Source organism: Streptomyces sp. NPDC051740 (genome assembly GCF_044453165.1).
Lineage (GTDB): Bacteria > Actinomycetota > Actinomycetes > Streptomycetales > Streptomycetaceae > Streptomyces > Streptomyces atrovirens.
Window position 1 is genome coordinate 1 of the sequence record NZ_JBITCL010000030.1, and the last position, 57,671, is coordinate 57,671.

Sequence of the window (57,671 nt, forward strand, 5' to 3'; positions counted from 1 at the left end):
ACCTTCCTGAGCACCGCCGAGCAGCAGGGCGTCAGCCCCGAACTGCTCTCCCCCTACTTCGCGTTGATGCGCCGCCGCCTGTCCGAGGGCAGCGGTGAGGAAGACCTGACGGGCGTGATCGACCTCCTCGTGCGCTGACCGGCCACTCGCCGGCCCAGTGGGGGTCGTGCCGGTCGGGGAGGAGGCCGGCATCCGAGGGACAGCACCAGGGGTGATGTCACGGGCGGGATTATCACGCCGTGATAAGTGCCGCCGTCGGCGACAGGATCTTCTGTGGTGCCGGCATGAGCGAGAAGGTAGGCTGTCTTCCGAAACCTAGACACATTGAGGCCCCCGCTTCGGCGGGGGCCTCAATGGTGTGCCGGTCGCGTCACGGGCGGGGTGGCCTCCGCCGTGAGCGGTCACGGGCTGTCGAGAGGCTCAGTACCTCCGCGGTTCCCTCGGGGACCGTCTTCGTCGGCTTCGAGCGGTCGGGGGAACTCCTGCGGCCCAGACGCTTCTCCTTCTTCTCCTGCTCGGCCTGGGCGACGGAGGCCTCGTAACGCTCCTGGTAGTCGTCGACGTCGAGACGGTCCGCGGGGTCGAGTGTGCCGATGGCCTCCAGGTGCTCGGTGACGCTGCGCGCGCCACTGATCATCGGGTTGAGGAGGTAGATGCCCTTGGCCTGGCGGAACACCAGCTTGGCGAGGATCAGGGCCTGTAGGCCCCGCCCCACCATGGAGCGGTGTACGTCCAGGGCTTCGGCCAGCTCCTCTTCGGTGACCAGGCAGCGCCCTCCCGGCTCCTGGGTCCCCAGGAGCCGGAAAAGCACTCGGTAGGCGATCCCCGGCATCGCGGGCATGTAGGCGAAGCCGTTGAAGGTGCCGTATGTCAGCTCCGGCGGCTCCGGGTTCGCAGACGCTGCAGTCCTCATCCTCACGCCTCCGGCTTCTTCTCCGTACGCTTACGCTTGCGCGTCCTCGACGATGGTTCGGGTAGTTTCGCACCTGGAAGGGCCATACCTCTGAACTCTTCCGGAACGCCGGGGTCGAGTACGAGCTCGTTGAGCAGGCTCAACTGTTCCACCTGGACCTTGACGCTCTTGGCCACCGACCCGCGGACGGGCTTCTCGATCAGTCGGTAGCCTCCGCGCAGGGTCACCGCCGGCTGGAGCTGGATCGACCCCTTCTTCGGGGAGTAGGCCAGCCCCAGCCTCTTCAGCTTGGACTGGGCCCGTGACACCTGGGCCGGGTCCATGTCCAGCTCGGCGGCGATCTCGGCCTGCTTGAGCTCGACGGCCCCTCCTACTTCCTGGCTTCCCATCATGTAGAGCAGCACGCACAGGGTCACGTTGTCGTCCCTGAAGTACCTGGCGGCCCAGCGCAGGAACTCCAGGCTGTCCTGGGCGAAGTACTTGCCGACGAAGTCGCCTGCGGTGACCGGGGGCTTGACCTGTGCCGTGTGCCCGACGGGCAGCTCGACGAGGTTCTTCCTGGGGCCGAGCGCGCCCGCGTACGGGCTGCTGGGGCTCGGCCCACGGGGCGGGGACGTGCCGGGGACCCGGCGGGGGTCCCCATGAGGCTGTGCGGACATGGCGCTACATGCTCCTCAAGATCGAAACCTAGACGCTGAGCACAGTAGTGATTGCGCAGATAGATAGCAACGACGCGACCTATCTGCGCGTTGCGTGCGTTAAATATGACTTCGGAGTCATGTTCGCGGCTGTTCCGCAAGCCCATCGCGAGATTGCGCAGATAAGTCGCAATGGATACGGGGCAACTTGACTTCACACACAACTTCCGCAGCCCCAAAATGACGTGGGAGTCATGTTCTGAGGCTCTGTCACCCCCTCTGACCTGCGGAAACGTGATCCTCTCTATTCTCTATAAGTGCAGGTCCGTGTCTACTCGCTCTCCTTGAGCCGATCCTGGGAGTCATGCAGTCGCCTTGACCGGGACCTCCAGCACTCCCTGCCCCTCTTGGGCCCGCACCACCGAAAGTCAGCCACGACGGTGCCGGCACCCGAACGATCAGGTGCGCGTGTGTCTCCGGCAACCCCGTTCCGGTCCCAGCCACGCTGCTCTGTTTTCAAGGGCCGCGACAGTACTGCGAGCGCATGAGGAGAATGAGGCGGTGAACCCTCGTGACCTCGAACTGACCCTCGCCGCCGCTCGTGCCGTCGGCCCCTGTCCGCCGGGGGAGGAGGCTGCCTGGACCGAGCAGGTCCGGGCCCGGGCCGTCCACCTCTACACCCTCGCCGACACGGTGGGGCAGGATCTCCAGCGCCTGGACGCCGCGAAGCAGTTCACGGCGACCCTGCTCTCCGTGCGCATCGAGTCCACGAGTACCCGCGGGCTCCTGGTCGTCCGCAACACCTCCGGCGAGTTGGAGCGCCTGCGGACCGACCGTGGGGATACGGACGCGGGCCGGGCGATGATCGAGCGTGCTCGGGCGCTGGTGGGGCACCGGCTGCGCGTGTACCGCCTCAATGAGCAGATGGCCTCCAACGCCAAGTTGCAGGTCCGCACTGTCGTCCACCTGGCCGACTACGGTGCGGACACCGACCCCGTGCACGAGCACAGCGCGAAGGAGAACGTGCTGGCCGCGGCCGAGGGTGACAAGGAGTCCGCCCGTCAGGCCTGGCTGGAGGCAGGACTGCCCGAAACCGGCTCGGTGACCGTGCGTCAGCTCGCCGAGGCCCTGGCTCAGCTGCCCGTCGCCGACATGCTGTAGCCCCGGCTGGGTATAGTGCGGGCAACCATCTCTTGCTCAGGCACCGGGGCCCCACCGATACGTCGGTGGGGCCCCGGTTTTCGTGCTCAGGCGACCTGTAGGTTCGGGCGGCCGTCTGCGGTGGGCGGGACAGCGGCGTAGGCGGGAAGTTTCAGGTTGGGCAGCTCGCCGGCCTTGATGTTCGAGATCGCGGCGCGGAAGGAGGCCTCCATGTCCTGGGAGCTGGCGTACTTCGCTGCCAGGGGGTGGAGGCGGTAGGAGTTGCCCTTGCCCCGGCTGCCTTCCTCGTTCTTGGGGCGCAGGACGATGTTCAGCTCGCACAGGGGGGCGATGAGGTTGCTGACGGCCTGGGGGGTGACCCGGTACTCACGGGCCATGTCCTTCTGGCGTACGGGAAGATGCCCGCCGAAGTCGGAGCGGTAGAGCAGGTACTGCAGGAACTTCACGGTGGCTCCGGAGACGGGCAGGGCCCAGATGCGTTCGGACACGACCGGTGACATGACTTCAGCCATCGGTTTCCCTTCTTCCTGCCGGGCGGCGCAGCGTCAGGTGGATGTGTATCACCCGGTGCGCCGCCCCATGTCGTAGGGCGGGTGCTGGGTGAGGTCGAGGTCCGGTTCTTCCTGCTGGGGATCCGGGCCGATCCCGTTGGGGAAGGCTTCGGGGTCGCGGTCGTGCTGGACGGCGATCTGTTCCAGGACGGCGTGCTGGGCGGTGCTGTTGCCTTGGAACCACAGGCGGACGTTCAGCTGGATCATGCCGTTGCCGAGCTGTTCGATCCACCGGTAGCCGACCAGGGCCTTGATCGCGCGGTTGACCGTGGAACGGGTGATGCGCTTGCCGTTCTTCTGGGCGGCGAGCTTGTTGAGGCCGTCGGTGATCTCCTGCTGTGTGTACGGGGTGACGCCGGTGCCGTGCTGCTGGCCACCGGCGACGTAGAGGAAGACGCACAGCTGGGACTTGGTGATGGAGTTGGCCACGGCGAGCTGGGCCAGGAGCTGGGTGAACCAGTTCGAGGCCAGGCTGTAGCCGGCGTCACCGGCCATGTCGTGGACGGCCGTGTGGTCGGGCTCGTACTCGAAGGTGACGTTCTTGAGCTTTCGGCGGCCACGAGGATCGGCGCTCTGCGTCGCTTCTCCCAGTTGTTCTCCGAGGACCTGGAGAAGGTCCTCGAAGCCCTCGTCGCCCGATGGAACGTCAGCGACGACGCGGGGTCTCGGTCGTGCCGGCGGATCAGGTGTCACAGGACCTCCCTTGATACTCAGGCGGTCCAGACACTAGCCCAAATATCAAGCAGTGGTTGTTTTTTGCGCCAACGGCCCACCGGGCGAGGGCCCTTGAGCGGCTCCACTCGTTCCTGCCGCTGAAAAGTCAAACACGGCTTGATTTTCTCGGCCGGTTTGCGCCGAGAGTCAAGCATTGGTTGATTTCCCGTGTCCCGATGGCAGCACATTCCGTTCGAATCGACCCGCTTCCCGACCGCGCTCCCGGAGGCAGGTCCACGTCGCTGACCTGCGACATCGTCATCCCTCCGGAGCTCCCGGAAGAATCAACCACAGCTTGAGTTTCCACCCCAAACGTGTCCGCCAGGTTGACATTCCGAGACCCCAAATGTGCTCCCCAGGACAACATGGGTTCGATAAAACCGCAGGTCAAAGGGTTAAAGCTCGGCGTCCCTCTTATCAAAGAGGCGCGCACCACCGAACGGCCCCGGTGTCTGTCCCTCGTCAGCCCGGTCCGCTGCCCATCCCTGACCGGCACCACCGAACGCCAACCCCATGGACGAGTGACATGACAGTCGACGGGTGGAAGCACCTGCACCGCCCACACCGCTCAGCCACGCTTGTTGTCTTGAAACGTCACGGGAGCAACCACCCGGGACTCGGCCCCGTTGGTGCTGTCCACTGCCCGCACCGTCCCACGGTCCCGCACGCGAAGCGAGCTCAGCCGGTCCGCTGTCGTCTTCACCGTGCAAGAGCCACTCCAGGAAAGCTCGCATCTTCGGAGTGGTGAACGTATGGCGTGGATTTCTAGCGTTCTGGTCGGCACTGCTCGCCGTGCCACACCTGTCCGGAGTCGCTGAAGGAGCACCTGTGGATCACATGGATCACAAGCCCGGAACGCCTGGAATGCACGAGATGAGTGACCCCGTGTCCGCCGTGGACACCGCGGGGGCTCTCTTCTTCACCGGATGGGCAGTGGCGATGTGGGCGGCTGTCGCCGTGCTCGCCTATGCGAACCGGGGACCGGTACGGCCCTGGTTGTACCGGACGGCGGTGGGGCTGATCGGCCTGGGAGTCGTCGGGCAGATCGGCCACTTCCAGGAGCACGTGGCGCAGGCGATCTACTGGATCGCCAACCCGTACTCCCCGGCCTGGATGACTCCGTGGGCGAACAGTTTCGCCCAGGGGATGGGTCAGGTCGACACGTCCAAGCCGGCGCTCGGCATGGAACTGCTCCACCTCATCGGCAACCTCATCTTCCTGGCCGGCCTGGTCGGCATCGTGCAGATCACGCGGCGGGTCAGCGGTGAGCTGAAGTCCCGGAAGTGGGCCAGGATGGGTGTGTGGATGCAGGGCATCCACGGTGTGGAGCACCTCGTGCTCACCGTCTCCGTGGCGCTGGGCGCCAGCCGGGCCATCGGTCTGTCCACCTGGTTCGGTGCGATCGAACCGGGGGTCGCGCTGTCGACGTACCGGGTGTGGTGGCACTTCGTCGCCAATCTCCTCGGAACGGCCATTCTGGGGCTCGCGATGTTCCACCTGTGGCGGGAGAAGCGCGTCGTCAAGGCGGCCTACCTTCTGGAGCCGGGCAACGGCCTCCCGCACGTGTCCGGCGAGAGGATCCGCGAGGACCTGCCTCAGGAGTCCGTGCTGGCAAGCAGGAAATGAGGGACGGCTGCGGCACGGCTGGGGTTATCACGGCGTGATAACCCCAGCCGTGCCGGCTCCTGAGCCGGTGTCGTCGGTACGGTGCCCACAGCCTCCACCCGGCATCTCCAGCACAGACCGTGAGGGGCCCTGCGGGAACAGGTGCCGTCACGGCCCCGGCAGCGGTCCACCACGACGGGGCCCGACGCCTTCGGTGGCGTCCACGCCGGACGGTCCGGACGGTCCCGTCGGCCACCGGCGGAACGGCTCGGTGGGGACGGTGGCGGGAGGGGCGCGGTTTCCGCGTTCCGTGACGGGACGTACCGGTCCGCGATCGTCTCCTGGCAGGTACGGCAGCGTCGGCCGGTCGACCAGAGCGTGCCGGTCTCGCAGTCCGGGTCGGCGCAGCCCCAGCGGGGCAGGGCCACACCGAGCAGCCAGCGTCCGGGATCGCGGATGTCCTCGACGAAGGTCGCGGCGAGCCGCTGCGTGAGACGGCTCCGCAGGCGTTCGACGCCCGCGCCCTCGTCGAGCTGCCGGGCGATCTCCCGCCCCAGCCGCCGCTGCACGTAGGTGTTCAGGTCCTTGAGCAGGAAACGTACGGGTTCCAGTACGGAGTGGAGCCGCGGGCTGAAGGTCAGCTGTGGCCCCGCGTAGGGCCTGGGCCCGGTGCGGACGGTGCGTACGGGGGAGGGACTCGTGTCACCCGCGCGCAGCGCGAGACGGCTGTGCGGTGCGACCGCGGTGGCTGCCTTCTTACCCACCTGTCTCTCGCCTACGGCGGGTGAGGTGCGGTCGGCGTCGTCATCGGGTCGGTCAGTTCTCCGGTCTTCCTTGTACGCGAGCGATCCCTCACCAGTCCGGGTACCTGAACGGTCATCAAGGGAGGCGGGGGTGCGCCCGTCGTGGACCCCGAACAGGTGCCGCCCGTGCTCCCCGGCCCGGCGGTGGACGGTGATCCAGCCCGACGCGTCCAACTGCTCGACGATGCGGGTGACGGCGCCCGTGGTGAGGGGCAGGCCCGCCCGGGGTCCCGAATGGTGGCGGAGGACTTCGGCGAGCACGCGGGAGGTCAGCGGGTGCTTCTGTGCGACGGCGTAGGCGATCACGGCGAAGGCGCGCAGCAGGCGTGGGCGGAGGCACTCGCTGGCGGTCACCGGCAGCCAGACGAATCGTTCCTTCGATGTCATGGGCCTGACCTGACGGCGGGCCGTCGTCCCGTATCCGCCGGGGAGGGATCTGCGCCGGCTCTCCGGTAACTCCACGAGGCCGTCGGGACCGGCCGCGCGGAGCTGGGCCAGGCCGCGTTGCACGGTCGACTCGGACAGCCGCAGGTAGGAGGCGAGCGTGGCGATCCCGGCAGTACATCCCTCGGGGCGCTGGGCCAGCGCCTTGACCTTCACGTAGACGCTGAGGGCGGCGTCCGAGTAGTGGGGCGACTCCACCAGCCGCATCGGGACCTTGACCCGTTGTCGTATGTACATGTGAGAAGGGGGCAGGGGGCCGTCGGGCAGCGGGGACCGGTCGGGTTCGCGGGGTGCGGAAAGTTGCCCAAAAGGGCGTGTACTCGTGGAGGCGGGCTGAGAGGGCTGGTCAATGCCGCGGCTTTGCTCCATCATGAGGACGTCTCCTGGTAGGGGGCATGACGAAGCCGTGGCATGGCTTCGAGGTTCGTCCGGAACCGAAGAGGGCCCTGGGGAGTGGCATCCCGACGGGCCTTCGCCCGTCGGGCAGACGGCTCGACGGGTGGCATCACACATGGCTGTGAGCCCAGTGGTGGCACACTGGGTTCAGCCCTTGGAACTCTTTTCGTGGCACTGTGGCGCCACGGCATCGTGGCGGTGAAACCGCGGACGGCCCGCCCGAAGGCGGGCCGTTGCTCGTTACGGCGCCGTGTCGACCATCCCGGTCGTCGCGGTGAAGGCCAGTTCCTCTCCCTGGAACGCGTTGACGCGGACCGTCTGGCGTCCGTCGCGCGTCGGTGCGGCCTCGGTGGTCTTGGCAGTCTCGGCAGCCGGAGCGGTCTCTATCCAGCAGGGTTCGTCGAACTCGACGTACTTCTTGAAGGTCGCGTCCATCGACGCCGGTGCCGCGCCGGCCGGGAACGGCCGCACGGCGTGCGCCACCTGGCGCACGGATTCCAGGAGCAGCATTCCGGGCACGTGGTCGACGGGGTGGTCGAAGAGCACCGGGTGTCCGGTGTCGACGCGCAGTTGCCAGCGGTGTTGCTGCTGGGTGGGCGACAGGACGATGTCCCGCAGCCGGTGGCGGTTCACCGCGGTCCGCTCGACCGGCCGGGGCGCCGCCGGCGCGTTCAGGAAGGCGCCGAAGTCGCCGGCCCGTCCGGCGCGCAGCCGCCGGTAGACGGCGGGGGAGTGGCAGCCGAAGTGCGTGTCCGCCACCGCGAGGAGGGCACCGCCGCGCACCGCCTCGATGTGCATGGACATCGACGCGGGGATCGACCGGAAGAAGCGGATGTCCGAGCACGTCACGTGCAGTTCGAGCTCGGCCGGGTTCAGCTCGAGGCCCATCGCGTCCATGTTGACCGAGTACTGGAAGCGGGACCAGCTCAGCTGGTGGCCCAGGGGGACGTCGTAGGCGACGTGGGCCAGCAGCGGGAACGTCTGGCGGACGGTCTCGCAGAGCAGCAGCGGGTCGTAGAGCCCGTTCTCGCACTCGTAGAAGCTGTGGCTGCGCGGCCACTGGGCGCTCACGGTGAACGAGTCCGGTCCCGCCTTCGTCCACTCCGTGAGGAACACCTCCGCCAGGGCTGCGCGGTGCACGTACTCCTTGGCGACGGTGGTGGTCAGGAGCGGTCTTGCAGCAGCAGGGTTCTCCGCAGTGATGAGCATGACTATCCCCCCGGAAGCAGCGTGAGTGGGCGCCTTCTGCCTACCGGCCGAAGGCGTTGCCCTGTAAAATAGGGGCGTTCGTTTTTTTTGTCGAGAGTGATCGAGGCACTGAAATGGCTGAGCCGAAGCAGGAACGGGCTGTGAAGACCCGGGAGACGATCCTGTACGCGGCTGCGGAGATCTTCGACGAGTGCGGTTACAGCGGGGCCAGCATCAGCAAGATCATGAACCGGGCCCAGGTGACCCAGGGCGGCATGTACTTCCACTTCAAGTCGAAGAGGAGCCTGGCGCAGGCCGTGATGGCCCACCAGCAGGATTTCGTGCACTTCTCCGTGGAGACGGCCGGCCTTCAGAAGCTGATCGACCTCACCTTCTTCCTCGCCCGCGAGCTGCAGACCAACGTGCTGTTCCGGGCCAGCGTGCGGCTCGCCGTCGAGCAGGGTGAGTTCGGGGCCCGTGACGACACGGCGTACCAGGAGTGGGTGAACGAGTTCCGCGAGTTGCTGCGGGAGGCCCGGAAACTGGGCGAGCTGCTGGCCGACGTCGACGAGGCGGAGTTCGCCAACGTGCTCGTCGGCGCCTACAGCGGCATCCAGGTGTTCTCCAACGTCTCCACCGAACGTGTCGATCTTCCGGAACGCCTCGTGTCGATGTGGCGTTACCTGCTTCCCGCCATCGCCACCCCGCAGGCCGGGGCAAAGCTCTCGTTCCCGGTGGACCCCCAGCGGCTGGCGGCATGAGACCTCTGCGCGTGGTGCTGACCGGCGCCACCGGGTTCATCGGCTCGGCGGTGCTCCGCGAACTCGCCGGGCACCGCACGGGGGAAGACGCCGGCCCGGGTGAACGCCTGGTCGTCCGGGCGGTCGGCAGACGGCGGCCGGAGGACGCCGGGTCGGCCGACGAGTGGGTCCGGGCGGACATGGCGCAGCCCCGGACGCTGCGCGGCGTGTGCGAGGGGGCCGACGTACTCCTCCACATGGCCGCCGTCATCAGCCCGGACGAGTCCGAATGCGCCGCGGTCAACGTCGACGGGACGGCCGCTCTGATGCGGGAGGCGGCCCGGGGCGGTGTGAGGCGCGTCGTGCACCTGTCGACGGCGGCGGTGTACGGTCCTGGCCCGCACCGGGGGACCGGGGTGAACGAGGTCGTCCCCGCACCCGTGTCCCCGGCCAGTCGCACCCGGTTGGCGGGGGAGACCCACGCCCTGGCCGCGGGCGCCACCGTGCTGCGTCCGGGACTGGTGCTCGGCAGGGGGGACCGCTGGGTCGTGCCGCTGCTCGCCCAGTGCCTGCGCGCTGTTCCCGCGATGTGGGACGGCGGACGCGGCCGGGTGTCCGCCGTGGCCGTGGACGACCTGGCACGGCTCGTCGCCCACCTCGCGCTCGCTCCCGGGGCTGGCGGGCGGGCCGACGGACGCGGTGGCATCTGGCACGCGAGCCATCCCCGGCCGGTGCGCGTGGGGGACCTGCTGCGCACCCTGGCACGGTACGACGTGCTGCCCGCCGTGACGGCGGAGCTGCCCTTGAAGGAGTGCCTGGAGCGGCTGAGGGCCGCGCGGATTCCCGTGAGCGAGCGTCAGTTCGCCCTGGTCGCCACCGACCACTGGTACCGGAGCGACGAGATCTGGCGGGTCGCCGGATACTCCCCGGAGCCGTCGCCGCTGGCGTGGGTGGAGGACGCCGCTCCGTGGTACCGGTCGGTGGTGGGCGTGGGGGTGGGTGGCTGAGGAGGGGTCGGGGACGCGTGGCGACGATGGTTTCGGTGCGTACGGGTCCGTCGAAGACGCCGTCGAAGTCGACCTCGGTGAGGGCCTGGCGTAGGTCGCGTTCGAAGTCGTCCTTGCGTTCGCCCAGTTGGGCGGGAGGGACGTAAAGCGCACCTCCTTCACAGCTCGAACGTCAACGGTCGCGATCCGCTGCTCCCCAACGACTGCGCCCCCGATCCGGCCGGGGACATTCGGGCCGCCGGGCAGGGGCTCTATGGGGCGCGCTCCAGCTCCCAGAGCAGTTCGTCCAGGCCCACGGCCCGGAAGGAGCTGAGGCGGCGGACCATCTGGGAGGCGAGGACGGTCGGCAGGAGTGGGTGACCGTACGGGATCGGTCCGTCCGGCCGCTTCACGACCTGTACGCCCTGGTCGCCGTAGCCGTAGGCGACGCCGTTCACGCCGTACAGGGGGGCGCTCCGCGTCAGGAGCACCGTCGGTTCGTGGGTGAGGTGCGGGCACAGCTCGGCGGTGGCGGACGCGTGCCGGGGGCACACCGGCGGCTGGTTCGTGAGGATCATCGGGTCGTCCGGGTCCACCGTGCCGGGGCCGGCGAGGAAGATGTAGCCGAGCGGGGTCCGTGCGGGCTCGGCGCAGACCTGGCAGCGCAGCGCCTGCATCGTGCCCCGCTGCCGGAGTGGGTGCATCATCCGCCACTGCGGCCGCCCCGTCGGTTTCCCGAGATCGTCGACCTCGCCGAAGGAGCAGCGGGCCCACAGCACGCCGTGCAGGTCCCGGTCCCGGGGGTCCTCGTCGACGTAGCCCAGCCGGTAGCGGCCCGGCCCTGTCGGGGACAACATCAGGTTGTCGGGGGCGGCTTCCTCCCCTTCGCGCTGGACGACGAAGGGGACCAGGGGCGGTTCGGGGCGCACGGTGTTCTTTCTCGTACGGGGCGGGGCAGTACGGACGGTGTCCACTGAGGTGCGGGGTGGGGTGAAGCTCCGGCCGGCGCCGGGGGTGGTCACGGTCGGCCTCCGGGGACGGCGAGGTTGCACCAGGTAGTGGTTCCGTCGTCGCTGCTCCCCCAGGTGCCGCCGTGAGCGGTGGCGAGGTGGTCGACGAGGAAGAGGCCACGGCCGTGCTCGGCGTCGTCGTCGGCGGCACGGACGACCGGCCGGCCGGGTGTCCCGCCGTGCACGGCCAGGCGCAGGAAGCCGGCGCGGACCGTCATGGTGAAGGTGATGCGCGAACCGTCGCCGTGCTGGATGGCGTTGGTGACCAGCTCGGAGACGATGAGCTGGGCGTCGTCGACCAGCGGTCCCAGGCCGCAGTACCGCAGTCGGGCCGCGGTCACCCGCCGGGCCATCCGCACGCGGAGGGCGTCCTGTTCGGGGATGCCGTCCCCGGCCCGGGGCGGGCGGACCTCGAAGGACACGCTCACCCGGTCATCGGTCAGGCGTGAACGCTCGGGTCGGCGCTCACGACAGAGGTCGTCTGCCGTCGTGGCGGTGTCTCTTCTCAGTGATGGTGCGCTGGTCACCCCTGCTCCCAAGGGCCGAGATCGGTGCTTGACTCGTAAGAGGTAACCGCGTGATCACTGTCCGTGTGTACCGTTGAGGGCAGGTGGGACCGTGAACACCGTGAACGCCATGGAGCTGTCGGGAGTTGAGGGCATGGCCACGAGAAAACGCACGCCCAACCCTGCCTTGGACAGGCTGCTTGAACAGGCCCGATGGACGCGCACGCAACTTGCCCAGCAGGTGAACAGGCTCGGCCCGCAGGCTGGGCTGCATCTTTCGTACGACCGAACGGCAGTCGCCCACTGGATCGCCGGCACCCCGCCGAAACCCGAGGTCAGGCCGTTGATCCTGGAGGCGCTGTCCGCTCGCTTGGGACGGCCGGTCACTCACGCGGAGGCCGGCCTGCAACCCGCCGTATCCACTGACGGCTCACAACCAGTGGACACTGTTGAGGAGTTGATCGACCTAGGAAGGGCGGACATGGACCCGTCCCGTCGCGGCGTCCTGGCCGCCACTCTGTTCTCCGCAGCGCTCTCCGTACCCGCGTTCCAGCACACGGCGCGGGCGGCCGGTGACCCGGTCACCCCGGGCAAGGCCACCACCCGCATCGGCGCATCCCAAGTCGCGTCGGTACGGTCCATGACGGAGCGCATCGCCGACATCCTCGACGAGTTCGGCGCCGGCCACGCCCGGCCCATGGCGGCCGCGTTCCTCGTCAACACCGTAGGCCCGTGGCTCAAGGCGCAGGCATCCGCACCGGTGAAGCAGGACATGCTCGCCGCCGCGTCGGACCTGACGTACCTCACCGGGTGGATGGCCATGTACGAGAAGGCCCATGGCCTGGGCCAGAAGTACTACGTCCAAGCGCTCAAGCTGGCTGATGAGGCGCAGGATCACGTCACGTACTGCCGCACGCTGCGCGGCATGTCGCTCCAGGCGTCGAACCTGCGGCACGGACGGACGGCGCTGGAGCTGGCGGACTCCGCGGCCGAGGCCGCGCCGTCGGCCGGGCCACGTCTGGTGGCGTTCCTGCGGGGACAGCAGGCCCACGCGGCGAGCATGGTCGGGGACCGTCGCCAGGCCCACACCCGGCTTCGCGAAGCCGAGACGGCGCTCGCGAAGGCCGACAACCGGCGCGACGCGATCGGCGGCTACGACCGGACCGCCTACCTCTTCCACGTCTCCCACGTGCTGCTGGAGGAGAACGACCTGCCCGGCAGCATCAGCGCCCTGCAGCAGTCCATCAGGGTGCAGCCGGCCAACGAACGGCAGGGCCGCGTCCACGCCTACGCGCTTCTGGCGCAGCGGCAGCTCCGGTACGGGCACGTCGAGGCGTCGTGTGAGTCGTGGGGCCGGTTCCTCGACGAGTACGAGCACGTGTCGTCCGTCCGGGGAGACGACCACTTCACCACGATGCGCAAGGAACTCACGCCGTACGCCAAGACGCGCGCGGTACGGGGACTGTCCGGCCGGGTGCGCGAGGTCGCGGTGGCCAAGGCCTGAAAAACGCGGGGCGCCTCCAGACCCGTTCTGATCTCGGTATTTACGAGGCGGTCTGAGTGGTCCGCCACTCTTGGGTCACAACGGGGCGCCCCCTGGGGCGGTAGCCGGGGTCTGCGTGTAGCAGGCCATCCAGGGGTTGGCGGCCAGCAGCTCCGCGCGCAGCCGGGTGTCTTCCGCCGCGTCGGCAGCGGTCTGTTCGACGTCGGTGTCCTCGCCGGCCAGGGCCGTCCCTGCCGCCCGGCGGGCCCGGCGGCGCTGCGCCTCCGGCTCCAGGATCTCGCGCTCCCTCGTTGTGTCGTCGTCCTCCTGTGTCGGAGACCGGCCGGAGAGGCTGGCCGCGAGGGCGGCGAAGGCGGCTGCGGCTTCGTCAGTGCACCGCTGGCACACGCCGCCTGCGGGGGCGGTTCCAGGGAGTGGGCGGCCGCAGTCAACGCATTCGGGTGCCGGGGCCTTCGGGTCGCCGCTCCTGCCCGTGGGCGGGGTTTCCCCGGTGAGGCGGGCCGCCCGGCGGGCCTTTCGGCGCTCCGAGCAGGCCCGGCAGTCCTCGCCGGTGTCGATCATGACGCCGTCCTCGCACGACGGGTCCGGGCAGTACGGCGTCGGGGCGATCAGCTCCAGGGCGACACCGACCGCCGACCGCAGCTCGCCGTCGTGGAGAACCGGCTCGTACCCGTAGGCCACCCACCGGCGGGCGATCCGCTCCCGCAGCTGGTTCACCGTGCGGGACTCCAGGGCCTCCAGGACGGCCGCTCGGTTCCGCTGCGGGATGTGCCCGTACGGCAGCTTGGCGACCAACAGTTGCGGCAGCAGGGCTTCTACGGCGTGTACCGCCGCCGTCTGCTCCCGGGTCAGCCTTGTGCCGTCGGCCGCGCCCCGCTGACCCGGCACGCCGGCTTCTCCGCCTTTCCCCGACGACGAGCCCGCCTTGCCCGACGCGGCGGAGCCGCTACGCCCGTCCCGCGCGCTACCACCTGAGGTTGAAGTGCTGCGCACGCCACCGGCGCTACGCGCCGAAGGCGCTGCTTCTCCCGTTCTTTCTTCAATACCTTCTCCTATGTCTTTTACCGCCGCACCGGTGCGGCCAGGGGTAGCCGCACCCATGCGGCCAGGGGTAGCCGCACCGGTGCGGTCACCCCCCGAGCCGTGGGTTTCCCGGCCACCGGCCTTTCTGGCGGCCCGCTCTGCCGCACGCTGGGCGGCCCGCTCATCCCAGATGTGGTGGTCCAGGAGTTCGTACTCGCTGGGCAGTATCCGGCGTGGGTTGGTGGGGTCGGGCTGCCGGTGGACGCGGAGCAGGCCGCGCGCCTCCAGGCGCTTGGCCGCGCGGTCGAGGGTGTCCAGCGACTTCCCGATGCACTCCGCCAGGCGCTTCCTGGTGGGCACCCACGGCGGGATGTTGTTCGGATCCAGATCCGTCGTCTCCGGAGACTCCCGGGTCTCCGCGTCGACGAACGAGCCGATGGCCGCGTACAGGGCTTTGTCGACGGGGTCCACGCTGCCGTCGCGGGCGAGTTCGGCGTCGAACTTCACCCAGTCCACGGCAGCGCCCCGGCGGGTGGCGCGAGGGAAGAACGTGGTGCTCACCGGGTGCCTCCTGCGAGGACCGGGAGCGCGGAGGCGCGGCGTGCGGTGCGCGGATCCGGCATGACGGCCCCACGGTGCCGAGTGCTCGCGCTGCCTCCCGCGCGACCAGCGTGGGCAGCGCGGGTCCTTGTACGTGCGATGGCATCGAACCAGCCTGGAATGTTCACGCCTGAGGCCCTCGACCAGCCAGGCAGAGGGATGACGTCCGTCGTGTTGTGGGCGGCCGTTTCACGGCGACCGCACTGGTGGTGCAGCACTTCGGGTATACCTTTCCACCCGATGCGCCCTCGTTGTTCCTGATGCGTCGACGAGTCCGCTAGCGCTTCGGCGCGTAACTCTCGTACGATCGGGAGCACTGACGGCTCCGGATCCTTTTGATCAGGAGCACTGACGGCTCCGGGTCTTCTCGGCCAGGAGCACCGACAGCGTCGGGTTTGTTGGGCCCGGTCCCTTTGTCCGCCAAGATCTCGGGGGCCGGGCTTTTTGTTGTCTGAAGGTGACCTTACCGCGTTGATTACGGAGCGGTACCTTCCATCACGCAATGTAATTATCAGTCGATATGACGGTCCCTCACCGTCAGCCGGGTCGTGGACGCGGCATCGTTGTCGCCGGGCGGGCAGGATCGCTGAACGCCTTGTGGAGCGCCGGTAAGACCAGGATGGAAGTCCCGACTCAGCTCGATGACGAGGTTTCAGTAGTCGTGGGCGGTGCTGGGATTTCCAGGCCGGGAGGCTCCGCCGACACCCCCGTCAGTGTGAGCTTCCAGACGGTGCGCAGTCGTGCGACGGTGTTCCCGATTTCCGACTCGTCCTCGGCACTGCCGCGCAGGTACACCTCCGCTCCGTCGGTCAGGTGCTCGACCAGCGTCATCACGTCGGCGGCCGGGGCGCTCTCCCGGAGCTGACCGGACGCGTGCGCCTCGTCGAGGAGCTTGCGCACGGCCGGCAGCCAGGCCTGTGACCAGGAGGTCGAGTCCGGGCGTTCCCTGCTCAGCCGGATGGCGGCACGGACCGAGGCCTTCTCCTCCATGAGCCGGGCCAGTCCGAGGGTGAGGCCGACCACCTGGCACAGCGCCGGGCGGTCCGCGTAGGCATGGCCGTCCAGTGCGGCGAGTGTCACGGACCGCCCCTCCGCCTGTACGGCGTCGGCCAGTTCCTGCTTGGTCCGGAAGTGGAAGGTCAGGGCCCCGACCGACATGCCGGCCAGCTGGCTGATGCGGGACAGCGACGTGCCGTCGTAACCGGCGCGGGCGAACTCCGCGGAGGCCGCCGTGATCACGGCCGCGCGGGTGCGCAGGGCCCTCTCCTGTCTCACCATGTCGCCTCCTCGGGCATGTGACGGGGCATCGGGCGCGGGCGGAAGGCCGGCGGTCCCGCGTGCGGTGGCGGTCTTCTCCGTGTGACGGACAGTCGTCGTGACGGACCCCTGCCCGGCGGCACGAGGGCCGGCGGGCAGGGGTCCGGCGGGCAGGGGGCCGGTGGGCGAACAGCCCGGTCAGAGGGCGGTTCGGGGGGCGGCGGGACGGCCAACTTGGCGAAGTGCATTCGTCAACTCCCCGGAGTCGAGAAAAAAAGAGGTTGTTCGCTATTATTTTAGCGCGGTCGACAGCCGCGGACCGATCCAGGGGAGGGAACTTGCCATGGCTGGACGAGCGCTGACGCACGCGAACACCTCGATACCGGTCTTCACCGAGCAGATCTTCGAGTGCCTGCCGCGTGCCGATCAGCGCCGGTGGGCCCACGCCTATGTGCGGGCGCTGCTCACCACCCCGGGCAAGAAGTCGGTCCGGCGCCTCGCCGCGACGGTCTCGGCCTCGTCGGCCACCTCCCAGTCGCTCCACCAGTTCGTCAACGCGAGTCCCTGGGAATGGCACCCGGTCCGCACGGAGCTGGCCAGATGGGTGGAGCGGCAGGCGCCCCCCATGGCCTGGGTGGTCGACCAGGCCGTACTGCGCAAACGGGGGGAGCACTCCTGCGGGGTGCACCGCCGGTTCCTGCCCTCCACCGGACGGTCGGTCACCTGCCAGGTCGGCGTCGGCGCCTTCCTCGCCTCGGCGGGGGCGGTCGCGCCGGTCGACTGGCGTCTGCTGCTGCCGGGTTCCTGGGCCAAGGACCCCGAACGCCGCCGGCGCGCCCGCATCCCGTCCGACGCCGGACTGCGCACGGCGGAACAGCACGCCCTCGACCTGATCGACTCCCTCGCCACCAGCGCCGGGAGCACCCCGCTGCCGGTCGTCTGCAGCCTGGACCCGGCCGCCGGTTTCGGCGTCAGGACCCTGCTGCACGGGCTCGCCCTGCGCGGGCGGGACTTCGTCGTCCCGGTGCCCGGCAACCTGCACGTGATGGTCGGCCGGCACCTGCGGACGCAGCGTCCCCGCAGCGGTGACGGCTACGGCCTGGTCCTCACGGCGGACAACCTCCTGGGGGCGGGCGGCGGCATGCCGGACCGCGTCGAGACGGTGACCCGCCGGGACGGCGACGGCCGCCCCGTGACGGTCGTCTCCAGCTTCGTCCACCTGCCCGGTCAGGGTTCCTCGGGTGCCCACGCCCACCGCACCTACCGGCTGCTGGCCGTCCGGTCCGACAGCGAACGCCGCCCGCTCCAGTTCTGGCTGACCAGCCTCATCCACGCCCGTACGGAATCCGTGCTGGCGCTCGCGCAGTTGCTGCCGCGGGTGGGGGAGGCCGTGCGCGAGATGAAGGACGGCTTCGGACTGCTCGACTTCGAGGGCCGGTCGTATCCGGGCTGGCACCACCACATGACCCTCGTCTCGGCGGCCTACGCCTACGACCGGTTCACCCGGCAGGCCGCCCCCGCGGTGCCCGAACGCCACCTCCTGGCGGCGGTGTGAACGCCGCCGCCCATCCCCGCGGTGACGGAACGCCACCGCGGACCACCCCCGGAACCGCCGAAAGGCCCTCCCTACCGGTGTGATCAGATGCTGAGACATACGTATGAGGGGCAGGACTGCAACCTCGCCCGAACGCTCGAGGTGATCGGAGAGCGCTGGACGCTCCTGATCGTCCGTACGGCGCTGCTCGGCAGCAGCCGCTTCGAAGGCTTCCTGGAGAACCTCGACATCGCCAGGAACGTCCTGACCAACCGCCTGACCCGGCTGGTCGAGCACGGGGTCATGGAGCGCGTCCCCTACCAGGACAAGCCCGTCCGGTACGAGTACCGGCTCACCCCCGCGGGCAAGGACCTCACCTGTGCCGTCCTCGCCCTGATGCAGTGGGGCGACCGCAATCTGCCGCACGAGCTGGGACCGCCCCGCCGCGCGGACCACGTCGGCTGCGAGAGCCCCGTCCGCGCGGAGCTGCGCTGCGCGCAGTGCGGCCGTGCCGTGCACGACGAGGAGGTCCAGGTACGCCGCATCCGCTGAACGCCGCGCAGGGCATGGTCGAAGATGCCCGGCGCGGGCCGGACCGCCCACGATGGCCCCCCGGCCGCCGGAACGGGGCGGCGCTCGTAGGAGGAGGCACGCACATGCCCGTACTGGGAGCCCTGCGCAGGCTGGTCATGGCCCCGTCGCTGGAGGAGGTGAGCTTCTCCGGCCGGGGTTTCGCGGTGCGGGACGACGAGCGGGCCCGGAGGCTGGAGGCCGTTCCGCAGGCCGTCGTCACCGGCTTCGAATGGGGCATCGAGGACCGCGACCTCGCGACCACCGAACGCCGCCTGAGCCTGGTCGACCCCGAGCAGCGGGGCTTCGCCTACGAGGGCGCCACCATGGCGTGCGCCGTCCGCGACGCGATGGGCCGCTCCGGCCACCGCACCCGCGACCTGCTCACCGGCGGCGGCAGGCCGCACATCTTCCTGAACTACATCGGCATCGGCTTCGCCATGGCCAAGCTGCCGCGCCCCCTGTGGAAGAAGCTCGTCCCCGACCTGTCCGGGCCCGCGTTCTACCCGCAGATGAGCTGGCTGTGCGTCGACGGCTACGGCTTCGACCGCGCCTACTTCGACACCGACACCTGGGTGACCCGCCAGCGGCTGGACGACCCGTACGCCTGGGAGGGCGACCCCGCCTACTGGCGCCGCGCCTTCGACCAGGGGGTCGGCCGCGCCCTGTGGTTCATCCACGGCGGTCACGCCGGGCACGTCACCGCGGCCGTCCGGGCGTTCGCCGGGGACCGGCAGGCGGACCTGTGGAGCGGCGTCGGTCTCGCCGCGACCTTCGCCGGCGGGAGCACTCCGGCCGAACTGGCCCTGCTGCGCGAGGAGGCGGGCTCCGACCGCGGGCACCTGGCGCAGGGGGCGGTGTTCGCCGCGAAGGCCCGCCACCACGCGGGGTTCGTGCCCGAACACACCGAGGCCGCCGTCGAGGCGTTCACCGGACTGTCCGCCGAGGCCGCCGCCCTGCTCGCCGACGACTGCGCCCCGGCCGCCGTCCGCAGCGCCACCGCACCCGCCTACGAGGGCTGGCGCGCGGGGGTGCGTGAACGGCTCGCCGCCCTCTCCGCCGTTGAGCACATATGAAGTAGACGCGCGGTCCCGCCCCCTGGCTCAATTTGATTTGCTGGCGAAATTCCAGGGAGCTGAGAGGGGCGGGTCATCACCGTGGCCACTGGGTTTGGAGCTATTCGACGCAAGCTGTTCACACCTCCTGTTTCGGAAACGACCATGGAGGTGCGTGGATTTCACGTGAAGAACGAGGAAGCCAAGGCACGGCTGGAGAGAATAGGCGAGACATTCCTCCAGGGCTACGCCTACGCGATGGAGGCGGCCTCGGCCGACGAGACCGAGGCGATGCTGGAGACCGTCCCCCGGGACGTGCGGGGCTTCGCCTACGAGGGCGCCGGCATGGGCGCCGTGGTCCACGACGCGCTCCCGGGCCACAACGGCCGCCTGGCAGGTCTGCTGGCCGGCCGGGGACGGCACCACGACTACATGATCTACGTCGGCATCGGCTGGGCGATGGCGCGGCTGCCCAAGCCGCTGTGGCCCGACATCAGCGCCACCGACCCCCTGCTGCGCTGGCTGGCCCTGGACGGGTACGGCTTCCACCAGGCGTACTTCAAGACGGACTCCTACGTCCGCACGCCCGAGGTCCAGCACCCCTTCCGCTGGCGCGGCGGGCACAACCACTACACGCCGAACGCCATCGACCAGGGCATCGGCCGCGCCCTGTGGTTCGTCGGGGGCACCGACCCCGAGGTCGTCACCGGCCTGATCCGCGCCTACCCCGAGCACCGCCACGGCGACCTGTACGCGGGCGCCGGACTCGCCTGCACCTACGCGGGCGGGGTGGACGAGGCCGAGCTGCGGAGCTTCGCCGAGGGGGCCGGCGAACACCGCTGGGCGCTGGCGCAGGGCTCCGCGTTCGCCGTCGAGGCGCGCGTCAAGGCGGACACCGTCATCGAGCACACCCACCTCGCGGCCCGCGTCGTGTGCGGTACGACGGCCGAGCGGGCCGCCCGTGTGTGCCGGGAGCTCAGGCCGCGTACGGCGGACCCGCGGGCCGCCTCTCCGGCCTACGAGACATGGCGGCGTGACGTCTCCGCCGAACTTTCTTCTCTTTCGCTGCTCCGGAAAGGTGCCGACCTGTGACGGTCACAAAGAACTGGGTGCGCAGGAATTCACCGGGAATTGTCGCCCTCGCGCTGATGGTGGGAACTTTCTACGCGGTGCGGCTTCCCGAGTCGTCGGCCTCCGAGGTCGACGCACTCGCGAAGAACTTCGCATTCGAGCCGATGTCCATATCCATGCCCGCCGGATTCGAGAAGCAGGAGGTCCGCAAGGTCAACAAGGCCTTCAAGCACATCGACGCGTGGATCTCCTCGGTCGGCGCGGGCATCGCCCTCAACGACCTCGACCGCGACGGGCTGCCGAACGACCTGTGCGTCAGCGACCCGCGCATCGACCAGGCGGTGGTCACCCCCGCGCCGACACGGGGGGACGCCTACGCGGCGTTCGCGCTCGACCCGGCGCCGCTCGGCGTCAGCACGACCATGGCGCCGATGGGCTGTGTGCCCGGCGACTACAACGAGGACGGCGCGATGGACCTCCTCGTCTACTACTGGGGCCGCACCCCCGTCATCTTCGAGAACGAGGGCGCCAAGGGCGCGCCGCTGACGGCGGACTCCTTCCGGCCCACCGAGCTGCTGCCCGGCAAGCCCGGCGCGAAGTACACCGGGCCGCTGTGGAACTCCAACACCGCCGCCGTCGCCGACTTCGACGGTGACGGCCACGACGACATCTACGTCGGCAACTACTTCCCCGACAGCCCCGTCCTGGACCCCTCCAAGGACGGCGGCGTCACCATGAACGACTCCCTCTCGCAGGCCCGCAACGGCGGCGGCGGCCACTTCTTCCGCTGGACGCCGGACGGGTACGAGAAGACCGACGACGCCATCCCGCAGGGCCTGGACAAGGGCTGGTCGCTCGGCGCCTCGGCCGCCGACCTCGACGGCGACCGGCTGCCGGAGGTGTACCTCGCCCACGACTTCGGCACCTCGGCCCTGCTGCACAACGTCTCCCGCCCCGGCGAGATCGAGTTCCGCGAGGTCAAGGCCGAGCACTCCGGCACCGTCCCCAAGTCCAAGGAACTGGGCCGCAGTTCGTTCAAGGGCATGGGTGTCGACTTCGGCGACCTGAACCACGACGGCCTGTACGACATGTTCGTCAGCAACATCACGACGTCGTTCGGCATCCAGGAGTCCAACTTCGCCTTCGTCAACCGGGCCGACAGCAAGGCCGAGCTGCGGGGCAGCTTCCTGGAGGGCGACGCCCCCTACGAGGACGAGTCCGCCCCCCTCGGGCTCGCCTGGTCCGGCTGGGGCTGGGACGTGAAGATGGGCGACTTCGACAACGACGGGAACCTGGAGATCACCCAGGCCCTCGGCTTCGTCAAGGGCAAGCACAACCGCTGGCCGCAGCTCCAGGAGCTGGCCACCGCCAACGACGCCCTGGTCGCCAACCCGCAGTGGTGGCCCAACGTCGAGGTCGGCGACGACCTGGCCGGCAGCCAGCGGATGCGGTTCTTCGCCAAGGACCAGGAGACCGGCCGGTACGCCAACCTCTCCCAGGAGCTCGGCATCGGCGAGCCCGTCCCGACCCGCGGCATCGCCACCGCCGACGTGGACGGCGACGGCCGCCTCGACATGGCCGTCGCCCGCCAGTGGGACGAGCCGGCCTTCTTCCGCAACGTCAGCGAGAACACCGGTTCCGCCATGGAGCTGGAGCTGACCCACCCCGACGGCGCGCCCGTGGTCGGCGCCGAGGTCTGTGTCGAACTGCCCGACGGCACCATGCGCGTCGCCCGTCTCGACGGCGGGGGCGGCCACTCCGGCAAGCGCAGCACCGACGTGCACATCGGCCTGGGCAAGGGCGTCCAGGGACCGCTGCCCACCGTGCTGACCTGGCGCGACCGCAACGGCGACGTCCACGAGCAGAAGCTGCGGCTGGAGCCCGGCCGGCACGGCTTCGAGCTCGGCACCCAGGCCAAGGAGAAGTGATCATGTCCCCGTCCCAGACCGCCACCCCGCGCCACAGCACGAAGGTCGTCACGGCGCTGCGGAGATTCGCCATCTCGATCTCCGTGCTCAACGTCTTCGGCTACACCGTGCTCGGCTTCGAGCAGCCCTGGACCTGGCCCTTCATCGCCCTGGCCGTCGCCTACACGCTGGAGATCGCCCTGGAGGCGATCGGCGCCCGGGCCGAGGGCCGCGCCCCCCGCTTCCAGGGCAACGGCCTCAAGGGCCTGATGGAGTTCCTGCTCCCGGCCCACATCACCGCGCTCGCGGTGAACATGCTCTCCTACGTCAACGACGTCATCTGGGTCATGCTCTTCGGCGTCATCGTCGCCGTCGGCACCAAGTGGGTGCTCAGGGCCCCGCTCAAGGGCCGTATGCGGCATGTCATGAACCCATCGAACTTCGGGATCGCCGTCATCCTGCTGCTGTTCCCGTGGGCCTCCATCGCACCGCCGTACCAGTTCACCGAGTACCTCGACGGCGGCTTCGACTGGCTCGTCCCGGCGATCATCATCACCCTCGGCACGATGCTCAACGCCAAGCTCACCGAGCGCATGTGGCTCATCCTCGCCTGGGTCGGCGGCTTCGCCCTCCAGGCCGTCGTACGCGGCCTGGTGTTCGGCACCTCCATCCCGGCGGCCCTGGCGATGATGACCGGTGTCGCGTTCGTGCTCTTCACCAACTACATGATCACGGACCCCGGTACGACCCCGTCCTCCAAGTGGGGCCAGATCGCCTTCGGCGGCGGGGTCGCCGCCATGTACGGCGTCCTGACCGCGATGAGCGTGGCCTACGGCCTCTTCTTCGCCACCGCGCTCGTCTGCGCCATCCGGGGTGCCTTCCTGTGGACCGCGGACATCGTGGCCAAGCGGCGCGCCGAGGAGGCCCTGGCGCTGGCCGCCGTCGGACAGACCGTCGGACAGACCGTGGAGAAGACCGTGGACCGGGACGACGCGCCCGGGCGGACCACGGACCGGAACACCGAGCCCGCCCCGGCGTGCGACTGCCCGGCGGACGCCTGCGGCTGCCCGCCCGCGGCCTCGGAGCCGACTCGGAAGGTGCCGGTGACCGCATGAGCAGCAGAATCGCCATCGTCGGGATAGCGTGCCGCTACCCCGACGCCAACTCCCCCCAGGAACTGTGGGACAACGCCGTCGCCGGACGGCGTGCCTTCCGCCGGCTGCCCGACGTCCGGATGAACCTGGACGACTACTGGGACGCCGACCCGTCCACCCCCGACACCTTCTACGCGCGCAACGCCGCCGTCATCGAGGGCTACGCGTTCGACCGGGTCGCCCACCGCATCGCGGGCAGCACCTTCCGCTCGACGGACATGACGCACTGGCTCGCCCTCGACACCGCCGGACGGGCCCTGGCCGACGCCGGGTTCCCCGGCGGCGAGGGGCTGCCGCGCGAACGCACCGGAGTGGTGGTGGGCAACACGCTCACCGGCGAGTTCTCCCGCGCGAACGTCATGCGGCTGCGCTGGCCCTACGTACGGCGCGTGATGGCCTCCGCCCTCGCCGGGCAGGACGGCTGGGACGACGCCCGCATCGCGGACTTCCTCGCCGAGGTCGAGACCTCGTACAAGGAACCGTTCCCGGCCGTCGACGAGGACTCGCTCGCCGGCGGGCTCGCCAACACCATCGCGGGCCGCATCTGCAACCACTTCGACCTGGGCGGCGGCGGGTACACCGTCGACGGGGCGTGCTCCTCCTCCCTGCTGTCGGTCACCACGGCCGGCACCGCGCTCCTCTCCGGCGACATCGACGTCGGTGTCGCCGGCGGCGTGGACCTGTCGATCGACCCGTTCGAGATCATCGGCTTCGCGAAGACGGGCGCCCTCGCCAAGGGCGAGATGAGGCTCTACGACCGCGGCTCCAACGGCTTCTGGCCGGGGGAGGGCTGCGGGATCGTCGTCATGATGCGCGAGGAGGACGCCCTCGCGGCGGGCCACCGCATCTACGCCACCATCGCGGGCTGGGGCGTCTCCTCGGACGGACAGGGCGGGATCACCCGCCCCGAGGTCAGCGGCTACCGGCTGGCCCTGCGCCGCGCCTACGAACGGGCCGGCTTCGGCATCGAGACGGTCCGCCTCTTCGAGGGCCACGGCACCGGGACCCCCGTCGGCGACACCACCGAGCTCACCGCGCTCACCGAGGAACGCGCCGCGGCCGGACCGGACGTCCCCGTCGCCGCCATCACCTCGGTCAAGGGCATGATCGGCCACACCAAGGCCGCCGCCGGCGTCGCGGGCCTGATCAAGGCCGCCCTGGCCCTCGACAACCACACCGTCCCGCCGTCGATCGGCACCGTCGACCCGCACGACGTGCTCACCGGCGAACAGGCCAACCTCAAGGCTCTGCGCAAGGCGGAACCCTGGCCCGAGGGCGTGCCGCGCCGGGCCGGCATCACCGCCATGGGCTTCGGCGGCATCAACACGCACGTGGTCCTCGACGAACCCGCCGTCCGGCGCCGGCCGCCGGCGCACCGCCGGCCCGTCGAGCTGGCGGACTCCCCGCAGGACTGCGAACTGCTCGTCCTCGACGCCGAGTCGCCCCGGCAGCTGCGCACCCGGATCACCGAGGTCGCCGACTTCGTCGCCCGGGTCTCCTACGGGCAGGTCGCCGACCTGGCCGCCACCCTCCAGGGCGAACTGCGGGGCAGGACGCACCGCGCGGCCGTCGTCGTCTCCTCCCCGGAGGACGCCGAGCGGCGCCTGCGGCACCTGGCCGGCCTGCTGGAGAACGGCGAGAGCACCCACACCGCCGCCGACGCGCGCGGCTTCCTGGGCAAGGTCACCGGACCCGCCCGGATCGGGTTCCTCTTCCCGGGGCAGGGCTCCGGCAAGGGCACCGGCGGAGGCGCGCTGCGCCGCCGTTTCGCGCAGGCCGCCGACGTCTTCGAGCGGGCCGGTCTGCCGAGCAGCGGCGACATGGTCGCCACCGACGTGGCCCAGCCGCGCATCGCCACCGGCTCCGCCGCCGGACTGCGCGTCCTCGACACGCTGCGCCTGGAGGCGGCCGTCGCCGTCGGCCACAGCCTCGGCGAGCTCTCGGCCCTGCACTGGGCGGGAGCCTTCGACGAGCGGACGCTGCTGGAGGCGGCGCGGGTGCGGGGCGGGGCCATGGCCCGGCACAGCGCCTCGGGCACCATGGCCTCCCTGCAGGCGTCCCCCGAGCGGGCGGAGGAGCTCGTCGCCGGCCTCGACGTGGTCGTCGCCGGATACAACGGCCCCGAACAGACCGTGGTCGCCGGCACCGTCGAGGCGGTCGGTGACGTCGAGCGCCGGGCCGGTGAGGCCGGCGTGGGCTGCACCCGGCTCGCCGTCTCCCACGCCTTCCACTCGCCCCTGGTCGCCCCGGCGGCCGAGTCGTTCGGGACCTGGCTGGCCGGGGCGGACCTCGGGCAGGTCCACGGCAGGGTCGTCTCCACCGTCACCGGCGGCGAACTGGACCGGGACACCGACGTCCCCGCGCTGCTGAGCCGCCAGATCACCGCTCCCGTCCGCTTCACCCAGGCGGTGCGCGAGGCGGCCCGGCACGTCGACCTGTTCGTCGAGGTCGGTCCTGGCCGGGTGCTCAGCGGCATCGCGCGGGCGGCCACGGACGTGCCGGCCGTCGCGCTGGACACCGACGACGAGTCGCTGCGCGGCCTCCTGGGCGTCGCGGGCGCCGCGTTCACCGCGGGCGCGCCCGTCGCGCTCGAGGGCCTCTTCCGGGACCGGCTGATCCGGCCGCTGAAGGTGGGCCAGGAGTTCTCCTTCCTCGCCAACCCGTGCGAGCAGGCGCCGCACGACGGCCCGCCCGCCGTCCGCGCGCCGCGCCCGGCTGCCGCACGGGTCCCGGCCGGTGCGGCCGTCGTACCGGCCCGTACGTCCGCCGCACCGGCAGGCGCGTCCGCCGCACCGGCCCGTACGCCCGCCGCCCAGGAGCCTCCGGCCGCCGTGCCCGCGGCCTCCACGGGCGGGGCGTCCCCCGCCGTCGAGGAGACGGCCGCGGAGCGGGAACCGGCGCTGGACGTGCTGCGCGCCCTGGTCGCCGAACGCGCCGAACTCCCGGCCGAACTCGTCGACCCCGACAGCCGGCTCCTGGACGACCTGCACCTGAGCTCCATCACCGTCGGCCAGATCGTCAACCTCGCGGCGGCCCGCCTCGGGATCGCGCCGACCCAGCTGTCGACCAACTTCGCCACCGCCAGCCTCACCGAACTCGCCGAGGCCCTGGACACCCTGGTCAGCACCGGCGCCACGGCGGCCGAGGACACCACCGTCGCCGCCGCGGTGACGGGCGCCGCACCCTGGGCGCGGCCGTTCGCCGTGGACCTGGCGGAGGTGGCCGCGCCGCCGGCCGGCGCCGCCGAGGCGGACGGCGTGTGGGAACTGTTCGGCACCGCCGAGCAGGCTTTCTCCCAGGACCTGAAGAAGGCGCTGGAAGGCGCCGGCGCCGGCGCCGGCGTCCTCGCCGTCCTGCCCCGGGGCTGCACCCCGCAGCAGGTGGACGAGGTGCTCGCCGCCGCCAGGAACGCCCTGGCCGGAGCACGGGAGCGGCGGTTCGTCCTGGTGCAGGACGGACGCGGCGCCGCGGGCCTGGCCAAGACCCTCCACCAGGAGGCCCCGCACCTGCGCACCACGATCGTCCAGACCCCGCTGAACGGGGACGCGGTGGCACGTGTCGTCACCGAGGTCCGCGCGACCGCCCGGTTCGGCGAGGCCCACTACGACACGGCCGGGGTACGGCGCGTGCCGACCCTGCGGGCCCTGCCGGTCGAGCAGGAGAACACCGACCTCCCGCTGGACGCCACGGACGTCCTGCTGGTGACCGGTGGCGGCAAGGGCATCTCCGCCGAGTGCGCCCTGGCCGTCGCCCGGAGGACCGGGGCGAAGCTGGCCGTGCTCGGCCGGTCGGACCCGGCCGCCGACACCGAACTCGCCGAGAACCTGGCGCGGATGGCCGACAGCGGCGTCGGCGTGCACTACGCCCGCGCCGACGTCACCGACCCCGAACGGACCGCGGCGGCCGTCGCCGAGCTGGAGAAGGCGCTGGGGAAGATCACCGGCGTACTGCACGGAGCCGGCCGCAACGAGCCGGCCCCCCTGACCGAGCTGGAGGCGGAGGACTTCCGCCGCACCTTCGCCCCGAAGGTCGACGGTCTGCGCACCGTCCTCGACGCGGTGGGGGCCGGCGGGCTGAAACTGCTGGTCTCCTTCGGCAGCATCATCGGCCGGGCCGGACTGCGCGGCGAGGCCCACTACGCCACCGCCAACGAGTGGCTGGCGGACCTCACCGAGGAGACCGCCCGCACCCATCCGGGGCTGCGCGCGAGGTGCGTGGAGTGGTCGGTGTGGTCCGGCGTCGGCATGGGCGAGAAGCTCTCCGTCGTCGAGTCGCTCTCCCGCGAGGGCATCACGCCCGTCTCGCCCGACCAGGGCGTGGAGATCCTGCTGCGCCTGATCTCCGACCCGGACGCGCCCGTGGTCACGGTCGTCAGCGGCCGCACCGAGGGCATCGAGACCGTGCGCCGCGACCTGCCGCCGCTGCCGCTGCTGCGGTTCACCGGCAACCCGCTCGTGCGCTACCACGGCGTCGAACTCGTCACCGAGGTGGAACTGAACGCGGGCACCGACCCCTACCTGGCCGACCACCTGCTCGACGGCAACCTGCTGCTGCCCGCCGTCATGGGCATGGAGGCGATGACACAGGTCGCGACCGCCGCGACCGGCTGGGACGGAACCCCCGTCATCGAGGGGGCGAAGTTCCTGCGGCCCATCGTCGTGCCGCCGGACGGCAGCACCAGGATCCGCGTCGCCGCCACCGTCACCGGCCGCGACACCGTCGACGTCGCCGTGCACGCCGAGGACACCGGCTTCGTGGCCGAGCACTTCCGGGCCCGGCTCGTCTTCGACGGCGCCCAGGCCCCCGACGGGCCGCCCGAGCAGGTGCCCGAGGGGACCGTCCCGGTCCCGCTCGACCCGGCCGCCGACCTGTACGGCGGGCTGCTCTTCCAGGGCACGCGCTTCCAGCGGCTGCGCCGCTTCCACCGGGCCGCGGCCCGGCACGTCGACGCCGACGTCGACGTGCGGCGCCACCCCGAGGGCTGGTTCGCCGGATTCCTGCCGGGACAGCTGCTGCTGGCCGACCCGGGCATGCGCGACGCGCTCATGCACGGCAACCAGGTCTGCGTGCCCGACGCCACCCTGCTGCCGTCCGGCGTCGAGCGGATCCACCCGCTCGGCTCCGGCGACCACGTGCCGGAACGGCTGAGGTACACGGCCGTCGAACGCAGCCGGGACGGCAACACCTACGTCTACGACATCGCCGTACGGGACGAGGACGGCACCGTCGTCGAGCGCTGGGAGGGCCTGACCCTGCACGCCGTGCGCCGGACCGACGGGGCAGGACCCTGGGTCGCGCCCCTGCTCGGCCCCTACCTGGAGCGCACGCTCGAGGACGTCCTGGACGCCCGGATCGCGGTCGCCGTCGAACCGCACGGCGGACAGCCCGCCGGCTCGGTGACCCAGCGCCGCGGCTTCACCACGGACGCGGCGGCCCGTGCCCTGGGCACCCCGGTGACGGTCAGCCACCGGCCCGACGGACGCCCCGAACTCCCGGCGGACCGGCACCTGTCGATGTCCGCGGCACACGGACTCGGGGTGACCCTCAGCGCCGTCTCCGCATCGGAGGTGGCCTGCGACATCGAAGCGGTCAGCATGCGCTCGGAGGCCGAATGGCAGGGGCTGCTCGGCGAGCACGCCCCGGTGGCGCGGCTGGTCGCCAAGGAGACCGGTGAGGCGCCCGACACCGCCGCCACGCGGGTGTGGAGCGCCGTCGAGTGCCTCCAGAAGGCCGGGATCATGGCGGGGGCACCGCTGACCGTGCTGCCCGGACGCAAGGAGGCGTGGGTGGAGTTCGCCGTCGGCGGCATCCGCATCGCCACCTTCGTCACCGCGCTGCGCGACGCCCTGGAGCCCGCGGTCTTCGCCTTCCTCGTGCACGACACGGACCGAACCGAAGGGCGGCCCTAGACCATGGCGGAAGACTACTTCGAGTACCGGCACACCGTCGGCTTCGAGGAGACCAACCTCGTCGGCAACGTCTACTACGTCAACTACCTGCGCTGGCAGGGTCGTTGCCGGGAGATGTTCCTCCAGGACAAGGCCCCGGAGATCCTGGCGGACCTGCAGGACGACCTCAAGCTGTTCACGCTGAAGGTGGACTGCGAGTTCTTCGCCGAGATCACCGCGTTCGACGAGCTGTCCATCCGGATGCGCCTGTCCGAACTGGGCCAGACCCAGCTCGAGTTCGGCTTCGACTACATCAAGGTCACCGGCGGCGCCGAGGTCCTGGTGGCCCGCGGCCGCCAGCGCATCGCCTGCATGCGCGGTCCGAACACCAACACGGTGCCCTCCCTCATCCCGGAGGCCCTGGCCCGCGCGCTGCAGCCGTACGGCGCGCGGCCCGCCTCCCTGACGGGACGGACCGCATGAGCACCCTGACCGCCGCGCCGCCGTGGACCGCCTCCGCGGGCGACACCACACGGCTGCGGCGGGCCTTCGGGGCGTTCGCCACCGGGGTGACCGTGGTGACGGTCGGCGGCGCCTCCCCGCGGGGCATGACCGCCAACTCGTTCACCTCCGTCTCCCTCGACCCGGCGCTCGTCCTGCTGTGCGTCGGCAGGGACGCCGGCATGTACCGGAGCCTCGCCGAGGCCGACACGTTCGCCGTGTCGGTGCTGGCCGCGGACCAGGAGGACGTGGCCCGGTACTTCGCCAGCCGCTCGCGGCCCGCCGGCGCACGGCAGTTCGACGCCGTCGGCTGGCTGCCGGGACACCGGAGCGCCGCCCCCCTCATCGCGGGGGCGGCGGCCCACTTCGAGTGCGCGGGCTGGCGGACGTACGACGGTGGCGACCACGCGGTCTTCCTGGGCCGCGTACTCGCCCTGGACCAGGCGCCGGAGCGCGAGCCCCTGGTGTTCCACGGGGGCCGCTTCCGGCAGCTCTCCGAGCGCGCACCGGAGGTGTGACATGGGCGTGCATCCCCCGGGCCCGCCGGTGTGGGCCCTGCCCGGACTGCTGCGCAAGCTCGCCGTGGACCGGCTCGGCATGATGGAGGACGCCGCCCGGCTGTCCGACGCCGTACGGGTCTCCATGGGGCCGAAGAAGATGTACATCTTCAACCGGCCCGACTACGCCAAACACGTCCTGGCCGACAACGCCGCCAACTACCACAAGGGCATCGGCCTGGTGGAGTCCCGCAAGATCCTCGGGGACGGGCTGCTCACCAGCGAGGGCGAACTGTGGCGCGCCCAGCGCACCAACGTCCAGCCCGCGTTCCGGCCCCGGCGCATCACCGAACAGGCGGGAGCGGTCGCCGAGGAGGCGGCCGCGCTCGTCGCCCTGCTGCGCACCCGGGCCGGACAGGGACCCGTCGACGTGCTCAAGGAGGTCACCGGGCTGACCCTCGGAGTGCTGGGCCGCACCCTCATGGACACGTCCCTGGACGGTCACGGCGGCATCGCCCACGCCTTCGAGGCGGTCCAGGACCAGGCGATGTTCGACATGGTGACGCAGGGACTGGTGCCGACCTGGGTGCCGCTGGCCACCCAGCGCCGGTTCCGCAGGGCCCGCCGGGACCTGGCCCGGACCGTCGACGAACTGGTCGCCGACCGCGCCTCCCGGCTGGACGAGGACGCTCCCGGTGACGACGCGTTCGCCCGGATGATCCTGGCCGCGCGCCGGCACGACGACCCCGCCGTGGGCCGCCGGCTGCTGCGCGAGGAACTCGTCACCCTGCTGCTGGCCGGGCACGAGACCACGGCGAGCACCCTGGGCTGGACCCTGCTCCTGCTGGCGCGCCACCCGCACGTGCGCGACCTGCTGCGGGACGAGGCCCGCGCCGTCCTGGCCGACGGCCGCCCGCCGGACGCCGACGACCTGCACAAGCTGACGTACACCACCCAGGTGATCCAGGAGGCCATGCGCCTGTACCCGCCGGTGTGGATCCTGCCGCGCGTCGCGCAGCGGGCCGACGAGGTGGGCGGCTTCCCGGTCCCGGCCGGAGCCGACGTCCTGGTCTGCCCCTACACCCTGCACCGCCACCCGGACCTGTGGGACGACCCCGAACGGTTCGACCCGGGCCGCTTCGACCCGGCGCGGGCCGCCAACCGCCCCCGGTACGCCTACATCCCCTTCGGCGCGGGACCCCGGTTCTGCGTGGGCAGCGGCCTCGGGATGATGGAGGCCGTCTTCGTCACCGCGCTGGTCACCCGCGACCTCGACCTGGACGTCGTACCGGGACACCGGGGCGTGCCGGAACCGATGATGTCGCTGCGGATGCGCGGCGGACTGCCGATGACGGTCCGCGAGGCGGACTGACGCACGAGCGCCCCGCCGGCGGGTTCCGTCCGGCGGGGCGCTCGTGCGCCAGGCGGCCGTTTGGGGCCGCATCCCTGGCACTGCGGACGCACGTCAACGCCCCGTGCGCTCGGGGCAGTCACGGGGCGTCAGCACGAGTACCGTTTTGAGTGTCGAGGCCAAAACGGAGGCTTCAGTATGGCGCACAACTCAACCCCTCTGGGAGACACCGTCCGCGCCTACCGGCGAACGGCAGGATGGAATCAGGAACGACTCGCGGAGGAGTCCGGTCTCTCCGTGAGCACCGTGAGGAACATCGAGCAGCGCGGACACGCCAGGTTGGACACGTTGAGCCAGGTGGCACAAGCTTTTGGTGTCCCGACCTCGGCGCTCTTCGCGCCGGGGGTACCGCACCCGGTGGGTGACGACGACAGCGCCAACCGGCAGCTCCTGGCGTCGCTCCGGCAGGCGCTCATGCCGCCGGTAGGGATCGCGGGGGAAACGCTGGCGGACCCTGGTGAGGCGGCGGAGCCCTCGGCTGTCCGCCGGCTGATCGAGGACGCGCTGTCGCTCTACAACTCGGATCGGTACGAGTCAGTGGCCCTCATGCTCCCCGGCCTCCTGCGTCAGGCCGACGCCGCGGTGGTGGCGGCCGAGGAGGAGGACCGCCGCCAGGAGGCCGTCCTCGTACGGGCCCACGCCCTCCTCCTGGCCGGGAAGTACCTCACGCAGGTCCGCCAGTACGACATGGCCTATCAGGCTCTCGCGGAAGGGATCAGGCTCGCCCGTGAGCTGGGCAACACGCTGACCGCGGCGACCGGCGTCACAGGGCTGTGCTGGCTGCTCCTCCGGCAGGACCGGTTCGACGAGGCGGAGCGCTTGGCGGCCACCACCGCAGAGGCCATCGAACCGAAGCTCTCCACGGCCTCCATGGGCGAGCTGGCGGCGTGGGGGGAGCTCTGCCTCCGCATCGCCTCCGCCGCCATCCGCAACAACCGGGAGGACGAGGCGAAGCAGGCTCGGCGGATGGCAGCCACCGCGGCGTCCGCCATGGGGCATGAGCACCGGGACTACCGCACCCATTGGGCTCGGTTCGGCCCGGCCACCGTGGAGATCAAAGCGGTGGAAGACCTTTCCCTGGCCGGGGACGCCCACGGCGTCCTCAGCCGCAAGGACCAAGGACTCCTCTCCAAGGAGACCCTGGAGGCGGTGGGACGGCCCTCCGCCATCAACTGGCACCGCCACCGGCTGGACATCGCCCGGTCTCACGTCAAGGTGGGGTCGACGCACGACGCCATGGAGGAGCTCGCCCGCATCAAGAAGAAGGCGCCCTCCTGGATCCGGCACCAGCCCATGGCCAGGTACGTCATGGAGGACATTCTCAAGACACGGAAGCGGACGCTGACACGGGAGATGCGGGAGATGGCCACGCTCCTTGACGTTCGCGCCTGACGGTTCATCAGAACTGCCAAACTGCCTGGTAGTCCGTGTGTCGATCGCCGCGAACTACCACCACACCCATGTGGTTCACGCCACACTCCGGCCGTACGGTCCAGGTACCAACCACGAGACCTACGCCAGGGACATGAGTCATGCGTAGAACAACCGCTGACCGGCAACGGCGCCGCGCGCTGGTGGACACTTCCGTGACCGCCACCACGCTTGTGACGGGGCCCGGCCCGGTACACACCCACCCCAACACTCCGCCACGCCTCCCGGATGTCCGGGGCCAGGCCATGACCGTGCGCCAGGCGTCGGAGCCGGAGCCGGAGGTGGCCGAATGAGCAGGAGCGAGCTCGACATCCCGGCCGCGGAGGCGCCCACCGTGGAGGAGACCTCCGTGGCGAGGAACCTGGAGCGGCAACTCGCCGTTGCGCACTGGCTCCTCGGCGCCACTGAGGACCGGGACCTGGCCCGCGCGCAGTGGGAGCATGCCGACGGTGTGGCGCTCCTGGCGTGCGGTGGCACCCTCGGTGCCGTGCGGGCCCCGGCCGGCCGGTTCTCCGGGCGGCCGGCCGGTGGCACGGAAGGATGAGCGCATGAGCATGGTGGAGACCCTGGCGTGGGACACGTACGCGCGGCGGCGGCCGGAGCGGCGGCCGGTGAACGAGGCCGGTGAGGTGACGTGGTTCAACTGGACGCAGTACGCGGACCACGGTCCGGGCGCGGAGGTGTTGGGCGTGCGCCCGGGCCACCGGGTGCTGGACCTCGGGTGCGGTAAGGGTGGGAACCTGGCGCACCTGACGACGCTCGGCGCCCGGGCTGTGGGTGTGGACGTCTCCACGGCACAGCTCCAGGCCGCGCGGGCGCGGTGGGGAGACACCGACATGACGCTCCACTGCCGGGACGCGGTGGACTTCCTCACCTCCGGTGGCGGGGAGGATTCCGACTCCGCGTACTCCGTGTTCGGCGCCGTGTGGTTCACGGACCCGGCGCGACTCCTGCCGGCGATTCGGGCCCGGCTCCGGCCGGGAGGCGTCCTGGCGTTCTCGCAGCGGCCTCCAGTGGAGGGGTGCTACGGGTGCCAGGCCTCCTACATCATCCGGGGCGAGGAGGAGGACCCGCTCGTGGTACGGCGGTGGGACTACGAGCTGGAGGCGTGGGACGGCATCCTCGCCTCTCACGGGTTCCGGGATGTGCGGGTCCGTCTCCTGCCTGCGCCGCCCGGGCCGCGGACGATCGGGACGCTCCTGGTGCGAGCGGTCGCCTGACCTCGTCTGGACCCCCTTGCGGAGGTGCGGCGGTTCGGTCCCGAAGTGCGGTTGGCGAATCCCCCAGGAACTGCCAGGGCATACCGCGAGGGCGGAGATGGGAGCGAATCTCCAGGCAGAACAGCCGCGAGTGGCGTGCCGTCTGGAGATTCGCTCCCATCAGTGTCCGGTGGCGGGATTCGCCGACAGGATCCCGGGGGGAGGGCGGGGCACGCGGCCCGCCCCTTTCCGCACGCGTCAGCCGGCGGCCTGTTCCAGCGCGTTGGACCGCAGGTCGAGCAGGGCCATCAGTACGGGCGGGTCCAGTTCTCCGACCGGGCGGAGCGTGATCTCGGCGGGCAGCAGCAGGGTGTCCGCGTGCGCGGTGACCGGCCCGTAGCAGCCGACGGAGACGGTGTCCTCGTCCCCGATGCCCGAGGGGAGGTCCTCGCTGCCGTACGGGACGGAGTGCACGAGCACGTACCAGGTGCCCGCGGGTATGTCGCGCAGCTCGAAGCCGCCGGGCCCGTCCAGGACGATGCAGCGCACCGGCTGCCCCTGCGGGACCGGTGTGGGGAAGAGGCCGACGAAGCAGTGGCCGGGGGAGCGGCCCTCGGGCAGGGAGATCTGCCCGCGCAGGGTGGTGCGCGGGCCGTCGTCCTCGGGGCCCGCGTCGGAGTCGATGGCCGAGGTGAATCCGCCGAGCTCTCTGAATACGCTCGGAGAAACCCCCACACACGCCTTGAAGCGGGAACTGAACGTGCCCACGCTGCTGTATCCGACCTGACTGCTGATGTCGGCCACGCTGAATGTGGTGTCGAGCAGAAGGCGTTTCGCCTCCTGCAGCCGGAGCGCGGAGAGAAAACGCCCCGGGGAGGTCCCCGTCACATCCCGGAAGACCCGGGTGAAGTGGAACTTGCTGAACATCGCGGTGCGCGCCATGTCGTCGATGGTGAGATCCTGGCCCAGATTGGCCTGCATATCGACGATCACCCTGTGGACTGCACGCTCGATCGTGGTGGAGGTCACCGTTTCTCCCTGGTGGTCGAGAATGGCGATACCGCGCCGGTCAGTTCCGGGACGTCGGCGCGGGCCGGACGGTGCCGGCCGGCCCCATGTCGGTCAGCCGGCGGCTGGTCAGGTCCTCGGCGAACCTGCGCCAGGTGTGCGAACACTGCAGAGCCAGTTCGGCCACGGTGGCCGTGCAGTGCGGGGGGACGGCGCCCGCCTGCTGCCGCCATGCCTCGTCCACCACGAAGTGGGTGTGCAGCCAGCGCAGGAAGTGGCGGCCGGACTCGGACTGGCGCAGCGACGGGTCGGCGGCGAGGTTGCGCAGTGTCTCCAGTGGTGTGCGGCTGCGTCCGCCGGTGGCCGGCCGTCCGCCTGCCGCCGGGCGGCCGGGCGTAGCCGGTGCGGGCTCCCGGTCCGCGGGGGCGGCCGGGGCGGGGCCGGCCTCCGCCGGCCGGTCCTCCGGCGCCTTGCCGCGCCGCCGGCTCGGCACCGGGGTCTCCCCGCGCTGGAGACGTCTGCGCACGTCGTGGGCGGTGCCCAGGGACAGGCCGGACTGCTGGGCGACGGCCCGCAGCGGCAGCTCCGGCCGGCTGGTCATGAGTTCCGCCGCCCGCAGCCGCTCCAGCGTGCGGTCCAGCGGGTGCTCCCTGCCGTCGCTGCCCGTCCGGGTGTTCGACCGTGGAGAGTCCACGGTTGAACTGCGCCGTACGGCCGCGACCGTCTTGGGGTCCAGGCCGGTGCAGGTGGCGACGGTCCGGTCGGAGAGGTCCGGGTGGGAGCGCAGGATGCGCTCGGCGGCGGCCTTGCGGTCCGCTGTCGACAGCGGCAGCCCGTGGGCGATGTTCGCGGACACCGAGCGCAGGAAGGCGTCCTTCTCGGGCCCGTCGAAGTAGTGCACCTCGACGGCGTCCTGCCCCTTCAGGGCGGCGGCGGCCACCCGGTGCGAACCGTCGACGATCCGCATCGTCGGCCGGTGGACCAGTATCGGCGGCAGCGACGCCAGGACGTCGGCCAGGCGCTGCACGTGCAGGGGGTCGACCCCGTTCAGCCGGGGGGAGTCGGCCGGCCGCAACACCGCGATACGGACCCGCTGGGTGAAGTTCGTCGGCAGTTCCAGAGCCTTGTCCGTGCTTTCCAACCTTGACACCCCCCTGGACCGGTACGAATTGTTCCGGCTCCTCTTCATTCCGGGGCGGTGGCCCCGTGGCTGACGGAAGAGGAATACGTCGGCAAGAACGTTAAGCGATCGAACGGCCTTTTGGCCGGGTCGGCGGTGGCGATGCTTCGACTCCGCCTAGTTCATTCATGCAACTCACCGTTCGCTGAACGCCGCCGGTGTCAGTTGTTTGAAAAGACTCGGCAGCTCTACGTTCTTTTCACACCCCAGGCGAATCCCACCAACGAGACCGGGAGGACGCGTTGCAGGCATCGACAAGAATTCCCGAGCGCAGGGTCGACATCGGGGACGAGGCGACCCTCACCCTCGAGGCCTATGCGGACACCATCGTTCCCGGCGAGAAGCGCGGGCCCGACGACCGGGCGATAGCCGGCGCCGGCACCGGCGGAGGAGCGGTCGCCGCCGGCGCCCTGGACCTCCTGCGCTGGGACGCGACCGGCGTCGCCGACGGCCTGGAGGACCTGGCCGGCCTCGTCAACGGCCACGCCAGGACCCACGCCGCCGAGAACGGCCTGGAGCTGGACGACACGGTGCCGCCCTTCGTGGCCCTCGACTACGAGGACCGGGTGCGGCTGATCCAGACCCTGACCACCCCGGGCCACCCGGAGAAGGACTTCTGGGTCCTGCTCTCCCTGTTCTGCAACATGGCCTTCGACTCCGCCGCCCACCTGCACACCGCACAGGCCGTCAGGGAGGGCCACCCCGGCCTCACGGCGATGGGCATCACCGCCCCCGACGCCGACGGTCTGTGGCGGTTCGCGGACTTCGGCTACGGCCGCAAGCTGGCCGACCTCCACCCCGACACCACCCCGACCGGGAGCCCGGCATGAGCAACGCGATCGAGAAGACCGACGTCCTGGTCATCGGCAGCGGCTTCGGCGGCGCCATCACCGCCTACCACCTCGCCGCCGGCGGCGCGAAGGTCACCATCCTGGAGCGCGGCCCGTGGCTGCGCAGCACGGACTTCGAGCACGACTACAAGCTGGGCTCCTCCTACACCCGGGCCTTCGACTTCGTCGTCGGCGACGGGATGAGCGTGCTGGGCGGCAACTGCGTCGGCGGCGGCAGCGTCGTCTACTTCGCGGCCATGCCGCGCGCCCCGCGCTTCGTCTTCGACCGCCAGGGCAGCATCGGCCGCCGGATGTGGCCCGCCGCCCTCAGCCGCGACACCCTCGACCCCTGGTACGACCGGATCGAGGAATCCCTCTCGGTGAGCAAGCAGGAATGGAGCGACGTCAGTTACGCCGGAGGACTGTGGGCCGCGGCCTGCCACCACGCCGGACGCACCGCCAACCCGCTCGCCGTCGCCATCGACAACTCCAAGTGCGCCAACTGCAACTTCATGATGGCCGGCTGCCGCTTCGAGGCGAAGCAGTCGCTCACCGTCAACTACCTGCCGGCCGCGATCGCCCACGGGGCCGAGATCCGGCCCCTGCACGAGGTGCAGCACCTGACCCGGACCGCGGAAGGGGACTACCGGATCCACTACAACGTCGTTGACGACCAGGACTACCGGGTGCACCACGAGTCCGGCGTCATCGAGGCCAAGATCGTCGTGATGGCGGCCGGCGCCGCGGCCACCCCGGTCATCCTGCAGCGCAGCGAGGCCCACCTCGGGTCGATGCCGCACGCGGTCGGCCGCTACTTCTCCGGCAACGGGGAACGGCTCAACACGGCCATCCTCAACGAGGACAAGGTCGCCGAACTCCTCGGCCTGTCCCGCGGCGACGGCGCGCTGCCCTACGGCGCCAACGCGATCGGCAGAGGGCCGACCGTGGCCAGCTGGGACAAGCTGGACGGCTCACTGCCCGAGTACTCCCGCTACTCGCTGGAGCAGCTCTACTTCCCGCCGGGCCTCGGCACCATCCTCGCCCAGGTGCCCGACGCCACCGGGCCGACCTGGTTCGGCAGGGAGAAGAAGGAGATCCTCAGGAACTGGAAGTCCTGGCTGACGATCTTCTCGATGATCGAGGACGACAACGAGGGCGTCTTCGGCCCGCCGCCGGAGACCGGCAACGCCCTGCGCATCTCCCAGCAGATGCTCGGCCGCGGCAACCTCTCCTACCGGCCCACGAAGAACACCTGGCACGGCTGGAACCAGTCCGACGCGGAGGTGAAGGAGATCCTGGAGAAGGACGGCCTCGCCAAGGTGATGCCGTGGACCAACGACCTGGTCGGCGCCTACACCGTGCACCCCCTCGCCTCCTGCCGGATGGGCGACGATCCCCGCACCTCGGCCCTGGACGACACCAACGAACTGCGCGGCCACTCCGGTGTCTTCGTCACCGACGGGTCCGCGATCCCCGGGGCGCTCACCGTCAACCCGGCGATGACCATCGCCGCCGTCGCCGAACGCGCGGTCCCGCACATCGTGGCGGAGGCCCAGCGCAGGGGAGTGGCCGTGAGCTACGGAGCCCCGGCGCCCACCGGCTACAAGAGCGGCCGGAACGCGGTCCTGCCGCTGCTGCGCGACAAGCCCAGGCAGCCGGCCGGCGTGTGACCCGCACCGGCGGGCGCGCTTCCCGCCGACCGGTCAGTTGCTTCACAGGACTCTCTCTTCCCCGGTGGGTTGCTTCACGCAACCGGCCCGCGATTCCAGGAGACAGCGGTGCGACCACTCGTGAGAACCATGCTGAAAGGCTCCCTCAAGCAGATCCGGTACGTCACCGCGGTCCCGCGGCACGAGGCGAAGGGCCTGGTGGCCGACGTCTACGACCGGGCCGGCCGGGAGTTCGGGATCCTCGCGCCGCCGCTGGCACTGCACTCCCCGGCGCCCGAGGCGCTCGCCGCCTGCTGGGTCCTGCTGCGCGAGACCCTCCTCGTCGAGGGCCGGGCCGGACGAGCCGCCAAGGAGGCCGTCGCCACCGGCGTGTCACAGGCCAACGAGTGCGCGTACTGCGTCGACGTCCACCAAGCCAAACTGCGGACCCTGACCGGACCGGACACCGCGCCCCTGGCGGCCGTCACCGACTGGGCCCGCGGCCTCACCACCGCCGGCGGCCCGCAGCGGCCCGCGCCCTTCGCCGCCGAGCACGCCCCCGAACTGCTGGCCACCGCCGTCACCTTCCACTACCTCAACCGGATGGTCCAGCTGTTCCTGCCCGACTCGCCCGTGCCCGCCGCGGCCCCCAGGGCCGGACACGGACCGGCGCTGCGGATCGTCGCACGGGCCATGCGCCCGGACACCGGCACCACGGTCACCGCCGGAGCCTCCCTCGGCCTGCTCCCCGCGGCACCGCTGCCCGCCGCGCTCGCCTGGGCCCGGCCCGAGCCGGCCGTCGCCGGGGCCCTGGCCCGCGCCGTCGCCTGCGTCGACGCGTCCGCCGAACACTGGGTCCCCGAGCCCGTACGCGAACTGCTGCACGCCGAACTCGCCGTCAGCGACGGCACACCGCCCGGCCCGAGCCGCGCCTGGCTCGGCCCCCTCACCGACCGGCTCGCCCCCGACCAGCGGCCCGCCGCACGGCTGTCCCTGCTCGTCGCGCTCGCCCCGTACCAGATCACCGACGCGGACGTGACCGCGTTCCGGGCCGGCCGGCCCGGCGACCGCGAGCTCGTCGAGCTCGCCGCCTGGGCGTCCCTGACCGCCGCCGTCCGCGCCGGAAGCCGTTTCGCCGTACCCCTGCCCGACGCCCACCCCACCCGCCCCGCACCCGCCGGCGGCTGACCGGCACCCGCACACCACGAGGACACCCCCCGCATCCCCGCACGAACCCACCCCGAAGGAGCCCCGACCATGAGCAGCATCGACGACGTCCTGAAGGACCTGGCGACCGACATCGAGGAGACCGCCCGCCTCGTCGAAGGCCTCGACGAAGCCGCCTGGAACACTCCGACGCCCGCACCCGGCTGGCGCATCGCCGACCAGATCGCCCACCTGACCTTCATCTTCCACCTGGCCGGCACCGCCGCCTCCGACCCCGAGGCCTTCGCCCGGATCGCCGCCGGCGCCTCCCACGACTTCGACGGGGCCGTGGACGCGGCGCTGCGCCAGTTCAACCAGTTCCCGCCGGACCAGCTGCTGGCCCGCTTCCGCGCGTCGGGCCGGGCCTCCGTCGACGCGCTGGCCGCCGTCCCGGCGGGCGAGGTGGTGCCCTGGCTGGTCAACCCGCTGCCGCCCGCCGTGCTCGCCTCCGCGGGGATCATGGAGGTCTTCGGCCACGGGCAGGACATCGCGGACGCGCTCGGCGTGCGCCGCGAACCGACCGGGCGCCTGCGCCACCTGGTCTTCTTCGCCTTCCTCACCCGCGACTTCGGCTACCTCTCCCGCGGCCTGACCCCGCCCGCCGAGCCGTTCCGCATCGAGGTGACCTCACCCACCGGCGAACTGTGGGCCTTCGGCCCCGAGGACGCCACCGACCGGATCACCGGCCCGGCCGAGGACTTCTGCCTCCTGGTCACCCGCCGCCGCCACCGCGCCGACCTGGCCCTCGAGGCCGAGGGCACGGAGGCCGAACGCTGGCTCGACATCGCCCAGGCCTACCGCGGCCCGGCCGGAGAGGGCCGCCACCCGGGCCAGTTCGCGGAGCAGGGAGACGGACGCTGAACCGCACCGCGGACACCGTCCGCCCGGCCGTCCCCGCACCCCGCGTCCGCTCCCCGCCAACCGTCCCGCCCGCACCCCACCAGGAGCCGACATGACACCCGCCTTCCTGCGCACCGCCGTCGTCATCGGCTGTGGTGTCACGGGCACCTCGATCGCCCTCGCCCTCGCCGGGGCCGGGGTCGAGGTGACCCTCGCCGACCAGGACGCGGACGCGGTCGACCGGGCGCGGCGGCTGGGGGCGGGCACGGCGTGGACCCCCGACCGTCCGCCCGCCGACATCGTCGTCGTCGCCACCCCGCCGTCCGCCGTCGTCGACGTCCTGCACGACGCCCAGGCCCGCGGCCTGGGCCACGTCTGCACCGACACCGCCGGGACCAAGGACATCGTCGCCGCCGAGGCCGAACTGCGCGGCTGCGACCTCAAGGGCTACGTCCCCGGCCACCCGCTGCCGGCCGGGGGCCCGGCGGTCCCGTCCGCCTCCCGGTTCGCCGGCCGGCCCTGGATCCTGTGCCCGTACGACACCACCCCCCGCTGGGCGCTGGCGACGGTCGCCGAACTGGCCGCCCTGTGCGGCGCGGTCCGCCGCGACATGACACCGCAGGAACACGACCTGGCCATGGCCGCCGTCAGCCACGTGCCGTACGTGGTGGCGGCCGTCCTCGCGGGCGGGCTCCTCGACGTCGACCCCGCCCTGCTGCCGCTCGCCGGCGACGAGCTGGCCGGCGTCGTACGGGCCGTCGCCGCCCTCCCCGGAACCGGCAGCGACCTGCTGGCGCACAACGCGGGCCCGGTCGCCGACCGGCTCGACCAGGCGGCCGGCGCGCTGGCCGCCGCCGCCCGGATGCTGCACCGCGGCGAGGACACCGTGCCCGTCGAACTCGCCCTGCTGCTGGAGCTGGGCGAGCGGGGGCGGGCCGCGCTGGAGGCGGCCGGTGAGCACCGCACGGCCGAGGATGCCCGCCGGCCGGACCGGATGTGACGGTCACCGGGACCCGACGCCGAACGAAGGATGGCCCGCCCGTGACCCGCCCCGTCTTCTTCCTGCACCCCGTCTACGAAGCCCTGTCCGCCTTCGGCTGGCTGTTCATCGGCCCCGTCCCGCTCGCCGAGCGACGGCCGCCGCTGACCGGCCCCGCGCCCCTGCACCCCGAGCGGCTGTGCCCCGAACGCCCCCTGACGCCCATGGAGCACGCCCTGGACCGGCAGCTGACGGGCTGAGCGCCCCCGGCCCGGCTCTGCCGCGGCGCCCGGCTCCCCCGCGCGGGGGAGCCGGGCGCCGTCATGTCCCGGCAAGACCGCCCCGGCGCCGTTCGACTTGGCGAAGTCGGATGAACACGCAGGTCACAGCCACACTTCAGAGGCGCCGCACGGGCGAAGATGCCGCTTTCCCCGGCGCGGAAAACGATGAGTGGGCCGTCGCGAGACGTCCTACGAGAACGGAGCCCCGCATGACACACGGCGTGCCGAACAAGCGGTTGCTGATGGTGATGCCCTACAGCCAGTTCGTCCGCAAGGCCGCCCAGGCAGGGTTCGAGGTGTGGGCGATCTGGGACCCGGCCCTGCGCGAGCGGGCCTACCTCGACTCGGTCGCCGAGCACGCCCGCGAACTGCTGCTGACCGACTTCTCCGACGAGGCGGCGCTGCGCGCCCTGATCGCCTCCACCGTCCGGGCCCACGACATCGGCACCGTGCTGCACCTGGGAGCGGAGAGCAGCATGGGCCCGGTCGTCGCCGAGGCGGAGGCGCTCGGGACCTCGCCCAACCCCGCCGCCGCCGTGCACCGCCTCAACGACAAGGGGGCGCTGCGCGCCCTGCTCGGCGAGCACGGGATCTCGCCCGTGCGCAGCGAACTCGCCCTCACCACGGAGGCGGTCGCCGCCGCCGTGTCGCGGCTGCCGCCGCCCGTCGTGGTCAAACCCACCCGGCTGTCCGGAAGCCGCGGCATCGCCCTGATCCGGGACGCCGCCGACCTCGAGGAGTGGACCGGCCGCGTCACCGCCGCGGGACACGCCGGACCGTATCTGGTGGAGGAGTACCTGCGAGGACCGGAGTTCAGCGTCGAGACCCTGTCCGCCGGCGGCACGCACCACGTCATCGGCATCACCGCCAAGCGCACCACCGGCGCGCCCCTGTTCGTCGAGACCTCCCACATCCACCCGGCCCCCCTCGCCCCCGCCGACGACGCCGCCGTCCGCACCCTGGTGACCCGGCTGCTCGACGCCGCCGGCCTGGTCTTCGGGCCCGCGCACACGGAGGTGATCCTCACCGAGCACGGCCCGCGCGTCGTGGAGTCCCAGACGCGGCTGGGCGGCGACCGCATCCCCCAGCTCATCGAGACCGCCACCGGGTACGACATCGAGGCGGAGATCTTCCGCACCCTCGCGGGGGCCGCCACCGAGCCGCCCACCGCCCTGCACACCGCGTCCGTCGGCTTCTTCCTGCTGCCGCCGGGGCGCCTGGCGGAGGTCCGCGGCCTCGACGCCGTACTGGCCCTGCCCTACGTGCACACCCTGCACTTCCCCCACGCCCCCGGCGACGAACTCCCGCCCACCACGAACTCCGCCACCCGCCACGGCTACGTCGTCGTCGACGCCCAGTCGCCGGCCGAGGCCGAGGAGCGCATCGCCCGTGTGCGTTCCCTGCTCGTCGCCGACGTGCGCGAAGCCACCGCCCCGAAGGGAACCCCGCGTTGAACCCCGCCCCGACCGTGCTGCTGATCGGCGGCGTCGACGCCCACCTGGAGCGCTTCCACGCGCTCGGGGCGAAGACCGTCCTGATCCAGCACCCCGACAAGATCACCCCGTACCAGAACAGCACCGCCCACGCGCTGCTGATGCTGGACTACACCGACTGGGAGACCGTACGGCCCTTCGCCGAGGCCGCCCGCGACGTCTACGGCGCCGACGCGGTGGTCTCCCTCACCGAACCCGGCCTCAACACCGCGAGCCGGCTGGCCGACCTGTTCGGGCTGAGCGACGGCAGGCGCCACGAGGCCAGCCGCCGGATGCGCGACAAGTACCTGATGCGCCGGCACCTCGCCGAGCGCGGCCTGCCCGTCCCCGAGCACGGACCGGTCGACGGCCGCGCCTCCCTGGCCGCCTTCGGCGAGCGGGCCGGCTACCCCTTCATCGTCAAGCCCGTCTCCACGACCGCCGGATTCGGTCTGCTGCGCGTGGACGGCCCGCGGGACCTCGACGCCGTATGGGCGCGGATCGAACAGCTGCAGGGCGGGCGCACCGACCGCGGCTCCACCATGTTCACCGTCGACGGCTTCCTCATGGAGTCCTACATCGACGGCCCCGAGTTCAGCGTCGAGTCGCTCAGCTTCGCCGGCCGTCACGTCGTCGTCGCCGTCACCGAGAAGCTCACCGACGACGCCCACTTCGCCGAACTCGGCCACGTCGTGCCCGCCCGGCTCTCCGACACCGACCGGAGCCGGCTCACCACCGCGGTCCAGGACTTCCTCACCGCGATGGACGTCACCGACGGGCCGAGCCACACCGAGATCCGGCTCTCCGCCCGCGGCCCGATGGTCATCGAGTCCCACAACCGGCTCGGCGGCGGCCACATCCCGGAGCTGGTCCGCGCCGCCTACGGCATCGACCTGATCGCCTACGGGGCCGCCTGGCCGCTGGGCCTGACCGAGCCGCTGGCCGCACCCCCCGAGCCCATCGCGGCGGCCGTCACCCGTTTCGTGCTGCGCGAGCCCGGCACCGTCACCGCCGTCCACGGCGTCGAGGAGGTCGCCGCCCGGCCCGAGGTGCTGCTCGCCCAGGTCACGGTCCGGCCCGGCGACACCGTGCGGGAGCTGCGCGACAACTGGGACCGGCTCGGCAGCGTCGCGGTGACGGCCGCCGACCCGGACAGCGCGGTCCGGCTGTGCGAGCACCTGGTCAGCGAGGAGATCCGCATCGACGTCGCCCCGGCGGTCCAGGAGGGGCTGCGGGCGGCCTGAACGACCAGGAGGAGTCGATCACCATGTCCGTACGACGAGGACTGCTGACCACCCTGCGCGAGGACCTCGGCGTCGTCGTCGAACGGGACCCGTCCCTCGGCGGCCGCTGGGAGGCGCTGGGCCACACCGGGCTGTCCGCCCTGTGGGCCCACCGCGTGGCGCACCGGCTCCACCGCGGGCGCACCCGCTGGGCCGCGCGGCTCGTCGCCCGTGTCGCGCGCCGCCGCACCGGGGTCGAGATCCATCCCGGCGCGCGGCTGGGCCGGCGGGTCTTCATCGACCACGGCGCGTCCGTCGTGATCGGGCAGACGGCCGTCGTCGGCGACGACGTGACGATCTACCAGCAGGTCACGCTGGGGGCGGTCGGCTGGTGGGCGGACAACGCGCGCCCGCCCGGCGCCCGCCGGCACCCGGTGGTCGGCGACCGGGTCGTCCTCGGCGCCAACGCCACCGTGCTCGGACCCGTCACGGTCGGCGACGACTGCCTGATCGGTGCCATGGCCACCGTCACGGACGACGTCCCGCCCGGTGCCCGCGTCTACGCGGCCCGCTCGACCGTCCGCCCCGCCCCGACGTCCGCCCCGGCCGTCGCCCACCCGGCCGGCGCGGCGCCGCCCGCCCTCGACGCCGTACGCCTGCTCGCCTCGGCGGGTTCCTGGTGAGCGGCTCCGGCTCCGTCCGTCCTCACACCGGTGTCCGCCCCGGCCGGTTCCCGGTGAGCGGTCGTGGGACGCGCCGCTCCGGCTCCGTCCGTCCTCACACCGGTGTCCGCCCCGGCCGGTTCCCGGTGAGCGGTCGTGGGACGCGCCGCTCCGGCTCCGTCCGTCCTCACACCGGTGTCCGCCCCGGCCGGTTCCCGGTGAGCGGCCGTGGGACGCGCCGCTCCGGCTCCGTCCGTCCCGGCACCGCCCGCGCCCGACGCCGTACGCCCGCTCGCCCCGGCCGGTTCCCGGTGAGCGCTCGCGGGGCGTGCCGTCCCGCGAGCGGCCGTCCGGCCGCCCGTTCCGTCCCGCCCTGGAGACTGCCGTGACCACCGCCGTCCGTACCGAACGCAACATCGCCGCCGGGCTCGAAGAGCTCATCGGCCATACCCCGTTGGTCCGTCTCGCCGTCGTCGGGGTCGCGCCCGGCGCCGAGGTGCTCGCCAAGCTGGAGTCCGCCAACCCCTTCGCCAGCAGCAAGGACCGTGCCGCCCTGGCGATGCTGCGCGGCGCCGAGGAGCGAGGTGACCTCGCCCCCGGCGGCACCGTGGTCGAGTCCACCTCGGGCAACACCGGCATCGCGCTCGCGGCCATGGCCGCCAGGCGCGGCTACCGCTGCGTCGTCGTCCTGCCCGACAGCGCCACCCCCGAGCGGATCGGCCTGCTGAACGCGCTGGGCGCCGAGGTCGTGCAGACGCCCAGCGCCGAGCGGTTCGCGGGGGCCATCGCCAAGGCGGAGGAGATCCAGGCCGCGACCCCCCGCTCCTGGTACGTGCGCCAGCACGAGAACCCCGACAACGTCCGCGCCCACTACGAGACCACCGGACCGGAGATCTGGGCCGACACCGGCGGCCGCGTCGACGTGCTCGTCGCGGGCGTCGGCACCGGCGGCACCCTCACCGGAGCCGGACGCTACCTGCGGGAACACAACCCCGACCTGGAGATCGTCGCCGTGGAACCGGAGAACTCCCCGGTGCTGTCCCGGGGGTACGCCGGCACCCACCGCATCCCCGGCCTCAACGGCGGCTTCGTGTCGCCCACCACCGACGTCGACCTCATCGACGAGGTGATCACCTGCCCGGACGAGGCCGCCCTCGACACCGCCCTCGCCCTGGTGCGCGAACAGGGCCTGTTCGCGGGGATCTCCTCCGGCGCCGCCGTGTACGCGGCGGCCCTCCTCGCACGGCGGCCCGACTCCGCGGGCAAGTCCGTCGTCACGATCCTGCCCGACACCGGCGAGCGCTACGTCAGCATCTTCACCGAAGGGTCCTCCTCATGACCACCCTGGTCCTGCACCGCGGCTCCCTGCGGGCCAACCCCTACGAGCACTGGCTCGCCGGCCGGGACGAGAAGATCGTCCTGCTCGGCTCGGCCGAGCAACTCGCCCTCTTCGGCGAGGAGTTGCCCACCACCGCGCCCTACCTGCACGCCGAGGTGCTGCCCGACTACGACACCAGCCCCCGCGTCGCGGAACGGGCCGCCGAGCTCATCGAGGAGTTCGGCGTCACGGACCTCGTGGCCTGCCAGGAGTTCGACATCGAGCGCGCCGCCGTGCTGCGCGAGCGGTACGGGCTCCCCGGCCAGCGGCCGGACACCGCGCTCGTCTACCGCGACAAGTGGGAGATGAAGCGGGCCGCCGTACGGGCCGGCATCGAGGTCGCCGACCACGCCCTGCTGCACACGGCCGCCGACCTCACCGCCTTCGCCGGCCGCCATGGACTGCCCGTGGTGGTCAAACCGCGCCGCGGCGCCCTGTCCGTCGGCGTGGCCGTCCTGCGCACGGACGGGGAACTGGCCGCATGGCTGGACACCGCCGAGCTGACCGGCCCGGACGGCGAGCCGCAGTGGCTGGCCGAGACGTTCGTCGAGGGCTCCATGTGCCACGTCGACGGCACCGTCCTGGACGGGCGGATCGCCACCCTGTGGCCCTCCCGCTACCTGTACGCGCTGGCGAACTTCCGCGACCGCGCGGGCCGGGTCGACATCGCCCTCGACGTCGCCGATCCGCTCACCCGCAGGCTCACCGAGTTCGGCGAGCGGATCCTGGAGGCCTTCGGCGGACCCGAGCACTTCGCCTTCCACATCGAGGTGTTCCACACCGACGACGACGAACTCGTCCTGTGCGAGGCCGCCTCGCGCGCGGGCGGGGCCGGGGTGCGCGACGTCCAGCGCGCCCTGTTCGGCTTCGACCCCATGGAGTACCCGGTGCGCCGCCAGCTGGGCCTGCCCGTGGACCACGAGGGCCGGGCCGACCCCGGGCGGATCGCCGGACAGCTGCTGTTCACCAAGCGGCCGGGCGTACTGCGCGCCCTGCCCGACCCGGCGACCCTGCCGCCGGGCGTCCTGAAGTACACGACGTACGCGCGGGTCGGGGAGCGGGTGCCCGAGGCCTCGCACTCCGGGGACTTCCTCGCCGCCTTCGTGATCGCGGGCGCGGACCGGGCCGAGTGCGAGGACCGCATCCGGGCCGCCGAGGCCTGGTTCACCGCCGGACTCGACATCGGCTGAGCCACCGACCCGACCAAGGCTGAGCCACCGACCTGACCAAGTACGCGCGTCGTGCGCGCCGGTGCGGGGCGCGGCAATCCAGGAGATGCCGCGTCCCGGACCGCTGTGTGACCGTTCCGGCAGAGCCGGGGGCACGGCGACATCCGCCGCCCGGAGGGCCGATCGGATGGGACAACGCCTTGGTCAGCACATCGATTCAGCAGCGATTCGCCGCGCGGGTGAGCTCGACACCGGACGCCGTGGCCGTCTCGGCGCCCCTGGACGGCACCACCCTGACCTACCGCGAGCTCGACGAGCGCGCCAACCGGCTCGCGCACCGGCTGATCGACCTCGGCGTGCGTCCGGGCGACCCGGTCGCCGTGCTGATGGAACGCTCCCCCGAGGTCGTCGTCGCCCTGCTGGCCGTGGTGAAGGCCGGCGGCGCCTACCTGCCCCTGCACAGCGCCTACCCGCTCGCCCGGATGCAGCAGATCACCGACCGCGCCGGGGCGCCCGTCCTGCTGACCGACGCCGCGCTGCGCTCGCGCGGACTGCCGCGGGCCGGCGAGGTCGTCGAGCCCGCCACGGACCCGGCGGTGGCCGCCGCGCCCGCCACCGACCCGGGCATCGCGTGCGACCCCGACGCCGTGGCCTACGTCATCCACACCTCGGGTTCCACCGGCGCGCCCAAGGGCGTGGAGGTCACCCACCGCGGTGTGCTCGCGTTCACCGCCGACTCCTCCTGGTCCGAGGCGCACCGGCGGATCCTGTCCCTGGCCCCCTACGCCTTCGGCGTCTCCACGTACGAGATCTGGGTGCCGCTGCTGCGTGGCGGCCGTGTCGTGCTGGCCCCGCCGGGCGAGCCCGACGTGGCCGCCGTCCGCCGGCTCCTCGCGGACGAGTCCATCACCGCCCTGCACGTGACGGCCGGGCTCTTCCGCGTCTTCGCCCAGGAGGCCCCCGACCTCTTCGCCCCGGTGAGGGAGGTGCTCACCGGCGGCGACGTCATCGCCCCGACGGCCGTACGGCGGGTGCTCGACGCCTGCCCGGACACCGTCGTACGGGCCATGTACGGCGCCACCGAGCTCACCGCCTTCGCGGCGCACGCGACGATGACCGCCGCCTGCCCGCCGGACGGCCCGGTCCCCGTGGGCCGGCCGATGGACGGCGTGGAGTTCCGGCTCCTCGGGCCCGGCCTGGACCCCGTGCCCGACGGGGAGACCGGCGAACTGTACGTCGCCGGCGACCGGCTGGCCCGCGGCTACCACCACGACACAGCCCTGACGGAGGACCGCTTCGTCACCGGCCCCGACGGTACGCGCATGTACCGCACCGGCGACCTCATGCGGCGCACCGCCGACGGGCAGCTCGAGTTCGCCGGACGCGTCGGCGACCAGGTCAAGATCCGCGGCTACCTCGTGGAGCCGGGCGAGGTGGAGCACGTCCTGGCCCGCCAGGACGGCGTGGCCGACGTCGCCGTCGTCGCCCGGGACGACGGCCCCGGCGAGGACAAGCGGCTCGTCGCCTACGTCGTACCCGGCCGCCCCGCCGGCACCGGACCTGCCGGCACCGGACCTGTCGGCACCGGCCCCGACGGCCTGCGCGCCGCGGTCGCCGCCCTGCTGCCCGACTACATGGTGCCCGCCGCCTTCGTCGTGCTCGACGCGCTGCCCCTGACGCCCAACGGCAAGCTGGACCGCGCCGCGCTGCCCGCGCCCGAACGGCCCGCACCGGCGCCGGTGCCGGAGACCGACGAGTTCACACCCGGCCGGCAGCTGCTGTGCGACCTGTTCGCCCGCGCGCTCGGCCTCGACGCGGTCGGCCTCCACGACAGCTTCTTCGACCTGGGCGGCGAGTCCCTCCAGGCGATCCGGCTGGCCGGCCGCATCGGGGCCGAACTGGGCGTCGAGGTGTCCGCCGCGGACATCCTCAGCCACCCCACCGTCGCCGAACTCGAGACCCTGCTGCGGGATTTGTCGCCCGCCTCCCTGTAGACCCACCAGGCACGACGCGGTCGTCCACGACCGGGAAAAGGATTGGTCACCTTGAGCATCACCACCGCAGCGCCGCAGACCGACGACGGCACCGCCCGGCGGATCCCGCTGTCGTACAACCAGCAGTTCCTGCGCGCCTTCGACAAGGGCGAGACGGACGGCGCCTTCGGCCACCGGCACACCCTGGTGTGCGGCTGGCGCGTCACCGGCGCCGTCGACACCGACGCCCTGCAGCGTGCCCTCGACGACGTGGTCGAACGGCACGAGGTGCTGCGCACCGCCGTGGTCGGCGACGACGAGGGCGGCCACCAGGTCGTCCACCCGCCCGCGCCGGTCGCCCTGGAGGTCACCGACCTGCCCGACGCGGACGGCACCTCGCGCGACGTGCGCGCCGAGGAGTTCCTGAACGACCTCGACGCCGCCCCGTACCCGGTGCGCGAACTGCCCCACCTGCGGGCCTTCCTGGGCCGCTTCGACGCCACCGACGCCGTCCTCGTGCTCGCCACCCACCACACGTCCACCGACGCCTGGTCCCTCCAGGTCCTGATGCGCGACCTGGTGGCCGCCTACCGCGCCCGCGCGGCCGGCGGCACGGCCGAGCAGGGCGAGGCGGCCCAGTACCGGGAGTTCGCCCGCTACCAGCAGGAGAACGCCGACAGCAGCCGCATCGACCAGGCCCGCGCCTACTGGCGCGAGCGCCTCGCCGGAGCCGAGATCACCGGCATCACCTCCGACCGTCCGGCCCAGGCGGACCTGCCGAGCGCGTACGGCGTGCACCGCTTCGTCTTCGACGCCGAACTGTCCAGGAAGGTAGTGGAGTTCGCCCGCGCCGAGCGCTGCACCCCCTTCATGGTGCTGGCCGCCGCCTACAGCGTGCTGCTGCGCCGGCGCACCGGCACCACCGACGTCGTCTTCCCGACCTTCTCCTCGGGCCGCTACGAGGAGCGGTTCGCGGACTCGGTCGGCCCGTTCTTCAACTTCGTGCCGATCCGCGTCGACACCGGCGACTGCACCACCCTCGCCGACGTCCTCGACCGCTCCCGCGCGGCCTGCGTGGGCGCCTACCGCAACGAGATCCCCTTCGCCCGCATCGCCGAGGACAGCCCGGCCCTGCTCGCGCCGTTCGCCGACGGCTTCCTCGCCGTCGTCGCCTTCGAGGTGCTCCAGTCGGCGTTCCCGCTCGACGGCGGGGACGGCGGGGACGGCGAGGACGGCAAGGGGACGGACGGCCCCCGCTTCACCGAGATCCGGCGCCGCACCCTGTCGCAGCGGGTCAGCTCGGCCATCCCGGACGGCGGCCTGTGGGCCATGGACGTCCTGCCCGGCGGCGAGCTCGCGGGCAGCCTGAAGTTCGACCACAACCGCTTCGACGAGCGCACCGCCCGCGAACTGGTGGAGCAGTTCCGGCACCTGCTCACGGCCCTGAGCGGCGCCCCGCAGACGCCGCTGGCGAAGCTGTGACGGCCTCGACGGCCTCGACGGCCTCGACGGCCCCGCGGGCGACCCCTTCGACCTCGACTCCGACCTCGACTTCGACTTCGACGCAAGAGGACCGATCCCGATGACTTCCACCCTGCCCGAGACGTTCGCCCCGCGCGCGGCCGTGCCGGAGCCGGACCTCACCCCGGACGAGATCGTCGCCCGCGCCGAGGAACTGGCGGCCGGCCTGCCCGCCCGGCAGGCCGAGACGGAGCGGCGCGGTCACTACGCCGAGGACACCCACGAGGCGTTCGTCCGCGCCGGCTTCTACCGCATCCTGGTCCCGCGCCGGTACGGCGGCTACGAGTTCGGCCCGGCGACCTTCATGAAGGTCGCCACGACCCTGGCCCGCGGCTGCCCGTCGACCGGCTGGATGTACCTGTTCGGCGCGGCCCACGCGCTGGTCGCCGCGACCCTGTTCGACGAGCGCACCCAGGCCGAGCTGTTCGCCGGCGGCGACTTCGTCTGCCCGGCCACCGTCGCCCCCGCCGGCAGCGCGACCCGCGCCGAGGACGGCTCCTGGCTGCTGGACGGCGTCTGGAACTACTGCTCGGGCGCCCCCTACGCCACCCACTTCATCGGCCACACCCTCGTCTTCGACGACCCCGACGGGCCGCCCGCGCCGATGCTGTTCATCGCCGAACGGTCGCAGTTCGAGCGCCTGGACGACTGGGGCGACCAGCTCGGCCTCAAGGGCAGCGGCTCGCACAGCATCCGCGTCCAGGGCGCCCGCATCCCCGCCCACCGCACCCTGCCCGGCCACCTCAGCCAGATCCCGGTCACCGACGGGCTGCCGGGACGCACCCTGCACGGCCCCGAGTACGGCGGCGGACCGCTCAGCTTCATGCTGCTCGAACTCGGCGCGCTGGCCGTCGGCATGGCCCAGGGCGCCCTGGACGCGTACGAGGAGCTGATGCGCACCCGTACCACCACGTTCTTCCCGATCGTCCCGCGCACCGAGGACCCGGACTTCCAGTTCCGCTTCGGCGAGGCCACCGGCATGATCGCCACCGCCGACGCGGCGATGACCGAGGCCGTACGCCAGTGGGAGCAGCTCTGCCTGAAGGACGCGGCGGCCTTCACCCGCGAGGAGGAGCTGCGGCTGGCCACCATCAGCCGTGAGGTGGTCCGCCTGTGCTGGAGGGCCGTCGAGGGCCAGCTCTTCCCGACGGCGGGCTCCAGCTCCGTACGCGCGGGGGAACGCGTCGAACGGGTCTGGCGCGACCTGTCGACGCTGCACAGCCACGCCGGAAACGGCGTCTTCCTCGCCTCGCACGCCGGCCGGGAACTGGCCCGCGCGCACTTCGGCACCGGACAGTGACCGCCCCTTCTGCAGACAGGGAAAATCCCATGGAGCAAGGCTGCCCCTTCGCCCTCGACACCACCGGGCGGGACATCCACGGCGAAGCCGCCGTCCTGCGCGACCGGGGACCCGCGGTCCCGGTGGAACTGCCCGGCGGTGTCCTCGCCTGGTCGCTGAACGGCCACGACGTCATCAAGAAGGTGCTCGGCGACCCGCGGGTCACCAAGAGCGCCCGCAACCACTGGCCCGCCTTCCAGAACGGTGAGATACGGCCCGACTGGGAGCTGATCAGCTGGGTGGCCATGGACAACATGGTCACCGCCTACGGCAAGGACCACGTCCGGCTGCGCAAGCTGACCGGCAAGGCGTTCAGCCCGCGGCGCACCGAGGCGTTCCGCCCCCGCGTGGAGGAACTCACCGACCAGCTCCTCGACGGCCTGGCGCAGACCGCGCCCGGCGAGGTGGTGGACCTGCGCGAGCGGTTCGCCTACCCGCTGCCCGCGCGCCTGGTCGCCGACCTGATCGGCATGCCCGAGGAGGCCCGCGCCAAGACCGCCAAGGTCATCGACGCCATGGTGGACACCACCATCACCCCCGAGCAGGCCCAGGCCGTGCTCGCCGGCTGGCGCGGCGCGATGGCGGACCTGATCGCCGACAAGCGGCGCGAGCCCGGCGAGGACATCACCAGCGACCTCGTGGCCGCCCGCGACGAGGACGGTTCCCGGCTGACCGAGGAGGAGCTGACCGACACCATCTTCGCGATCCTCGGCGCCGGCTCCGAGACCACCATCAACTTCTTCGACAACGCCATCACCGCGCTGCTGTCGGACCCCGCGCAGCTCGAGCTGGTCCGCTCCGGGCAGGCCACCTGGGACGACGTGATCGACGAGACGCTGCGCGTGGAGTCGCCCCTGGCGCACCTGCCGCTGCGCTACGCCGTCGAGGACATCGAGCTCGACGGCGTCACCATCCCCAAGGGCGACCCGATCCTGGTCAACTACAGCGCCGTGGGCCGCGACCCGCGACTGCACCCGGACGACCCCGGCTCCTTCGACCTCACCCGGGCGGACAAGGAGCACCTGTCCTTCGGATTCGGCCCCCACTACTGCCTCGGCGTGGGCGTGGCCCGCCTGGTCGCCCGCACCGGCCTGTCCCGCCTCTTCGCCCGCTTCCCCGACCTGTCGCTGGCCGTCCCCCGGGAGGAACTCCAGCCCCTGCCGACCTTCATCATGAACGGCCACCGCGCCCTGCCGGTCCGCCTGACGGTCCCGGCCCTGGCCACCACCGCCTCCTGAGCACACCGGCCGTCCGGTGACGGGAGCGTTCCTCCCGGCATGACGCCGCCTGCGCGGTGTTCCGCCGGGAGAAACGCCCTCATTCGTGGTGCCGACCCGAACTGCCACGCCCCGCACAGAAACCACCTCCCCTCCCCAGGCGTTGACCGGTCGACGCCGCTTCGCCGCTTCGCCGTCGCGGCGGGCCGGCGGCGGGTGCCGGGGACACATCGGGAGGGAGAACGGGATGACGCAGGCCGTGGTGGGCGATCCGGGCGAGCGGGTGCCGGGGCGCTGGTGGACGGTGCGTCTGGACGCCGTCGGCCGGGGCAGTACGGCCGTGCGCGTCAGGTGCAGCCGCCCCGCCTGCGCCGAACAGCGTCTGGCGTCCACGGCCGACGGCCGCGCGGCCGCGGTCGCCCACCTCAAGGCCCACCTGCGCGCCGTCCCCGCCCCCAGGGCCGAGGCGTACTGCGCGTGCCGGGCCGAGAGCTGCCGCACCCACCTGCCCGACACCACCGGCCGCCCCGCGCGCGCCGAACCCTGGCGGTGCGGCGGCCCGGTCGTCCTCGCGGTCGTCGCCGACCGGGAAGGACGCTGGTGGCAGGCGATGGAGTGCTGCTCGCGGTGCGCGGCCGCCACCCCCGGAGCGAAGACCGTGGGCACCTCCCGGACGCCCGGCGCCCCGCGGACCACCGAACGCCCGCCCCCCGCAGCCACGGGCGTGGGCGCGCCACGGTTCTCCGACCACCAGCCCCCCGTACCCACGGGCGTGGGCGCGCCGCAGTTCTCCGATCGTCAGGCCCCCGCCGGGACGGGGGCTCCGACCCCCCGCTCCGTACCCGCGCGGCGCCGCCCACGGCAGGGGAAGATCGCCCAGCGGATCGTCCCGCACGACCTGCTGCCCGACACCCTGCGGGACGAACTCACCGAACTCGGCGACCTCTTCCGCGCCTACCAGCGGCGCGAACAGCCCGACCTGGAGCTCCTCGCCGACCTCCAGGAACGCAAGGCCCGCGCCTTCACCACCTGGGCCGCCGTCACCGGCGACGACACCCTGCGGGAGGAGGCCCGGCGTGCCGAACAGGCCGCCGCCACCATCGGCCTCCAGCACCAGCAGCGCACCGGCGTCACGTACGGCGACGGGCCGGCCGTGACGCGGCTGCTGACCGTACCGACGCAGTGGGAGCACGCGCGCTCCGTCCTCGCGCACATCGCCGGCCACGCCCCGCTGCCCGGACCGGAGGCACGGCTGCTGGCGCTGATGCTGACCCTGCGCACCGCGCACACCGGCACCGGCAACCTCGTCGGCCAGGACGTCAACGCGCTGGGCCTGACCGATCCGCGGGACCTGCTGGAGAAGCTGACCGGCTGCGGCTGGCTGTCCCTCCCCGGCACCGTCGACGACCTGCTCGCCTCCCGGCCGGAGAACCCCACCCCGATCACCGTCCCCTCCCTGGTGCCCCCCGAGGACGGGACGGGCCCGTTCACGTTCGGCAGGAAGATGCGGCCCAAGCTCTCCGGCTGGGCCCAGCGGGTCGTGACGGACAAGAAGCTCCGCAAGACCAAGGCCACCGCCGGCACCCGGCTGCTCGCCCTGACACTGGCCACCCGGACCGACCCCTCGGGCCGCCTCGGCCCCGGCGGCCAGGGCATCGCCCTGGACACCCTCACCACCCGGGTCCCGGCCGACCCCGACGGACTCCAGGACCTGATCGACCGCCTGACCGCGGCGGACTGGCTCACCGGGGCCACCCTCACCGACACCCACCTCACCGGCCGCCTGACCGAACGCGTCCTGCCCCTCACCTGCCCCCTTCTCCAGGACCTGGCTCCTCGATCAGGATCGGAGCCGGACGAGTGATGCCGCCGCGGTGACGGTGCCGAGCGTGCCGAAGCAGCATGTCCCGGGTGCCGTCGGCTGATCACAGCGCGTGTCGTCCGTGGACGGTCCGCCACGGCCCGAAGCGTTCCGGCAGCTCAGGCCACCGCACGCCGGTGCCCGATGCGTCACTCGCCCGGACGGATACGCTCACGCGTCGCTGTGACGATCCAGACCGCCCCGGGGATGTGGACACCGTCTGCGGTCTCGAACTCCGTGAGGGCGTCGTGCACTTCGGCCCGGATGCGGGTGATGGTCGCCGGGTCGACATCGCGCAGGTTGTAGCGCGTCGGGCCCATGGAGAAGATGAAGTCGGCGGCGTCGTCCGCGTCGGCGCCGAAGGTCATGGGCGCCTCGACCGGAGCCACCTCGATGTCGGTGAACCCGCCGGCGGTGAGCACGTGGCGGATGCGCGCCGGGTCGAGGAGCGACCCCATGCCCCTGGAGGCGGGGGACGCCTCGCGCAGGAACGGCGAGAGTGCGGCGGTCGCGCGGGCGTAGGCGCTGTCCGGGCCCGCGGGCTGCGGCCCCAGGAACGCGAGGCGGCCGGCGGGCACGAGCGCGTGCCCGAGATGGGTGAAGGCCGCGACGTGGTCGGCGAAGAACATGACACCGCCGCGGCTGACGAGGACATCGAATCCGCGGTCGGGGAACGGATGCACCTGTGCGTCACCCTGCTCGAAGGTGACGTTGCCGAGGCCTTCCGCGGCCGCGTCACGGCGGGCACGTTCCAGCATCGGCGCGGACAGGTCGACACCCACGACGTTCCCGTCGTGGGCCCGTCGCGCTGCGAGGCGCGTCGTCTGGCCGGTGCCGCAGCCGACGTCGAGGACCCGGTCCCGGGCTGTGATGTCCGCGGCGGCGAAGAGGGGCGCGTTGAACGAGCCCATCATCCCGTCGTAACGCTCGGGGTGTCCGGCCCAGAGGACGCCCTCCCAGTCGTTCCACGCCTCTGCCTGCTGATGGTTGGCGATCGTGTGCACGGCTTGCCCTCCGACGATTGGAGTCGACCTCTAGAGTTCAACTCTAGATATAGGCTCCAGTCATGGGTGAAGGCAAGGGGAAGCAGGGCGGCAAGGCTCAGGAGACACGGCGACGGATCATCGAGGCGGCCGGCGCGCTCTTCGTCGAGCAGGGCTACGGGGCGACCAGACTGCAGGAGATCGCCGACCGGGCAGGGGTGGCGGTGCAGACCATCTACTTCGTCTTCCGCAACAAGCCCTCGCTGCTCAAGGAACTCGTCGACGTCACGATCGCGGGCGACGACGAACCCGTGCCGACGATGGACCGGCCCTGGTTCACGGAGGTCATGACCGCGCCCACCGCCGAGTCCGCGCTGGCCGCACTGGTCGCCGGCACCCGCAGGACACTCGAACGCGTCGCGGCCGTCAACGAGATGGTCCGCGCCGCGACAGCGACCAACCCGGAGATCCGGGAGCTGTGGCCGGATCACACGGACCCGCGGTACACGGTGATCGCGACAGCGGCGAAGTCCCTGACCGAGAAGCCGGGCACGCGCCCCGCCGTCCCCGTCGAAGAAGCGGCGGACATCATCTACGCCGTCCTCAGCCCGGAGCTCTTCCTGGTCCTCACCCGCGACCGCGC

48 protein-coding genes and 1 pseudogene (1 of these 49 running past the window's edge) are annotated in these 57,671 nt (G+C 72.0%); 36 read left to right on the forward strand and 13 right to left on the reverse strand.

The window, feature by feature from the left end; genetic code table 11:
- A pseudogene (locus ACIA6T_RS32400) lies at positions 1-138 on the forward strand (NAD(P)-dependent oxidoreductase); the annotation flags it as partial.
- 232 nt (positions 139-370) lie between these two features.
- On the opposite strand, the gene ACIA6T_RS32405 reads toward ACIA6T_RS32400, so the two are convergent.
- Positions 371-913, reverse strand: coding sequence for a hypothetical protein (locus tag ACIA6T_RS32405; RefSeq protein WP_399450092.1), 543 nt, complete (start codon positions 911-913; stop codon positions 371-373).
- A 2-nt stretch (positions 914-915) separates the two neighbouring features.
- Entirely contained in the window at positions 916-1,572 is a 657-nt protein-coding gene (locus ACIA6T_RS32410) for a hypothetical protein (protein WP_399450093.1), read from the reverse strand.
- 540 nt (positions 1,573-2,112) lie between these two features.
- On the opposite strand from ACIA6T_RS32410, the gene ACIA6T_RS32415 reads away from it, so the two are divergent.
- Positions 2,113-2,712, forward strand: coding sequence for a hypothetical protein (locus ACIA6T_RS32415; RefSeq protein WP_399450094.1), 600 nt, complete (start codon positions 2,113-2,115; stop codon positions 2,710-2,712).
- A gap of 86 nt (positions 2,713-2,798) precedes the next feature.
- Here the strand turns inward: ACIA6T_RS32415 and ACIA6T_RS32420 are convergent, their stop codons facing one another.
- Positions 2,799-3,224 carry a hypothetical protein gene (locus ACIA6T_RS32420; protein WP_385046314.1) on the reverse strand — a complete coding sequence of 142 codons (426 nt, stop codon included), beginning with the start codon at positions 3,222-3,224 and terminating at the stop codon, positions 2,799-2,801.
- A gap of 48 nt (positions 3,225-3,272) precedes the next feature.
- Positions 3,273-3,956 carry a hypothetical protein gene (locus tag ACIA6T_RS32425; protein ID WP_399450095.1) on the reverse strand — a complete coding sequence of 228 codons (684 nt, stop codon included), beginning with the start codon at positions 3,954-3,956 and terminating at the stop codon, positions 3,273-3,275.
- Between the two features lie 894 nt (positions 3,957-4,850).
- Here ACIA6T_RS32425 and ACIA6T_RS32430 point away from each other — a divergent pair.
- A complete protein-coding gene (locus ACIA6T_RS32430; RefSeq protein ID WP_399450096.1) occupies positions 4,851-5,603 on the forward strand; it encodes a DUF6008 family protein in 753 nt (250 codons plus the stop codon).
- Here the strand turns inward: ACIA6T_RS32430 and ACIA6T_RS32435 are convergent.
- Together ACIA6T_RS32435 and ACIA6T_RS32440 are read right to left on the reverse strand one after the other, a co-directional pair.
- Positions 5,573-7,066 carry a hypothetical protein gene (locus ACIA6T_RS32435; protein WP_399450097.1) on the reverse strand — a complete coding sequence of 498 codons (1,494 nt, stop codon included), beginning with the start codon at positions 7,064-7,066 and terminating at the stop codon, positions 5,573-5,575. The genes ACIA6T_RS32430 and ACIA6T_RS32435 overlap by 31 nt on opposite strands.
- Before the next feature lie 399 nt (positions 7,067-7,465).
- Entirely contained in the window at positions 7,466-8,434 is a 969-nt protein-coding gene (locus ACIA6T_RS32440) for a ScbA/BarX family gamma-butyrolactone biosynthesis protein (protein ID WP_399450098.1), read from the reverse strand.
- Between the two features lie 113 nt (positions 8,435-8,547).
- On the opposite strand from ACIA6T_RS32440, the gene ACIA6T_RS32445 reads away from it, so the two are divergent.
- Together ACIA6T_RS32445 and ACIA6T_RS32450 are read left to right on the forward strand one after the other, a co-directional pair.
- A complete protein-coding gene (locus ACIA6T_RS32445) occupies positions 8,548-9,174 on the forward strand; it encodes a ScbR family autoregulator-binding transcription factor (RefSeq protein ID WP_399450099.1) in 627 nt (208 codons plus the stop codon).
- The gene (locus tag ACIA6T_RS32450) at positions 9,171-10,160 is read left to right on the forward strand and encodes an NAD-dependent epimerase/dehydratase family protein (protein WP_399450100.1); all 990 of its coding nucleotides are present in this window, start codon (positions 9,171-9,173) and stop codon (positions 10,158-10,160) included. Before ACIA6T_RS32445 ends, ACIA6T_RS32450 begins: the two co-directional genes overlap by 4 nt.
- 251 nt (positions 10,161-10,411) lie before the next feature.
- On the opposite strand, the gene ACIA6T_RS32455 is transcribed toward ACIA6T_RS32450, so the two are convergent.
- Both ACIA6T_RS32455 and ACIA6T_RS32460 read right to left on the reverse strand, forming a co-directional pair.
- Entirely contained in the window at positions 10,412-11,068 is a 657-nt protein-coding gene (locus ACIA6T_RS32455; protein ID WP_399450101.1) for a hypothetical protein, read from the reverse strand.
- Between the two features lie 89 nt (positions 11,069-11,157).
- Entirely contained in the window at positions 11,158-11,577 is a 420-nt protein-coding gene (locus ACIA6T_RS32460; protein WP_399450102.1) for an ATP-binding protein, read from the reverse strand.
- A 232-nt stretch (positions 11,578-11,809) separates the two neighbouring features.
- On the opposite strand from ACIA6T_RS32460, the gene ACIA6T_RS32465 reads away from it, so the two are divergent.
- Positions 11,810-13,159 carry a hypothetical protein gene (locus tag ACIA6T_RS32465; protein ID WP_399450143.1) on the forward strand — a complete coding sequence of 450 codons (1,350 nt, stop codon included), beginning with the start codon at positions 11,810-11,812 and terminating at the stop codon, positions 13,157-13,159.
- A 75-nt stretch (positions 13,160-13,234) separates the two neighbouring features.
- Here ACIA6T_RS32465 and ACIA6T_RS32470 read toward each other — a convergent pair whose 3' ends face one another.
- The gene (locus ACIA6T_RS32470; protein ID WP_399450104.1) at positions 13,235-14,743 is read right to left on the reverse strand and encodes a hypothetical protein; all 1,509 of its coding nucleotides are present in this window, start codon (positions 14,741-14,743) and stop codon (positions 13,235-13,237) included.
- Positions 14,744-15,415: 672 nt separating this feature from the next.
- A complete protein-coding gene (locus tag ACIA6T_RS32475) occupies positions 15,416-16,060 on the reverse strand; it encodes a TetR family transcriptional regulator (RefSeq protein WP_399450105.1) in 645 nt (214 codons plus the stop codon).
- A 322-nt stretch (positions 16,061-16,382) separates the two neighbouring features.
- On the opposite strand from ACIA6T_RS32475, the gene ACIA6T_RS32480 reads away from it, so the two are divergent.
- From ACIA6T_RS32480 to ACIA6T_RS32540, 13 genes are all read left to right on the forward strand, one after another.
- Positions 16,383-17,594: an IS701 family transposase gene (locus tag ACIA6T_RS32480; RefSeq protein WP_399450106.1), complete on the forward strand. Its 1,212-nt coding sequence runs from the start codon at positions 16,383-16,385 to the stop codon at positions 17,592-17,594.
- Positions 17,595-17,681: 87 nt separating this feature from the next.
- Entirely contained in the window at positions 17,682-18,125 is a 444-nt protein-coding gene (locus tag ACIA6T_RS32485) for a winged helix-turn-helix transcriptional regulator (protein WP_385046359.1), read from the forward strand.
- Positions 18,126-18,229: 104 nt separating this feature from the next.
- Complete coding sequence (locus tag ACIA6T_RS32490; protein ID WP_399450107.1) at positions 18,230-19,219, forward strand: DUF1702 family protein; 990 nt, start codon at positions 18,230-18,232, stop codon at positions 19,217-19,219.
- Positions 19,220-19,300: 81 nt separating this feature from the next.
- Positions 19,301-20,290: a DUF1702 family protein gene (locus tag ACIA6T_RS32495; protein ID WP_399450109.1), complete on the forward strand. Its 990-nt coding sequence runs from the start codon at positions 19,301-19,303 to the stop codon at positions 20,288-20,290.
- Between the two features lie 56 nt (positions 20,291-20,346).
- A complete protein-coding gene (locus ACIA6T_RS32500; protein ID WP_399450144.1) occupies positions 20,347-22,197 on the forward strand; it encodes a CRTAC1 family protein in 1,851 nt (616 codons plus the stop codon).
- 2 nt (positions 22,198-22,199) lie between these two features.
- A complete protein-coding gene (locus ACIA6T_RS32505; protein WP_399450110.1) occupies positions 22,200-23,291 on the forward strand; it encodes an enediyne biosynthesis protein in 1,092 nt (363 codons plus the stop codon).
- Positions 23,288-29,239, forward strand: a complete 5,952-nt coding sequence (locus ACIA6T_RS32510; protein WP_399450111.1) for an SDR family NAD(P)-dependent oxidoreductase — start codon at positions 23,288-23,290, stop codon at positions 29,237-29,239. Before ACIA6T_RS32505 ends, ACIA6T_RS32510 begins: the two co-directional genes overlap by 4 nt.
- A 3-nt stretch (positions 29,240-29,242) precedes the next feature.
- Positions 29,243-29,701 carry a thioesterase family protein gene (locus tag ACIA6T_RS32515; protein WP_073937998.1) on the forward strand — a complete coding sequence of 153 codons (459 nt, stop codon included), beginning with the start codon at positions 29,243-29,245 and terminating at the stop codon, positions 29,699-29,701.
- On the forward strand, positions 29,698-30,237 hold the full coding sequence (locus ACIA6T_RS32520) for a flavin reductase family protein (RefSeq protein ID WP_399450112.1): 540 nt from the start codon (positions 29,698-29,700) through the stop codon (positions 30,235-30,237). Before ACIA6T_RS32515 ends, ACIA6T_RS32520 begins: the two co-directional genes overlap by 4 nt.
- Before the next feature lies 1 nt (position 30,238).
- Positions 30,239-31,588 carry a cytochrome P450 gene (locus ACIA6T_RS32525; RefSeq protein WP_399450113.1) on the forward strand — a complete coding sequence of 450 codons (1,350 nt, stop codon included), beginning with the start codon at positions 30,239-30,241 and terminating at the stop codon, positions 31,586-31,588.
- Positions 31,589-31,765: 177 nt separating this feature from the next.
- Complete coding sequence (locus ACIA6T_RS32530) at positions 31,766-33,019, forward strand: helix-turn-helix domain-containing protein (protein ID WP_399450114.1); 1,254 nt, start codon at positions 31,766-31,768, stop codon at positions 33,017-33,019.
- 328 nt (positions 33,020-33,347) lie between these two features.
- Positions 33,348-33,602: a hypothetical protein gene (locus ACIA6T_RS32535; RefSeq protein ID WP_399450115.1), complete on the forward strand. Its 255-nt coding sequence runs from the start codon at positions 33,348-33,350 to the stop codon at positions 33,600-33,602.
- 4 nt (positions 33,603-33,606) lie between these two features.
- Complete coding sequence (locus tag ACIA6T_RS32540; RefSeq protein WP_399450116.1) at positions 33,607-34,278, forward strand: class I SAM-dependent methyltransferase; 672 nt, start codon at positions 33,607-33,609, stop codon at positions 34,276-34,278.
- A 237-nt stretch (positions 34,279-34,515) separates the two neighbouring features.
- Here the strand turns inward: ACIA6T_RS32540 and ACIA6T_RS32545 are convergent, their stop codons facing one another.
- Together ACIA6T_RS32545 and ACIA6T_RS32550 are read right to left on the reverse strand one after the other, a co-directional pair.
- A complete protein-coding gene (locus ACIA6T_RS32545) occupies positions 34,516-35,238 on the reverse strand; it encodes a helix-turn-helix transcriptional regulator (RefSeq protein WP_385046554.1) in 723 nt (240 codons plus the stop codon).
- Between the two features lie 88 nt (positions 35,239-35,326).
- On the reverse strand, positions 35,327-36,379 hold the full coding sequence (locus tag ACIA6T_RS32550; protein WP_399450145.1) for a ParB/RepB/Spo0J family partition protein: 1,053 nt from the start codon (positions 36,377-36,379) through the stop codon (positions 35,327-35,329).
- A gap of 308 nt (positions 36,380-36,687) precedes the next feature.
- On the opposite strand from ACIA6T_RS32550, the gene ACIA6T_RS32555 reads away from it, so the two are divergent.
- From ACIA6T_RS32555 to ACIA6T_RS32630, 16 genes are all read left to right on the forward strand, one after another.
- Positions 36,688-37,275, forward strand: a complete 588-nt coding sequence (locus ACIA6T_RS32555; RefSeq protein WP_399450117.1) for a DUF5987 family protein — start codon at positions 36,688-36,690, stop codon at positions 37,273-37,275.
- Positions 37,272-38,945: an FAD-dependent oxidoreductase gene (locus ACIA6T_RS32560; RefSeq protein ID WP_399450118.1), complete on the forward strand. Its 1,674-nt coding sequence runs from the start codon at positions 37,272-37,274 to the stop codon at positions 38,943-38,945. Before ACIA6T_RS32555 ends, ACIA6T_RS32560 begins: the two co-directional genes overlap by 4 nt.
- A gap of 129 nt (positions 38,946-39,074) precedes the next feature.
- On the forward strand, positions 39,075-40,112 hold the full coding sequence (locus tag ACIA6T_RS32565) for a carboxymuconolactone decarboxylase family protein (RefSeq protein ID WP_399450120.1): 1,038 nt from the start codon (positions 39,075-39,077) through the stop codon (positions 40,110-40,112).
- A 69-nt stretch (positions 40,113-40,181) separates the two neighbouring features.
- The gene (locus ACIA6T_RS32570; RefSeq protein ID WP_399450121.1) at positions 40,182-40,991 is read left to right on the forward strand and encodes a TIGR03084 family metal-binding protein; all 810 of its coding nucleotides are present in this window, start codon (positions 40,182-40,184) and stop codon (positions 40,989-40,991) included.
- Positions 40,992-41,082: 91 nt separating this feature from the next.
- Complete coding sequence (locus ACIA6T_RS32575; protein WP_399450122.1) at positions 41,083-41,970, forward strand: prephenate dehydrogenase/arogenate dehydrogenase family protein; 888 nt, start codon at positions 41,083-41,085, stop codon at positions 41,968-41,970.
- A 41-nt stretch (positions 41,971-42,011) separates the two neighbouring features.
- Positions 42,012-42,209 (forward strand): DUF6059 family protein, encoded by a 198-nt coding sequence (locus tag ACIA6T_RS32580; protein WP_399450123.1) that lies wholly within the window; start codon positions 42,012-42,014, stop codon positions 42,207-42,209.
- Between the two features lie 230 nt (positions 42,210-42,439).
- Positions 42,440-43,684: an ATP-grasp domain-containing protein gene (locus ACIA6T_RS32585; RefSeq protein WP_399450124.1), complete on the forward strand. Its 1,245-nt coding sequence runs from the start codon at positions 42,440-42,442 to the stop codon at positions 43,682-43,684.
- On the forward strand, positions 43,681-44,946 hold the full coding sequence (locus ACIA6T_RS32590; RefSeq protein ID WP_399450125.1) for an ATP-grasp domain-containing protein: 1,266 nt from the start codon (positions 43,681-43,683) through the stop codon (positions 44,944-44,946). Before ACIA6T_RS32585 ends, ACIA6T_RS32590 begins: the two co-directional genes overlap by 4 nt.
- Before the next feature lie 23 nt (positions 44,947-44,969).
- The gene (epsC, locus tag ACIA6T_RS32595) at positions 44,970-45,608 is read left to right on the forward strand and encodes a serine O-acetyltransferase EpsC (protein ID WP_385046424.1); all 639 of its coding nucleotides are present in this window, start codon (positions 44,970-44,972) and stop codon (positions 45,606-45,608) included.
- A gap of 364 nt (positions 45,609-45,972) precedes the next feature.
- Positions 45,973-46,926 carry a cysteine synthase A gene (gene cysK, locus ACIA6T_RS32600; RefSeq protein ID WP_399450126.1) on the forward strand — a complete coding sequence of 318 codons (954 nt, stop codon included), beginning with the start codon at positions 45,973-45,975 and terminating at the stop codon, positions 46,924-46,926.
- Positions 46,923-48,155 (forward strand): NikS protein, encoded by a 1,233-nt coding sequence (locus ACIA6T_RS32605; protein ID WP_399450127.1) that lies wholly within the window; start codon positions 46,923-46,925, stop codon positions 48,153-48,155. Before cysK ends, ACIA6T_RS32605 begins: the two co-directional genes overlap by 4 nt.
- A gap of 218 nt (positions 48,156-48,373) precedes the next feature.
- Positions 48,374-50,128 (forward strand): non-ribosomal peptide synthetase, encoded by a 1,755-nt coding sequence (locus ACIA6T_RS32610; protein ID WP_399450128.1) that lies wholly within the window; start codon positions 48,374-48,376, stop codon positions 50,126-50,128.
- A 51-nt stretch (positions 50,129-50,179) separates the two neighbouring features.
- Positions 50,180-51,589, forward strand: coding sequence for a condensation domain-containing protein (locus ACIA6T_RS32615; protein ID WP_399450129.1), 1,410 nt, complete (start codon positions 50,180-50,182; stop codon positions 51,587-51,589).
- 100 nt (positions 51,590-51,689) lie between these two features.
- A complete protein-coding gene (locus ACIA6T_RS32620) occupies positions 51,690-52,928 on the forward strand; it encodes an acyl-CoA dehydrogenase family protein (protein WP_399450130.1) in 1,239 nt (412 codons plus the stop codon).
- A 29-nt stretch (positions 52,929-52,957) separates the two neighbouring features.
- Entirely contained in the window at positions 52,958-54,205 is a 1,248-nt protein-coding gene (locus tag ACIA6T_RS32625) for a cytochrome P450 (RefSeq protein WP_399450131.1), read from the forward strand.
- A 226-nt stretch (positions 54,206-54,431) separates the two neighbouring features.
- Complete coding sequence (locus ACIA6T_RS32630; protein WP_399450132.1) at positions 54,432-56,048, forward strand: hypothetical protein; 1,617 nt, start codon at positions 54,432-54,434, stop codon at positions 56,046-56,048.
- A gap of 146 nt (positions 56,049-56,194) precedes the next feature.
- On the opposite strand, the gene ACIA6T_RS32635 is transcribed toward ACIA6T_RS32630, so the two are convergent.
- On the reverse strand, positions 56,195-57,049 hold the full coding sequence (locus ACIA6T_RS32635) for a class I SAM-dependent methyltransferase (RefSeq protein ID WP_399450133.1): 855 nt from the start codon (positions 57,047-57,049) through the stop codon (positions 56,195-56,197).
- Between the two features lie 62 nt (positions 57,050-57,111).
- Between ACIA6T_RS32635 and ACIA6T_RS32640 the strand changes: the two genes are divergently transcribed.
- Positions 57,112-57,671 carry the 5' portion of a TetR/AcrR family transcriptional regulator gene (locus ACIA6T_RS32640; protein ID WP_399450134.1) on the forward strand. Its footprint extends 76 nt past the window's final position, so the window shows 560 of its 636 coding nt (coding positions 1-560); it begins with the start codon at positions 57,112-57,114; its stop codon lies off the right edge, out of view.

What these genes read in the sequence shown, in the direction of transcription:
- ACIA6T_RS32515 (WP_073937998.1), top strand. Translation starts at nt 29,243, where the DNA reads ATGGCGGAAGACTACTTCGAGTACCGGCACACCGTCGGCTTCGAGGAG.
- ACIA6T_RS32500 (WP_399450144.1), top strand. Translation starts at nt 20,347, where the DNA reads ATGGTGGGAACTTTCTACGCGGTGCGGCTTCCCGAGTCGTCGGCCTCC.
- ACIA6T_RS32465 (WP_399450143.1), top strand. Translation starts at nt 11,810, where the DNA reads ATGGCCACGAGAAAACGCACGCCCAACCCTGCCTTGGACAGGCTGCTT.
- ACIA6T_RS32435 (WP_399450097.1), bottom strand. Translation starts at nt 7,066, where the DNA reads ATGTACATACGACAACGGGTCAAGGTCCCGATGCGGCTGGTGGAGTCG.
- ACIA6T_RS32510 (WP_399450111.1), top strand. Translation starts at nt 23,288, where the DNA reads ATGAGCAGCAGAATCGCCATCGTCGGGATAGCGTGCCGCTACCCCGAC.
- ACIA6T_RS32575 (WP_399450122.1), top strand. Translation starts at nt 41,083, where the DNA reads ATGACACCCGCCTTCCTGCGCACCGCCGTCGTCATCGGCTGTGGTGTC.
- ACIA6T_RS32430 (WP_399450096.1), top strand. Translation starts at nt 4,851, where the DNA reads ATGAGTGACCCCGTGTCCGCCGTGGACACCGCGGGGGCTCTCTTCTTC.
- ACIA6T_RS32520 (WP_399450112.1), top strand. Translation starts at nt 29,698, where the DNA reads ATGAGCACCCTGACCGCCGCGCCGCCGTGGACCGCCTCCGCGGGCGAC.
- ACIA6T_RS32420 (WP_385046314.1), bottom strand. Translation starts at nt 3,224, where the DNA reads ATGGCTGAAGTCATGTCACCGGTCGTGTCCGAACGCATCTGGGCCCTG.
- ACIA6T_RS32445 (WP_399450099.1), top strand. Translation starts at nt 8,548, where the DNA reads ATGGCTGAGCCGAAGCAGGAACGGGCTGTGAAGACCCGGGAGACGATC.
- ACIA6T_RS32535 (WP_399450115.1), top strand. Translation starts at nt 33,348, where the DNA reads ATGAGCAGGAGCGAGCTCGACATCCCGGCCGCGGAGGCGCCCACCGTG.
- ACIA6T_RS32625 (WP_399450131.1), top strand. Translation starts at nt 52,958, where the DNA reads ATGGAGCAAGGCTGCCCCTTCGCCCTCGACACCACCGGGCGGGACATC.
- ACIA6T_RS32545 (WP_385046554.1), bottom strand. Translation starts at nt 35,238, where the DNA reads ATGCAGGCCAATCTGGGCCAGGATCTCACCATCGACGACATGGCGCGC.
- ACIA6T_RS32410 (WP_399450093.1), bottom strand. Translation starts at nt 1,572, where the DNA reads ATGTCCGCACAGCCTCATGGGGACCCCCGCCGGGTCCCCGGCACGTCC.
- ACIA6T_RS32570 (WP_399450121.1), top strand. Translation starts at nt 40,182, where the DNA reads ATGAGCAGCATCGACGACGTCCTGAAGGACCTGGCGACCGACATCGAG.
- ACIA6T_RS32565 (WP_399450120.1), top strand. Translation starts at nt 39,075, where the DNA reads ATGCTGAAAGGCTCCCTCAAGCAGATCCGGTACGTCACCGCGGTCCCG.
- ACIA6T_RS32585 (WP_399450124.1), top strand. Translation starts at nt 42,440, where the DNA reads ATGACACACGGCGTGCCGAACAAGCGGTTGCTGATGGTGATGCCCTAC.
- ACIA6T_RS32560 (WP_399450118.1), top strand. Translation starts at nt 37,272, where the DNA reads ATGAGCAACGCGATCGAGAAGACCGACGTCCTGGTCATCGGCAGCGGC.
- ACIA6T_RS32440 (WP_399450098.1), bottom strand. Translation starts at nt 8,434, where the DNA reads ATGCTCATCACTGCGGAGAACCCTGCTGCTGCAAGACCGCTCCTGACC.
- ACIA6T_RS32525 (WP_399450113.1), top strand. Translation starts at nt 30,239, where the DNA reads ATGGGCGTGCATCCCCCGGGCCCGCCGGTGTGGGCCCTGCCCGGACTG.
- ACIA6T_RS32485 (WP_385046359.1), top strand. Translation starts at nt 17,682, where the DNA reads ATGCTGAGACATACGTATGAGGGGCAGGACTGCAACCTCGCCCGAACG.
- ACIA6T_RS32630 (WP_399450132.1), top strand. Translation starts at nt 54,432, where the DNA reads ATGACGCAGGCCGTGGTGGGCGATCCGGGCGAGCGGGTGCCGGGGCGC.
- ACIA6T_RS32620 (WP_399450130.1), top strand. Translation starts at nt 51,690, where the DNA reads ATGACTTCCACCCTGCCCGAGACGTTCGCCCCGCGCGCGGCCGTGCCG.
- ACIA6T_RS32475 (WP_399450105.1), bottom strand. Translation starts at nt 16,060, where the DNA reads ATGGTGAGACAGGAGAGGGCCCTGCGCACCCGCGCGGCCGTGATCACG.
- ACIA6T_RS32490 (WP_399450107.1), top strand. Translation starts at nt 18,230, where the DNA reads ATGCCCGTACTGGGAGCCCTGCGCAGGCTGGTCATGGCCCCGTCGCTG.
- ACIA6T_RS32505 (WP_399450110.1), top strand. Translation starts at nt 22,200, where the DNA reads ATGTCCCCGTCCCAGACCGCCACCCCGCGCCACAGCACGAAGGTCGTC.
- ACIA6T_RS32480 (WP_399450106.1), top strand. Translation starts at nt 16,383, where the DNA reads ATGGCTGGACGAGCGCTGACGCACGCGAACACCTCGATACCGGTCTTC.
- ACIA6T_RS32605 (WP_399450127.1), top strand. Translation starts at nt 46,923, where the DNA reads ATGACCACCCTGGTCCTGCACCGCGGCTCCCTGCGGGCCAACCCCTAC.
- ACIA6T_RS32405 (WP_399450092.1), bottom strand. Translation starts at nt 913, where the DNA reads ATGAGGACTGCAGCGTCTGCGAACCCGGAGCCGCCGGAGCTGACATAC.
- ACIA6T_RS32530 (WP_399450114.1), top strand. Translation starts at nt 31,766, where the DNA reads ATGGCGCACAACTCAACCCCTCTGGGAGACACCGTCCGCGCCTACCGG.
- epsC (WP_385046424.1), top strand. Translation starts at nt 44,970, where the DNA reads ATGTCCGTACGACGAGGACTGCTGACCACCCTGCGCGAGGACCTCGGC.
- ACIA6T_RS32450 (WP_399450100.1), top strand. Translation starts at nt 9,171, where the DNA reads ATGAGACCTCTGCGCGTGGTGCTGACCGGCGCCACCGGGTTCATCGGC.
- ACIA6T_RS32540 (WP_399450116.1), top strand. Translation starts at nt 33,607, where the DNA reads ATGAGCATGGTGGAGACCCTGGCGTGGGACACGTACGCGCGGCGGCGG.